This window comes from Auritidibacter sp. NML100628 (assembly GCF_003185985.1).
In the GTDB taxonomy this organism is placed as follows: domain Bacteria; phylum Actinomycetota; class Actinomycetes; order Actinomycetales; family Micrococcaceae; genus Auritidibacter; species Auritidibacter ignavus.
In genome coordinates this window covers 230687-288357 of record NZ_QHLP01000001.1, presented here as the reverse complement: position 1 = coordinate 288357, position 57671 = coordinate 230687, and the positions used below count along the sequence as shown (strand labels likewise).

Sequence of the window (57671 nt, the reverse complement as noted above, 5' to 3'; positions counted from 1 at the left end):
ACGATCTCAGCGGTGGCCACCTCATTGGGGTACAGTCCCTCCACGGTCTCCCAACAGCTGACACTGTTAGAGGATGAAGTTGGGGTGGCCCTGTTTCACCGAGGCGGACGTACGCTACGGCTCACGACGGCAGGTCTTCGTCTGGCTGAACATGCTCAGACGATGCTGGATCTGCAAGAAGAGGCCTTGCGCTCGCTGACATCTGCTGAACCGGAAGTCGGTGGCCTGCTGAGACTGTCAGTTTTTCAGACCGTCGCGCTCACACTCGTTCCGGCAGCGCTGAGTCAGTTGCGCGCCCAACACCCGGAACTGCGGGTGGAGATTGTGCAGGCGCCACCGGAGCGGGCCTTATTTGATCTGCAGGCTCGACGCCATGACTTGGTGGTGGCAGAGCAATATCCGGGGATGAGCAGGCCGAGGCAAGCTGAGTTTGACATTGAACCGTTGGGAACCGATTCCCTGCGTCTGGTGGTCCCCCAACAGCTAGCCGGGATAGACGCCGAAGACCTGGATGCCTATCCCTGGGTGATGGAGCCGGCTGGAACCGTAGCGCGAGAATGGTCCTTACAACAATGTCGGGCCCTGGGTTTCGAACCAGACGTTCGGTTCACCACGGATGATCTCGCCTCCCAGCTGAAGCTGATCAGCGCCGGGCTGGCTGTTGGGATTCTGCCGGAGCTTTTTCTGACCGGTCACCGACTCGACAGCGTGGCGCTCAGGCCATTGCCGCAGAACCCAGAGCGCAGTATCTTTACCACGGCTCGCCGTTCTTCGGTACAGGCGCCAGCGGTTCACGCCTGCCGGCAGAGTCTGGCGGAGGCGTTTAAACAATTCTCTCGTAAAAGCTGGCGTCACGATTCGCCGTGACGTTGTCTGATGGGGCACCTCTGGGTGACGATAGCTTCCCCGAGAGCCCGGGTCTCCGTACAGTGGGGGGAACAACTATTGTGATAGAGAGCACTCTTGGAAGGAATTGCGGATGTCTGCTCAGATGCCACCGGTGGTGAACGAAAACGGATTATGGTTTGAGGACCTCTACGAGGGCTACAGCTTCACGACCGGCAGCCACGAGGTGACTGTGGAAGAAATCATTGCCTTCGCACAGCGATTCGACCCGCAACCGTTTCATACCGATGCAGATGCGGCCACAGCAAGCCTTTTCGGCACGCTGGTGGCCTCCGGGTGGCATACCGCCGCGATGAGCATGCGCCTGGTGATCGACTCTTTTCCTGTTGCCACCGGTGTGATCGGGGGACAAGGCGAGATAGCCTGGCCCTCTGCAACACTGCCGGGAGACATCCTGCGCGCAGAGTGCGTGGTGGAATCACTGCGGGACCCCGGCCCTGAGTCCCCGCGAGCCTCCGGCTGGGTGAAGAATACGACCACGAATCAACACGGTGAAACTCGTTATATCTCGCGACTCAAAGCCGTGCTGTGGAAGAACCCGACATTGCGCTAGTGGCTGTTCGCTTACGGTTCACAACACCAGATGCAGATATGCAGGTGGCCCGGCCGAACAGGTCGTTCGGGCCGGGCCACGCGTGTGCGCTGGTGGTGTCGAGACGATTAGACGGCGGTGTAACCGCCATCGACGAGGTGGTAGCTACCGTGGATGAAGCTTGCTTCGTCGCTGAGCAGGAAGGCGGCTACATCGGCAACTTCCTGGGCGCGACCCAGCCGGCCTAGCAAGTGCTTATCGGCCAACGACTGCTGAGTCTCGTCGTCGAGGTGCTTCTCGATCAAAGCGGTCAGGATGTAGCCGGGACCTAGGGCGTTGATGCGCAAGCCCTGCTCGCCGTATTCCGCAGCGGCGGTCTTGGTCAAACCGACCACGCCGTGCTTGGCGGTGACATAAGCGGCTGCGTGGGGGAATCCGACCGACCCCAGAATGGAGGCCAGGTTGACGATTCCGGACGCAGCGGGATTCTTGAGCAACTCAGGGATCTGGTACTTCATGCCGTAGAAGACACCGTTGAGGTTGACGTCGATGACCTTCTTCCAGTCATCGAGCTCCACGTCAGCGACCGGGACCGGATCGCCACTGATACCGGCGTTATTCACCGCGTAATTCAGTCCACCGAAGGCATCTACCGCAGCCTGGACCGAAGCCTTCGCATCTTCCGGGACAGCAGCGTTGGCTTCAACAGCCTTGGCTTCACCGCCGGCTTCGATGATCTCGTTGGCTACTTTTTCTGCGTTCTCGAGGTTGATATCGGAAACCACGATCTTCAGACCGTGCTTGGCCAGGGTCTTACTGATGGCTTCACCGATTCCGGCGCCACCACCGGTGACGAGTGCGACCTCACCTGTGAAATTCATGGTTCAAACTCCTTCTGCCCAGCAGGGGCGTGGTGTTATTAGTGTGTTAGACATCAACACTAATCCTGACGCGGTTAAAACACCCGGCCCGGTTTTCTGCGAATTTGCAAAAACCGGGCCGGAGCAACGAGAGGCGATGAATCGCGTTAGGCGTTGGCCGTGACTTTCTCGGAGGCCATCAGCTCATCGAAGGCCTTCCGGTTCTTGGCCAAGTAGGCCGCGCGCTCAAATTCCTGCTCCACCTCGGGGTTGGGCTTGTAGGTTACTGCTGAGACAATCAGGGTCACCAGTAGCGACAGAATGAAGCCCGGTACGATCTCGTAGAGGTCGAAGATGCCACCGGTCAGTTCCGCCCAGACGAACACGACAACCGCGCCGACCATCATGCCAGACAGCGCACCCCAGTTGGTCAGCTTCCGGTAGTAGAGGCTGAGCAACACGAGCGGGCCAAAGGCAGCTCCGAAGCCAGCCCATGCGAAGCCCACCAGTTCCAGAATCGTACCGTTGGGATTCAGCGCCAGCAGGCCAGCAATAATGGCCACCACCAGCACCGCGCCACGGCCCATCAGTACCAGTCTGCGGTCGCTGGGTGGATCCTTGCGGACCACCTTGTAAATGTCCTCGACCAGAGCCGACGAGCACACGATCAGCTGCGAGGAGAATGTCGACATAATCGCAGCCAGCACGGCGGCCAACACGAAACCGGCGAACAGCGGGTGCAGCAGTGCCTGGGACATCAGCAGCACGATGGTCTCGGGATCGGCCAAATCAACATTGTTTTGGTGTACCCACGCCACACCGATGAGCCCGGCGAAAACGGTTCCGGCCATGGAGATGGCCTGCCAGGCCAGCCCCACCCGACGGGCCTGCTTAGCATCCGAGGGTGCACGCAGCGCCATGAAGCGCACCACAATGTGTGGCTGTCCGAAATAGCCCAGGCCCCAGCCAATACCGGAGGCAATCACGATGATGGAGGCAGTGGTCAGTCCACCACCGCTGAAGCTCAGGTGGTTGGGCTCCAGCGTATTGATCAGCGAGACGGCTTCGCCCCAGCCACCCACGGAGATCACTGCAAAGATGGGGACAATGATGAGCGCGATAAACATCATCAGGCCCTGGACCACATCGGTCAACGAGGCACCGAGGAAGCCACCGAAGAGCGTGTAGAGCAACGTGATGGCAGCGACGATGAGCATACCGGTCAGGTAGTCAGCCTCGAAGGACGACTCGAAGAAGACACCGCCAGCGACCATTCCCGAGGAGACGTAGAGCGTGAAGAAGACCAACACAATGACCGAGGAAACAATTCGAAGCACGCGGGAGGAGTCGCGGGTGCGGTTTTCGAAGAAGCTCGGTAGCGTGATGGAATTGCGGGAAACCTGAGAGTAGGCGCGCAAACGTGGAGCAATGATGAGCCAGTTGACGAATGCGCCGATGGTCAGACCGATCGCGGTCCAGGCCTCAATGAGTCCGGCAACGTAAATGGCGCCGGGCAAACCCATGATCAGCCAGCCCGACATATCGGAGGCACCGGCCGACAGCGCAGCCACCCAGCCGGGTAGTCCCCGGTTGGCCAGCATGTAGCCTTCGTGGTCGCTGGTCCGCAGATAGGCCGCAACTCCGATGCCGATCAGCACTAAGAAGTAGATGCCTATCGCAAGGTAAATGAAAAATTGATCGTTCATTGATAAAGATCCAAGAGGTAAGTGATGGTCGTTAATGGACAACTCGGGGCGAGTCAACCCCGCCCCGAGCACCCGGTTAAGTATAGGGGTGGTGGGTGGCTGTGGCTACTACGCTCGAGAACTGTTCCCCCCTGGTCTTGCTGCGAACCGCTAAGATGAAAACCATGCCATGGTGGTGAAGGCCACTGTAATCATCACAGGATGAAGATAGAGGGCTTGAGTGAGTTTCGAATCCGACCTGTCCCCGGAGATGTTAAAACCGACCCAGAGTCCGGATAACCGACCCGATGCTCGTGGACCAAAGACGCTGGAGCAGGCGATCGCCGAATCGACGCGACAAATGCGTAAAGCCCGTCGTCTCACATTGGCGGAACTGGCTGGGCGGGTTGGTATCTCACGTCAAATGCTGTCGAAAATCGAGAACGCGCAGACCTCGGCCTCCTTGGCTACGGTGGATGCGCTGGCTCAGGGGCTGGAAGTTCCTGTGACCAGCTTGTTTCGGGGTGCTGACTATGAAACCCAGGCAGTCTTTGTCAAAAATGGAGGCGGACAAGAAACCATTCGACGCGGCTCCCACTTGGGCCATCTCTACCATTTGCTGGGGAAATTAACCGGTCACCACAGCAACCTCGAGCCACTGCTGGTCACGCTGACTGAGGACTCGGAGACTGTTCCGCTGTTCCAGCACGCCGGAACCGAGTTCGTCTATGTACTCGAAGGAGAGATGGAGTACCAGCACCAAGAAACCACCTACCACATGCAGGTCGGCGACAGCATCACCTTCGATGGTGAAGGAATCCATGGGGCGACGAAGATTCTGCAGGCACCGGTCAGGTTCCTGTCGATTTTCGTCTCCGATGAAAAGGTCCTGCACAGCTTTGAGCCCGAGGAAGGCTCTGCTACCGAAGAGCAGTAGTTCTCCGTCGGGTTTGGAGGGGAGCGGAGCAACAGGCGCGGAGTTAAAGCGCGTGGACCCCAACTTCTGCGGTGTCCTGGTGTAGTTCCTGAGACCTGCGTCGTCGGGGGTGGGGTCGGTGCAGGAGAAAGACGATCATGGGAGGAAGGAGAGGTCCGTGAGGTTGTGGTCACTACATCCGCACCATCTCGATGCCAAGGGTCTTGTCGCGTGTTGGCGCGAAGCATTGCTGGCGCAGAAGGTGCTTGCCGGCGGAACAGTCGGCTACCGCAACCATCCACAGTTGGTGCGCTTTTGGGAACAACAGTCCCCATTGGTAGCGATCGGGGCCTACCTCACCGGAGTACATGACCAGGCCACCGACCGCGGATATCGCTTCAACCGAGGGTTAATCCAGCGTCCCGTCTCCGATTGGTCTTCGGTAGTTCCGATCACTGTCACCGACGGGCAGGTGGACTACGAGTGGAACCATCTAGGCACTAAACTTGCCGCGCGTTCGTCCGCCGACTACCGGCGCTGGCAGTCCGAATCTGCCGAAGTTCACCCGGTGTTTCGCGTCGTTCCCGGTGAGGTCGCTGACTGGGAAAAGATGTGAAAAACCTCGCAGGGTACCACCCCGTTAGGTCTCCGGGTCGGCTTCTAGACTGGGGATATGACCCACGATCCCAACACACCCGATTCCGCTGTCACCGGCTCAGGATTCGACTTCCACACCCGGAAATGGGTTAAGCCAGAAGATCTCAATGCCCACGGCACCCTCTTCGGTGGCGCCCTGGTGCGTTGGATCGACGAAGAAGCCGCCATCTACGCGATTTCGCAGATGGGCAATAAACGTGTGGTGACCAAATTGATCTCCGACATTAACTTCATCTCCTCGGCCGTGCAGGGTGACCTAATTGAGCTCGGGCTGAATGTCACCGGGTTTGGGCGCACCTCGATGAGCCTGTCTGCCGAAGTTCGGAGTATCGAGACCCGGACCTTGATTCTGTCGGTCGACCAGATGGTGTTCGTGGCATTGGGAGAAGACGGCCGGCCCGCTCCGCATGGCTATACCGAGATCGCCGACGATCACGACCGTATTCCTACCCGATAACCCCGTGTGAGCTCGCCAACTTGTGCGTGAGGTGCATCACTGTCTAGAGTTACGCAGGTCTCAATAATTTATACCTGCGGAAGGTAGGGCCTGATGCACAACGAGCAGAGCGCACCGTCGCCAGAAAAGAAACCTCGTCGCCGAAGTTGGTTTGGTCCCGGTCTGTTGATCAGTGCCTCCTTTATCGGCCCGGGTACTGTCACTACTGCCACCGTCGCCGGTGCAGATTTCGGGTTCGCCTTAGCCTGGGCCGTGGTGTTCTCCATCCTGGCGACCATCATCTTGCAGGAAATGTCGGCCCGCTTGGGCGTGATGACCAATAAAGGTCTTGCCGAAATCATGCGCGAGACCTTTACCCATCCGCTGAGCAAGACCTTCATGATCGTGTTGGTCGTGGCGGCGATCGGTGTGGGTGGGGCGAGCTACGCCGGAGGGGACACCACCGGTACTGCTCTGGCCATCGACCAGCTGATTCCGCTCCCGATGCCGGTCTTGGCGGCCATTGTCGGTGGCATCTTGCTCCTGTTGTTGCTGACCGGTAGCTACAAGGTAGTTGAGCGGGTGATGACCGTGCTGGTGATCATCATGGCACTGGTCTTTTTCCTCACCGTGATCGTGGTGCGCCCAGACTTTGGGGCCTTCCTGTCGGGCGTTTTCGCACCCAGCTTGCCGGCCGGATCCGCGCTGACCGCTATTGCCTTGATCGGTACCACTGTGGTGCCTTATAACGTCTTCCTCCACTCCTCACTGGTCCAGGAAAAGTGGGGTCATGAACCCGACCGTGAGCAGTCGCTGAAAGAAGCCAAAGTTGATAACGCCGTGTCGATCTCGATTGGTGGTTTGATCACCTTGGCCGTGCTGGCCACCTCGGCCGGAACGCTGTTCGTGCACGGTGTCAGCGCCCAATCAGCTGCCGATATGGCCACCCAGCTTGAGCCCCTCCTCGGGCCGGCTGCCCACTGGGTATTTGTCGTTGGGCTCTTCGCTGCCGGTTTGACCTCCGCGCTGGCCGGGCCACTGGGTGCTGCCTACGCGATTTGCGGGATTGTCGGCTGGAAAGCCGACATGAGCTCCTGGCCCTTTCGGCTGATCGCGCTAGGCGTGGTCGTGATCGGCATCATCATTGCAGTCACCGGGGTCAATCCGGTGACGGTGATTGTTGTGGCCCAAGCTGCCAATGGGCTGATCTTGCCGATTATTGCCGGTTTCTTGCTTTACACCATGAATAAGGCCCGCGCATTGGGCACTCACCGTAATGGTGTGGTCGCCAACATCCTGGGCTTTGTTACCTTGCTGGTGGTCACCGGATTGGCGATCTACCAGCTGGCGGATCTGTTTATTGGCTAGTTGCCACTGACCGCGTGGTCGTCCACGGCTGCATCCGACGGATCGGCCTGCTGAACCTCAGTCGGATCCTGACCGCGTTGATCTGCCCGCAACGCCTCGATCAGCTGTGCCTTATTCAGTGCTGAGCGTTGCGGCAGGTCACGCTGTTGGGCGTAGACATAGAGCTCCGCCTTGGACAGCCTGGAGTAGTCGGCGACCAGCCGGTAAGGCGGTTCGCCCTTGGCCTTCCAGTATCCGTGCACGTAGCTGTCGGCCTTGGACAGCTCCCAGCCGGAGCGGATGAACTCCCGCAACGGTCGCACCAGTGAGGATTCACCGACCAACCAGCCGAACACGTAGCCCTGTGGGCGGGGTAGCGAGGTGACTTTATCGACCAGCTCGTTGAGCGCCTCATTATTTTCGGGTGCTTCTAGCGCGTCGTCCGGGTGTGTCGGGTAGGCCCAGGTGATGGAGAAACCGGTCGGCAAATCCAGTTTGAACACTGCATCCGGGCCACTGGTGAGCACAAACAGCGCGCCCTGGGCGTTGGGCGGGAGCACATCGATCCAGCGCAAGGTGGAGCCCAGCCCGGAGTCATCGGTGATCATCAGGTAGAAGTCGTAGTCGTTGGAGATCTTCAGCCCGGACTTCACACCCTGAATCCACACGGTGTCGCCGGGCTGGAGGTCCTCGGCCCATTCGGTACCCGGCCCACGTTGGTGGCGGGTGACGTATAGCTCGATCGCGCCGGTCTCGGGCCAAAACCGTCGCACACTGTACTTGCGGGAGGCCGGCTTGGCCTCATCCCAGAACGGCAAGACGCCCTTGTCGGTTTCCCGCACCGTGCTGGGGGTCTTGACGCTTCCGTCCACGTCATGGGGTGGGATGAGAACGCGCACGTACTCTTCGACGAGATCTTCACTGACCGGCCGGATGTTGTCGGTTGCTGGGGTCAGCACCACGGAGATGAGGGTCGCCGAGATCGGGGTGATAGATTCAGCGCGCATCTGGTGGTGGCGTTGTGGGATCTTGACCTTGGCCTGTGCACGGGGACGCTGTGCCAACTGCTGTGAGGTCTCCTCAGCGTGTGCGAGCTGGTCTTTCAGCTCGCGCTGGGATTCTTTGGTGGCTTTCTTCTGTTGTTTCAGCTCGCGTTCGGCAGCCTTGAGTTTTTTCTTCAGGTCTTTCTTCTTCGAGCTCACAGCGATCTCCGAGGACAATCACGGCATGCACGCATGCCCCAGCGGTTCAGCATTTTTAGGCTACGTCGTGCGGTGGACAGACTCCAAAAAATGTGAGCGAGACCGCCTGTCAGCTCGGCGTGCTACCGGGGTGAGGGGCTGTCGTCGGCCGGGGCTCTTTCCTGCAGTGCCCGGCGATGATCGAGCAGGGCGACCATACTGGCGCCGGCCATGCAGAAGACAATCACTGCCAGGGCGGTCATAAAAGCCACGTCCCAGTTGGCTGCTGAGGAGAGCTCAAACAAGATGGTAGTGATCAGCGCAGTACCCATCGCGGTGCCAATGCGTTGGCCGGTCTGCATCACCCCGGCCGCCGCCCCAGAATTCTGGACCGGCACATCCATCAGGGTCAGGGTTTGATTGGGGGAGACCACCAGGCCTTGTCCCATCCCGCTGATGGTCAGCGCCAGCATCATCCACCACGGGCTCAGGCCCCAGACCAGGTGACCGGCGACCACACCGGCAGTGAGTGCCATCGAGACCATGACAATCCCCATCCCGATCGCGACCAGTTTGCGGCCGACGTTCAACACGAGTTTGCCACCCAGCTGTGCCGAGAAGGCGCCGATCAGTGCCGACGGCAGACCGATCAGTGAGGCAGCCAGCGCGGAGAAATCCATCCCGGCCTGCAGGTACATCGCCACGCTGACGAAGATCGAGGTGGAGCCGGTGAAGTACAGTCCGATCAGTAACGCGCCGTTGCGATAGCCACGGATGCGAAACAGGTCGAGGTTGACCATCGGGTCATGGCCGGCCCGGCGGTAATGGTGTTCCCAACCCAGCCAGCCGATGAAGGCCAGCAGACCGGCGACGAGGATCAGCACCACCCACCAGCCTTCAGTGAGTTCGATGAAGGCCAACATGATCAACAACACCGCAACTGCCAGGGTGATCATCCCGACCGGGTCAAGGTCGGGATGGGCACGTGGGGCGACATCCGCGGTGCTACCGGGCCGTTGCCAGGCCGAGGCGGGAAACCACCAGCGGGCAAAGATCACGGCAAAGATGGCGATAGGGACATTGACGAGGAAGGTCCAGCGCCAGCCCCATTCGGGCCCGGCCAGGCTGATCAGAGTGCCTCCCAGAACCGGGCCAATGGCCACCGAGACCGAGATCAGACTGCCGGAGATCGCAAAAGCTCGGGCGCGTTGTTGGCCACGGAAGTACTGCTGAATAAAGCCCATGGTTTGGGGGTTGAGCAGACCGGAGCCGATTCCGGTGAGCACGCGGGCGGCGTCCAGCACCAGCCCGGTCGGTGCTAGGGCCGAGAGCAGAGAGCCAACGCCGAACAGGGAGACTCCGGCGACGAAGAGTTTGCCCCGTCCGTAGATGTCGCCGGCCCGTCCGCCGGCGACCAGGGTGATACCAAAGGCCAGCGTGTAGCCGGAGAGTACCCACTGAATCTGGGAGGTGGTGGCATCCAGGGTGGTCGACAGGGAGGGGAGGACAACGTTGATGCTGGAGACCGCCAGCAGAGACATAAACATTGGCACCATCACCACCGCCAGAAGTTGTTTCTGGGTGGTCGTCATTGAGGGTGCTGAGGACACGGTATTGCTCAGGATTCCGGGGACGGGGCTCGACGGTTAGCGCACGGTCTGGGCGATGCCGGGCCGAGGCTGGGGGAGGGTGATGGCACGCAGGCTGGCCCGTCGGTCGAAGAGCTCTTGGGCCATGATCGGGGTCAGCGCCCGCTCGGGGAACAGCTCACCGAGGATCTCGAAGGCTTCGTGGTCGGCAGGGTCGATGAAACGCGGAACCAGCAAGAGCTCGTTGAGCACCCGGAAATCCAAGTAGGACCAGTTCACCGGCCCCAGGGCGTCCGAATGGGTCTGTGGAGCCGAGATGGGGATGATCGAGAGTCGACGGCCGGAGGCATCAGTTTGCTGGGAGAGCAGGGCCTCGGTCTCTGCACTGATGCGGTGGTCGGGATGGGAGGGGTCGTTTTGCTGATGCAACACCACGGTGCCGGGCTCAATGAAGTTCACCAGGTGGTCAATATGTCCGCCGGTACGCCCCCGGCCAGAACCGCGGGTGAGGCCCTGCGGGATCCACATGACTTTGTTGATCCCGGCCAGCCGGTGCAATTCGCGTTCTACGGTGTCGTGATTCCAACCGGGGTTACGTCGCTGGTCGGTGAGCAGTTGTTCGGAGGCGATGGCGGTACCTGCGCCATCACTAACCCAGGAGCCACCTTCGGCGACCATTAGCGACAGCTGACGGGGGAAGTTCTTCCCGCTGCGTCCAAGTTTTTCGGCCATAGTGCCCGGAGCAATATCATCGAGCCGGTATTCCACCCCGGGGGCGCGACCGAAGCCGTTGAAGGTCCAGTCAATCATGGTGACCCGTTTGCGTCCGGGACGTCCGGACCGGCGCGGAGTGGGGGGATCGGAGACCACAAAACTGGGGCCGGTTCGACCCAAAAGTGCGTTATTTAGTGGCACGTGCAGGCGAGGAATCTCACGCAGCAGATACGTATCAACGGTCTCCCCGTCGGCGGGATCCACCAACATCGCCACCGGAACGGTGCGGTGAATTGTCTCAGCGACCCGGGACCAGAGCCGACGGGATGACGACAATTGCCAGCTGGTGGTGGCATTCAGGGAGTTCAAGGGTGGGAAAGCCATCCAGACGCGTTCAACCGGATCTGATTCAGGAACAAGTTCCCACGCGCTTGTACGCTGCGCGGACTGCATCATCACCCACCTTGTCGCCGTCGAAAAATGGCCCGATGTCCACCATCATACGGGGTTTTATTCACACCCGTGCCGGGGCTGTTTCACGTCTCGTGACCTCGGGGCTAATCTCACGACACCCGGCCGTTCTAGACTAGCTAATCTAAGTCATCTCGGGCTACTTTCACTGCGTGTACACCTGGTGAGTGTGCAACGCTCAATCGTTGCTGATCATTCGACCTCACAGCGCGCACCAGAGATAAGGCACACCACACACAACAGAAAACACCAGAGAAGTCACAATAGAAGAGAGGAATAATGACAATACTGCTGGGCCTGCTCGTGGGATGCATTATGCCAGCACAGGCCGCCATCAACGCCAGGTTGCGCGTTGCGGTCCAATCGCCATGGGTGATGTCGACGATCTCCTTTGGCGTCGGGACAGCCGGGCTCGCGATCCTGGCATTGATTGCCGATGGCGGTATCGGATTCGATCTCGTCGGGGTAGCAACTCAACATCCGTGGTGGATCTGGCTGGGCGGTGCCTTCGGCATGGTGGGCATGACGTCTATCGTGTTGTTGATCCCGCACCTCGGGGCGATGCTCACCACGGTTTCGCTGTTGGTGGGTCAGATTCTCACCGCCGCGCTCGTTGATCACTTTCAACTCTTTAACGCACCCCACCACCGGCTGACCCCGCTGCGCGTGGTGGGAATGGTTCTGGTACTGGTTGGCGCCATCGCCACGGTATATCTGGGCAACCGGGCTAGTCTGAGGTTGCAACGCAACCTGCAACGGATGGCCGATGACGATCCGATGGCCGGTCAGAGCACCAGACAGGTGTTGCTATTGTTGGCCGGTCTGGGCATCGGGTTGCTCTACGCTTTTCAGGCCGCGGTTAACGGCACCTTGGGTGAGGTGCTGGGGTCGCCGGTGAAATCTGCGCTGATTTCTTTCACCGTCGGATTCGTCGGGTTGTTGATCTTGCTGATCATTTTGCGCCCGCGACTGCAACTCACCGACCCCACCGGCAAGGGCAACCCCTGGTGGATCTGGATCGGAGGTCTGATCGGGGCCATCTATATCTACACCACCGCGGTGCTGGTGCCGCTACTCGGTGCTGGGGCTACGATGATTCTCTTGCAAACCGGCATGTTGATCGGCTCACTGATCATCGACTCCTTCGGTCTCTTCCACGCGGCCAAGAAGCCTTTCGTGCCCGCACAACTGTTGACCTTAGTGGTGATGCTCAGCGGTGTCGCGGTCATCGAATTCGTCGGCTGAGCCGTACCGAGCGATCTTGAGGTTTGCCGAGGAGTTGTTGAGAATGAAACAAGACACACGGTGAGAAAGGGACGGTGCACAGGTGAGCCCATCACAGGATCCCATCACGGACGAGTCGGTCCAGGCCTGGGCTCAGTCCCTGGCGCAAACCACCCAACAGCCCCTGCCGACGATTCTGCAAACCTTAGCCACCGATACCGACCGCGAGGTTTTTAGCGAACTCCTCCATCGTGTGATCCGCCCCGATGACCCGGGTGAAACCGTCGACGCCATCACCGAACTGAGGTCTCGCCCACGCCAGGGGTGGCCCGAAAACGTCGAGGCGGCACTGAAAACAGCCGCCCGCTTTGCCCGGCGCGCACCCGGCTATGCTCGCAACCAGATCATCAACGTGATGGCCGAAGGACTGGATGCTGTCATTGATACCCCGCAGACCGAGCCGACCCCCGGTGCCGACCTGCAGATTATGGAAGCTAGCGTGCTCGGCCGGTCGCAGGCTGCCAAACGCGTGGAACGTCTGCGGGTGCTGCTGGACCGACCGGCGTGGGGCTCGGTTACCGTCCCGTTGGCCGAGGTCTTAGCTCCGGCCCCGCACTGGGCGTTCAAAGAAACCATCCGCGACCTGGAAACGGTGCTGGGACCACTGCTGGAGTTACTGGCCAGCACGAACCGGGCCGAGGCCTCAGAGCACCCCGACGACACCTGGGAACCGCGGGCGGTCTTCCTCAAGATCCAGCACGACTTTCAGCTCACGGTGCTCGAGCACCTGGTGCTGAACCTGTGCGAACGCCAAGAGCTGCGCGGACTAGTGCTCGGCCTCGATCTGCCCACGCCCTTTGATACCACCAGCTCGACACAGCTGACCGAGCTACACCAGCGCTTCGCCACGGTCCTCCAGCGGGTCTATACCGCCACCGGCCACCGGGCAGTCATCCGGCTCAACACCGCCGACCACCGCGCGCTGAGCGGCGCCCAGCAGTCATATGCCCTCTGGTCAGCTTGGATTCAGCACGTCATGACCCCTGAGATCATGGAGCGGGCAGATCTGCGGATCCGGGTGGTCAACCCCTGGGATACCCAGCAACTGCACCGGCTGGCCGAACTCTACGACCTCGAAGCACGCCTGCACCCCGGTGGATCGGTGACTACCGAGCTGATGCGAGGTGTACCCGCTGAACTGGTCGAGCACTTACAGGCCGAACACCACCGGGTACGGCGCTATGGTCTGCTGGTGTGGCAGACCGATACCCGGCTGATTATCCGGGCCCTGTACCACCGCCTCCTGCACGGTGACGTGGCTGCGGGCCTGGACCAACAGCCCTTGAACGGGCCCCATTTCGGGTTCCAGACCCGGCTGGTGTACCCCCATCAGGATTCTCTGCAGCAGTTACGCGCCGGACGACAGATCCTTGCCTGCCTGCCCGACTCTCAGCTCGGGACACCATCAGTAACGGCACACACGCTGAATACGCCAGATGATGTGCGTGCCGTCGTGGATCGGGCTGTTGCAGCACAGCGACCAGATCAGCAAGATCAGCACCCCGAACCGGATGTCCTCTCCCATCTCTCGGAGCGAGTGGCTGTTGTTGATGAGCTCATCGCGACCATGGATACCCAGCGCGATCAATTGCTGGAGGTGCTATGTTCGGAAACCGGACGAACCCTGACCGACGCGGTGGAAGAATACGGTGACGCCATCGATGCGGTCCGGTGGAACCAGACGGTTGCCCAACAGTTACCCGCGCTACGCGGTGCCCGCCCTGTTGCGGCCACCCCGACCTTGGTTCTCAGTGGCCGATCCCATCCGCTGGTCGAAGTCTTCGGCGTGGTGACGGCAATCTATCTCACCGGCGGAGGCTGTGTCATCTCGCCCGACCCGCTCACGGCTCGCACCACCGCGGTGAGCGTGGACATCCTACAGCGCACCCTGGCCGAACGTCTCATCGATTTCGCGGTGGTCCGGGCCGGCGACGAGGACTTTTTGGGTCGAGTGCTCTGTACCGACCCGCGGTGGGCCACGGTCGTGCACTTCGGGCCCGATACCGCAGCCCACCGATTGCGGATCATGAAACCCGATATGCCCTTGATCTCCGGGTTCTCATCGAAAAACGCCATGATCATTACCCCCACCGCCGATATTGACCAGGCGGTGGCCGATGTGGTCACCTCGGCCTTCACCACCGCCGGACAGACTCCAGCGTCGTGTTCGCTCGTGGTGCTGGTTGGTTCCATGACCGGCTCCGCACGATTCAAAAACCAGCTGGTCGATGCCACCGAATCCCTCGAAATCGGATACCCTACCGATCCGCGGGTTCACCTCGGGCGACTCGTGGAACCACCGGCCACACCCCTCAACCGCGGATTGCGCGAATTAGGGCCCGGAGAATCCTGGTGGCTGGCCCCAGCCGAGCAGGACAGCACCGGTCGGCTCTACTCGCCGGGACTGCGAGCCGGAGTGCGGGTGGGCTCGGATGCCCACATCAGCGAATACCGTGGTCCGGTACTGTCAATTATGGAGGCCGACACTGTGGAAGACGCTATCGAGATCATCAACATGACTCCCTACGGTCTCAGTGCTGGCATCCACACCGCCGATGAGCACTCTCAACGGGTTTTTCGGGAGAAGATTCATGCTCCCATCCACTTCTACAACGCGCCCATCAACCGCATCCGCCCTGGAATCCTCGGGCTGACTGGGGTGAAGCACTCCGCCTCCGGGATGTTGGGGGCCCTGGGCGCCCGCTCCTGGCTCAACCAGTTCATGACGTGGCACGACGCTGCCCGCACCACCCCACAATCTCAACCCTCCGCTTTGGTCAGCGCACTGGCAGGTCTACCCACCGCGGTGCAACGCCTCTTGGCCGCGGCCGAAGCCGATGGTGTGGCTAGCGACTGGGTCAGTGAAGCAGCCCGCTCGGATGCCCGCGAGCTAAAAACACTGCTGGGCACCCACCAGGTAGCCTCCCCGGCCGGGCTCCCACGACAGCGCAGGATCATCGTCGAAGCCTGGGCCGAACCCACACCGGTGACCATCCGCTGGGAAACCGGACCGCTGCAACACCTGCTCCGCGTGGTCGCTGCAGGGTTAGCGATCGGTGCCACCATGACCGTCTCAGTGCCCCACGACCTACCCGAGCAGTTGCGCCAGCTGTTGGACCTGGATTCCACCGTGACCTACCGGTGCGAAGACGCCAGTAGCTTCCGGCGTAGCCTCCAAAAACAGCCCGCACCCGAACGGGCCACCGCCAGCGGACGTTTGATTCCCCAGATCACTGCCGAACCCCGGATTCGCCTGATTACCGATCACTCCACCCCCGAGGCCCAAGCCCACGGAAACCAGCTTGCCAGCGCAATCCTGCACGCCCGCGGTGCCGAAGCCCCGGTGACGCTGGTGCACCGTCCTGTCGTGAGTGCATCCCGGCTGGAAATGATGCCATTTGTGCACGAAAAATCGTCTCTGAGCAGTCGTGAAGTGCGGGAGAACTGACGCGACCCGCACCGCAACGGAGCAACGTTACCGGCAAGACACCTCACGTTATTCATACGCTAACCCTCGTATGTTGAGCTAGGCATCACCGGTTACTCACACCTTTGAATATTGCAACAGCGAGGTCGCCGTCGTGGAAAATGCGCCAACAACACGGGCAGAAGCCCGTCGTCAACAACGGGTAGCAGCGACGAACCGTTGGACGCGGCCGGTAGCGGTGGTGGCCGCAACCCTCGCCTCAGCGGTGGCGATCAGCTACAGCGTAATCGCCGATCCCCCGGCCACCTCGGCCAAAGCCGACGGCGATGCTCAACGCACCGTCTCAACGATCGATACGGCTCTGCCACTGGCCTCCACCCACGTTTCGGTCGAGATGGGGGCCACTCTGGCCTCCATGCGACTGGGGCTATCTCCACTGGGCGGACCGGCCTACGATGAAGCCACCCTCAGCGCTGCCGGCATCAATATCCAGCAGGCCGGAGCCGGTGGCATCAAATCCTTACCCGGCGATATCAAACTCTCTCATCCGGTGGCCTCCACCCGCATCTCCTCACCGTTCGGCATGCGGAAGAACCCCACCGGCCCCGGCTTCCAATTCCACATCGGCCAGGACTACCCGGTGCCGTCTGGCACCCCGGTACGGGCCTCGGCGGACGGTACGGTGCGCTTCGCCGGCTGGCACCCCACCGGCGGGATGCGCGTGGAAATCGACCACGGTCACGGTGTGGCCACCGCCTACTCGCACAACTCCCAGCTGGCCGTGCGCGTCGGCGATCGGGTCTCCCGCGGTGAACTGATCGCAGCCGCCGGGTCCACTGGAAACTCGACCGGCCCCCACGTGCACTTCGAAGTTATCGTCAACGGTCGCTGGGTCGATCCGGCCGACTACCTGCCGGCCGTGCCAAACCAGCCGCGGGCGATGACCGAAGAAGAACTGCGCCGACTCTACGAGGTGGACGAACCCACTGAGTCCGCCTCCCCGTCGGAGGAACCCAGCGAGTCCGCCTCCCCATCGGAATCCGCTTCACCGTCGCCGAGCGCCGCATCGAGTTCGACCCCCCGGGAGTCTCGCTCTTCTGCGCCGTCTCGGTCTTCGGCACCCTCGCGCGGATCCTCGCGTTCACAGGCACCGTCTCGGACGCAGGCCCCCTCGCGCTCGCAATCGCCGAGCCGACCACAGAGCACCCCGAGTCGTTCGTCCTCGGCCCCGTCTCCCCGGCCCACCACCCCGCCCGCCGAGCGCCCCACGCCCACGCAACCGACGGAAACGAAGGCTGCCGCAGCGACCGCGGTCCCCGGCACATCGAAGGACTAAAAGACCACGGGGCGATCCTCCCGGTTGCGTTTGAACTCACACCACTTTGCAACGACGGGATCTCTACGCTCTGGGCGCTGGAAGCTCGGACAGCTGGCTGACCGCTGGTCCGGCTGTGCCCAGATGAGGCTGATCTTCCTCGGCTCCGAACGAGCTCTGGTGGTAGCAACCGCCGCACTCGGCTGGTGGATACCGCTGATCGTCACGGTCCTGGTAGGCCCACCCAAATGATCGCTCACCCCACCACCACCGGACAGGGTGAGCCTTGTGAGTCTTCGTCCTAGACTAAACACCATGCCCCGTTCCGTCCCCCGCCCCGCTGACCGGCCACGCTCCGCTCCCGGTTGGTTGTGGGTGTTGGTCGTTGCGGCGGTGCTCACCCAGACCGGGGTGCAACTGTTGCGTCCGGTGACCAGCTATCAGCTGCTCTCTTTCGGATACGGTGAAACCGAGATCGGGGCCACCACCGCCGTCTACGCCATCTTGCCCCTCGTGCTCGCCATGCCACTGGGCCGAGCCACCAGCGTTATCGGCGATATCCGTTGGATCATGATCTGTGGCACGGTGCTGCTGGGCGCCGGCGGGGCCGCGCTGGGATCAGCCACCGAGTTGATCGGGGTCTTCGCCGGCTCAGTATTGCTGGGGGTGGGCCACCTGATGTTCACCCTCGCCGGCCAATCAGTGGTCTCGCGCCGATCCTCGGCCACCGTCATGGATTTAGGGTTCGGACTGTTTACCGCCGCCTTCTCGGCCGGGCAAATGCTCGGGCCGTTCCTGTCGGGGCTCATCCTGGGATCTCGGGCTGAAGCCTCCGAGATCACCACCGCTCTGTGGGTCGGTTCCCTGCTATGCTTCGGGGCCGTGCCCCTACTGTTTGGCCTACGTGGTTCCTCGTCCGACCAGGACTCCGTAGCCAGACCCCGCAACGGGGGCGACCAGCGCACCCAAACTGGGAGCCTGCCGATCTCAGGCACCAAACCCACGGCGCTACGGATTCTTCGGGTCCCAGGCATCGCCTCGAACATGTTCGCCGCCCTGGCCATGCTGGCGATGATCGACATTCTCGTGGCGTTTATGCCACTGGTCGGCGAAAGCCTTGGCGTCTCGCCGCTGGTTATCGGGGCGTTGTTGTCGGCTCGCGGGCTGGCCTCGGTGATCTCCCGAGTGTTCCTGCCCATCGTCACCCGTCACGTCTACCGCAATACGGTGCTGATTGCCGCGGTGGGGATCTCCGGGATCGCCGTAGCCTTAGTGCCGGTGGTGCTGAACGATTCTGTGGTAGGCATTATAGCCGCGGGCGTGCTGATCAGTATCGGCGGGGTCTTTTTGGGCTTGGGCCAACCGTTGACCATGACCCAGATCTCCCAGGCGGTACCACTCAACTGGCGCTCGCCGGCCCTGGCCCTGCGGCTGGTGGGTAACCGTGTTGGACAAGTCCTCATCCCGCTGGTGGCCGGGCTGGTGGCGACTCCCTGGGGTCCGGCCGGTGGGATCTGGTGCGCCAGTGCGCTCTTGCTGGTCTCCGCTACCGAACGACTGGGATTGAGGCGATGGGGACCAGATCCCGATGAACGCGACCGCAATAACTAACGAGTGCGCTGCAGGCTGTTACGTAGCCTGGGTTTCATTGCCGGGACCGTGGTCGCGGTGGCGGGAGGCTATCACGAAGTAGACCACCGTTGAGGCCACGACCAGTAGCCCCAGGGTCAGTACGATCCAGACCCAGGTCTGTGAGTTCTGACGGGTCAGCGGGACTGTTTCTTCGCTCTGCTCAGCCTGTTCGTTCAATTGCTTTTGTTCACGTTCTTCGACGGAGTTCTCAATCTCGTCCCAGGACATCGCCGGCGCTGTCGAACGTTGCTCAGAGGGCTCGACATAGGCGCCCTGTGGCGGGCGTCGTAAGGCTGCGCCCTGATCCGATCCGAGGCCAAAGGCATCGTGGATGACTCCGGTGGGTCCGGAGGCGACATAACCCCTCCCCTCCGGGACGTCCTCGGGGCTCGGAGTCTGCTTGATGTCGGGCTCACCGCCACCCGTGTCGCGGGCCCCACCCGAGCCGTCTGGTTGCTCGGCGCCGGGCTGAGCGGGCCCGCCGGGTTGCTGGGGTTGACCTGGTTGGTGCGGTTCTCCAGGTTGTGGTGGTTGTTCCGGTTGGTCGGGTTGGCCCGGTCTCGGGGTGTTAGGAGCATCAGGTTGCTGTCCTCCAGAATCACTCGGCCTGGTTCCTGGTCCGGGACTGGAAGTGGGGGAAGGGTCCTGGCTGGGGGAGGGAGGCGACGTAGCACTTGGCGACTGACTGTCGGACGGATCGAAGGGGCCCACGGTGACCGAACACGTGGTGATAACCTCGTCGTCGCGGGTGACCTGCAGATTGAGCTCTTCCTGGCGGAGGTCACCGCGTTTGGGCCAGTAGACCACACGGGGTTCAGTGATCCGTACCGTCCCGGTGATAGTGGGTGGAGCTTGGCTGATCTCGTCTCCCTTAGCCAGTCCGGTGAAGGTAATCGTGACCGGGGCCTTAGTGGTCGAGGTCGACTGACACGTGATCTTGTCGTCGGGATCAGCTGAGGATGATTCGGTGGGTTCGCGACTGCTCTGCTCGCTCGTGGGAGAGGACGGCTCATTGGGTGAGGACTGCTCTGTCGGTGAGGCAGAGTCATCGACCAGCTCGGTGGTCGGCGAGCGTGTCCCGGGCTGCAGATGGGGCTCGCCACTGGGGGTGCTGGGTTGCTGTGTGGCACCGGGTGTCTCGGCGGGCGCAGAGGTGGCTGGAAGCGTCGTGAGCGTGAGGGGAGCAACGAGGGAGGCGAGGCAGAGTGGCGTGAGCGCAACGAGACGCCACGACGATTTCACCGTGCGCATTCTCACTCCTTGGGGCTCTCAAATCGGTGTGACCCGGTAGGTCTGCTGGCTAAGTTCTTATGGCATTCCGGATAGTGCGCGGACTTGTCGTGCTTGAAGCCCTCGGTCGGAGGGCTCAAGATCAAATTCTACGCGTTGACCTTCAAGAAGTTTCTTGAATCCTTCATGGTCAATAAATGTATAGTGTACGAACACGTCATCGTTTTGGTCGGACGTAATAAAACCAAAGCCCTTTTCGGCGTTGAACCAACGAACAGTGCCTTGAGGCATGGCCGAGTACTCACTCCCTGCTGCGTGCCACAGCGTTGTCTCCAGACGTCACGGATCTGCACGACGTCAATTCAGGGACTATTCTAGCCAGAATGTGAGCCAGTATTGGTGTGATTATCGGGAGCTATAGCCACGTAACTTATCTAGTTGGCGACGTTCTTTCTTGGTCGGTCGCCCGGTTCCGCGTTCGCGATAGGGTACGGCAAGTAAGTGTCGCGGTATGGGTTCTGGAGAGTGGTCAACATAGTGTTGGACGGCCACCGGGGCCCCAACGCGTCGGGAGAGCAAACCGGTGACTTCGAGAATGCGTTCGCGACCGGGTTGACGGAAGCTCACGGTATCGCCGACGTGGACTTTTTGGGAGGGTTTGACGGATTCACCGTCAATTTTCACGTGCCCGCCTTTGCATGCTGCGGTGGCTGCCGAACGAGTTTTATACATCCGCACCGACCAGAGCCAGACGTCGATGCGCACCGCTGAGGGATGACCAGTGGCAGTGGAGTTACTCATTGCCTTCGGCAGTCTTCAGATCTCGGAAAGCTCGGCGGTGTCGCACCAACGGTGAGGTTTGCTCGGTGCTGGAGGCCAGACCGTGGACTTCGAGAAGGACAATGTGGTGGTCGCCAGCTGGCAATTCGGCGTAGACGGAGGTGTCCAACCACTGGGCGGCTCCCTGAAGAAAAATAGAACCGCGTTCGGAATAGCGCAAGTCCAATCCGGCAAACCGGTCCTTACTGCGTGAAGCCAGCTGGGCGCAGATGTGAGATTGGCGTGACCCCATGATGGAGACACCGATGTGATCGGCTTCCCGCATCCGGGGCCAGGTGCGGGAGTGGTTCTGAATGGCAAAAGACACCAGAGGCGGTTCCACGGAGACACCGACGGTGAAGGAGGTGGCCACCAAACCTTCTTTAACCCCTTGAGCGTATCCGGCTAACGCCACGACGCCGGTGGGGTACTGTTCCAGGGCGTGACGCAAATTGTGAGGTGAGATGTCCTGAGTGAGGTCGGCACGTAACTCCGAAAATACGTCAAAGCTGGTCGCGGTCATCACAAACTCTCTGTGTTTTGTGTGCGCCCCGAATTCCCCGAAGATGAGCTAAACTCGGACGCGGTACTTGCCACTGTGGGGTATCCACAGGACCGAATCGTCACCTGGAGCACCCCACTACTCGCGAAGAGGGTTGCCGTTCCATCAGCCAGGGCTGTCAACGATGGAAACTCGTGATTCACGTTGTCTCAATGATCTTTAGCTTAGGCATTGAAGCCTGTGGGGTCAATTCGATAGGTCACGTGATGTCATGCGTGGTCGGGGTTCGGTTCCTGGCACTCCAGCGGGTGCGTCACCCGCTGGATAAACAGGCAAGCGTCGTCCAGCACTTCATCAGCCACGGGATATTTGCTCCCGGAGGTGAAGATCCCGTGGGGGGACCCCGTGTAGGTGCGGAATTGCACATCGACCCCAGCCTGGACCAGAGAGTGAGCGTAGGTGACGCCATCGGCGACGAGAGGATCCAAGTCAGTCGAAACGATAACTGCCGGGCAACAGTGGGGCCCAATCTCTGCGTGCAGGGGGCTCAGCCGTGGATGAGATGTGATGTCGGGGTCGCTGATGTAGTGGGAGACAAACCAGTCCATTGTGTCATCGACCAGGGGGAGGCCTTCGGTGAAGATGCCACGGGGTCAAAAGGTAGTGCTCCAGCCTCTCGGACCCACTCACAGACGGTCACCACATCGTTGAACGCGGCCGGGAATTTGTGCTCTGGTGCCCGACGGTAATCCACCGCGATGACAGGGTAACCGGTCCGGACCGCCAGTTGCCGGCGCAAGCCGTCGTGGGTGTCGAGGCTACCCATGACCCAGCCCCCGCCGTGGGCGAAGAGCGCTACCGGACTCGCTGCCGAGGCATCGGTGCGGGGTTCGTAGTATCGGGCCGTGATGCCGTTGACCTGGAATTCGTCGACCGATGCAACGGGAACTTGGTCAAAACCGACGGCCGCACAGTTTTTTTCGTAGGTCTCACGAAGTTCAGGAATAGCGAGCAAGTGAAAGGGTTGAGCTCGGCCTTCCCGGAACGGGCCCAGCACCTTGCGAGCCTCGGATGAAACCTAGCGTGCTTTGTAGCGGTCGTGGTGACCCATAGCTATACCACCGTGTAGTCCTGGAAGTGCGGAGTCTTGAGGGCAACCCGGTAGTCTTCGACGGTGCTACTCCAATTGTTCGTGACGCGCCCTTCGGAGTTCTTGAACCAGGAGGAACAATCAGCGGAATAGGACGAAGCCTCGAGCTCTTTCTGGATCTTTTCGTTCACGCGAGCTAGCGCATCGGCATCAACCTCGACAGCATGCATCGAACCGGAGGAGATCCGTTTAATGAAATCAGCGATGTAGTCGTGCTGAATTTCCAGCATCGACACCACCGAGTTGTGGTTCAGATTTGTGTTCGGTCCGTAGACGAGGAAGAGGTTCGGGTAGCCATCAACTGTGATGCCATAATAAGCTTCCGGGCTGATGCCCCACCGCTGAGCGAGATCGACGCCATCAGTTCCGATGATGTCAATATCATCGATGAACTTCTGACGCTGGAAACCGGTGGCAAAGATGATGACATCGAGCTCGTGCAGCTCTCCGTCCGCAGTGATGATTCCTTGCGGGGTCACCTCTCGAATCTCTTCGGTCACCAGGTCCACGTTATATCGACGTGGCGTCGGGTAGAACGCGTCGCTACGGAGCGTGCGCTTACACCCGTAGGGGAAATCCGGAGTCAACTTCTCGAGTAGCTCAGGGTCGGTGATTTCGCGTTCGAGGAATCCCAGCGCCTGCCGTTTGCCTTCTTCGGAAGCAGCGGTTCCCTCCAGGGCCCGGTAGAAACCGGTTTCGCGATCGTTATAGATAAACTCCCGGACGTCGCGAAAGACCTCCGGATCCGTGTGCATTGCTTCACGTGTTTGGGTGTCAAAGAGCTGTTCTTCTCGCGGAAGAATGTAATTGGCCGAGCGCTGGAAGACATCAAGGTGGGCAACCTCGGGTGCAATCTCTGGCACGTACTGGATAGCCGTGGCCGCGGCACCAATTGAAGCGACCCGTTTTCCCGCGAGATCGATGTCGTGGCGCCAACGCGAGGCATGAAACTGCTCGCCCTCGAAGGTATCGAGGCCAGGAAAGTTTGGCGTATACGGGGTCCCCAGTTGGCCACATGCCGAGATCACTGCTCGAGTCTGTAGAGACTCGCCGTTTCTCAGCGAGACGGTCCAGGTGCGCGTTGCGGAATCCCAGCGCGCCTGAGTGACGTCAGCGTGCGTACGCAGGTGTGGCAGGATGCCAAACTTCCTCGTGAAATTCTTGAGATAGGCGTGTAGCTCGTGCCCGGGAGCATACATCGAAGACGCTTCGAGGTGGAGGTCGTAGCTGAAGCAGTAAATAACAGATTGGGTATCGCAGGCGACTCCCGGGTAGGTGTTATCCCTCCATACGCCCCCGACGTCATCGGCCCGTTCCAGAATGACGAAATTGTCGATCCCGTGATGCTTCAACGTCGCTGCCTGTCCGAGTCCCCCGAAACCGGCTCCAATAATGACTGCGTCATACATGTGATGTCCCTCTTCTTCTCGTCTCGTTAGCTGTGCAGTGATGCGTGCGTTGGCGTTGACTCATCGTTGCTCCCCACGCTAGGGAGAGTCCAGCATGGGGAAGAGCCGTCGAGGCCCAGAGATTCCCTGGCATCGTCTGGCAGTACCGTGCTGGGGAGGAATAACGTTGCTGGTCGGCCCGCCGACAGCGGGTGGCCGATCAGAAAGGCTAGGAACAAGACAGCGGGCACACGCAGAGACGCTGACCGGCTCGATCCAGATGAGCTGGTCAGCAGGGCGCGGGGTTTTTCCGGTTATGCGGGGCCGAAGGGACAGGCAAGGGGAATGTGTCGTGGGGTGATGGGGGCCACTGACAGCTAGAACAGCACCACGGCTTGTCCTGCTCATTGCTGCCTCGTTGTCTATGATCGTCCCCTGTCACACAGTGCGTTTGGCCTTGATCGGCGCACCACGAGCTTATCCAGATCAGGTCAAACTTGCAATTTTATGGACAACCGATAGTCAGCCAATGGTGAGATGTGCACAGTCCGCTGACTTCGCCATGGTCGCTGACGCTGTGTGAGCGTGTCGGGGGCACGGCAAGGCGGACAGCGAGTGAACCGGGACGCGACTCACTTCACCTCAGGTATCGGATGTCCACACATGGTAGAACTCCACCTGAGGGACATCCTGGTTGGTGAGGTGGAGTAGAGCGAAGCCCTCGCCGCCTGGTTCTCCTGTCCGGTGAAGATGTACGCTCCCCGGGTAAGCAATTAAGGGGTGGGTTTCCACGACCATGGGGCGGTGTACGTGCCCCAACACCCAGCAGTCGTAACACGACGCCTCCAACGTCTCCAACGTTGTGGGCGCGCAGTCCCGGTGACTCCAGTACCCGGTCAATGAGGTATGGAGGAGCCCCAAATTCCACATCCCTTTTACAGGGCGCGGATATCCGCTGGCGAGATCTTGAGTCTCATTCCGCCGGCGGACTGATTGGCCGTGGATCGCTATCCCGAACTGTTCCCAGACTAGGGTCCCTGGCCCCGACCGTCCGAGCTCGCCCTGCCCGATCCATTGGGCCGAGCCTGGAAGTCGCAACCGGGCCGGTAGCGGGGATTCGGCATCGTGATTGCCTCCGATGAGTGCTGCCGGTAGATGGGCGTCGGCGAATGAAGCGAAGAGATCCTCAGCGGTTTGCAGAGCCTTTGGACTGGGGTTGTGACGGTCAAAGATATCGCCGGCACATAACACCGCATCCGCCCCAGAATTTAGCACCGCGACCTTCATGTTGGTGATGGCCTGATAAGCATCGGCCTGGGCTTGCTCGGCAGGGAGATCCACCCCCTTGACCGGTGCCCCGATGTGCAAGTCTGAGATCAGTGCGAGTGTGGTCATATTTGTCAGTGATTAGTCGCTACCTGTGAGTAGTTTTTATTGGTTTGTCAGTCTCGTTTCTCGAAGTACCGGCGACGCATGGTGTCCACCAGAACGAGAACACCGGCGGACCCCAAGACGCCGATGACCGTCATAGCCATGGCTTCGGCCCGGAAGCCTTGATCAAATTGACTCATTATCCACGGGGACAGCAATTCGTAGGAGGCTGGGCGCAGTAGCGATGAAATGACGACTTCGCGGAAGGCCAGTAGTAACCCTAACAACCACCCGGCAATAATGCCGGGCATCAGTAACGGCAAAGTAATCCGGAAAAACGTTTGTACTCCGGTCGCCCCGGAGGTTATTGCAGCTTCCAGGTAACGTTCGTCGATCGTGCTTCGGGAGGTTTTAATGTTTTGGACTATCATCGGCAGAAGCACCAGCGTGTAACCCAGCACGAGCATTGCGGGTGAGTTGTATGGGGTGGCCGGTAGCCACGGGGCGTTCCATAAGAAGATAAGACCGATGGCAAGCACGATGGTCGGCACGGTATCAGGCCCGACTGCCAGCAAGTCGATGCTACGTCCGAGGGGATGGTGTTTTAAACGAGTCGAAGCTAGCGTGGTCGCTATCCCGACCATGGTAGCCAGAGTCGTGGCAATCAGGGCTAGTAGGGTGCTGTTCGTCAAAGCCTGTTGGCCACCGGCGGACTGCAGCACCAAGCCGAAGTAGTCGAAGGTGAGGTTATCCAGGGTGATCGGTTGTGACCGCAAGAGCGTCATGGCACCCAGAAAGATCCCGACGTAGGGGATCACCACCGACACGACAGCGACGAGACCAAACCAGAACCAACCAGCTGTTGCTGTTCTGCGGTTGAGCGTCACAGTGGTTCGGCGTTGAGCTCTTCCCCCAAACGGGTGTTCTTTCCGAGAGACCCACTGTTGGATGACCCAGACGGTACACCCCAAGGCCAGCAACACGCTGGACAGTGCTGCAGCGGTGGGAAAATCGAGCGGATTAATCGTCACAGAGCGGTAGATCTCAGATACCAGCACAGGGAAACCGATTTGGTTTCCTAGAGTCACCGGGGTACCGAATTCACCGACGGCCCGGATGAATACGATCAGTGCCCCAAGCGAGTAGGTGGGGGTGCACAGGGGCAAGAGGATAAGGCGGAACCGTTGTCCGGCGGACGCGCCAGCGACTGCAGCGGCCTCATCGGAGCTGGCCGGGACAGAATCAAGATAGTTGCGCAGGATCAGATATAGGAAAGTGAAGACCTCGCTGGCCATGATCAAAGCCATCCCGAAGGGGCTCATGATTATAAACCGAAGAAGATCACCTCCAGTCGCGCCGAAGAACTGATCGCCGAGTCCGTTGTAGCGGGTAAGGTCAATCCACGCCATGGCGGAGACATAAGGCGGGGTCATAAAGGGCAACATGACCACGACGTCGATCCACCGGTGAGAGCGCATCCGAGTCCAGGACATCAGGAACGCTAGTGGCGCGGCCATGGCGGTCGCAATGGCGACTACCATGACACCTAGCACGATGGTGTTGCCGAGGGTGCGGAGGTGGTGGGGATTGGTGAGCTCCGGTAACGCGGATGGTTGATCACCATAGCCGGTTAGCGCGCGGATGAGCACCATGACTAGGGGTGCGGCCACACCAATGATCAGCAAGATCAGCAGTGGTGTGGCCACATTCCTAGCGTGGCGTTCAGGTGCAGATAAGGCCATTAAAGGATTCGTCTTAGCTCAAGTAGCGGGAGACGAACTCGTCGAGCAACTCTTCGCCTTCGTCTTCAAGAGCGTCGAGATCGTAGTCCAGCAGGTCGACATCGTCGTAGTCCACGTGCTCCGCTGGTACCTCGGGCTGTGCGGGGATCATATTGTGCTCAGCGGAGATGGTCTGGCCCTCGTGGGAGAGGAAGAAATCGACCAGTGCTTCGGCATTTTCACGGTTCGGAGCTTCCTCCAAAATGAAGAAGGGGCGCGGGGAGACCATGGTCCCCGAATCGGCGAACACGACTTCGAGCGACTCGCCTTCTTCAATTGTCGAGTAGGCGGAGTAATCGACTCCGCCAAGCACCACCGCGTAGGAACCAGCAGTGACCGCATCAAGCGCCGGACCATTCGCCCCTTGAACATCCATTCCGTTCTCGAAGAGTTCGTCGAATAGCTCCCATGTCTCGTCCTTGCCCCATGTAGAGACCATGGCTGCAATGAGGTCGCGAGCGGTGCCGGATTCACGGGGATCGGGCATCAACACGAGGTTCTCGAACTCTTGGTCGGTGAGATCTTCCCAGTCGCCAGGCATCGAGGGGGCAGCGTTGGTATTAACAGTTAGTGCCAGGGCAGAACCGTCACGGCCGTAGAAGCCGTCGCCCCTCCAGTCCTCGTGGATGCTGTCGGCGAATTCAGGGGTGTAGTCTGCCACGTGACCATCTTTGGCGTAGGCGGCTGCCGGGCCCCAGGAAGCGATGTAGACCACATCGGCTTGAGGGTTGTCCCACTCGGCATCCAAACGAGCCGTGATCGATCCCGTGGTATCGCCATAGATCTCGACATCAACGCCGGTGGCTTTTGTGAACTCATCGGCCAGCTCTTCGTTCAACCCCTGAGGGTTCGCAGCGTAGAGGGTAACTGAACCGTCTAGATCTTCAGGTGCTTCCCAACCGATGTCGCTGTCAGTTGTATCGGACGTCGTAGTACCGTTGTTGTTCGTTCCGTTGTCTGCTCCGTCGCCGTTAGTGTCCTCGACTGACCCACAACCAGCTAGGCCCAGGGTGGCAATCAGGCTCACGGCTCCAAGCAGGTGAAGGTGGTTGGTGGGGCGATGAGTGCTGACTCGCACGGGTGCTCCTCTCGGTTGATGTTCGGATAGTGCGTGAGGCTAGGTAAGGTGCAAGAGATGGGCAGAGTCGACACGGAGACCAATGGGTGTGCCCGGCTCGTAGGGATCGGTGGAGTCAACCTGCCAGGGGGCGCTACCGTGGACCTCGCAACGAAGGAGGTAGCCACCACCGGTGTACAGACAGGACACCGTTGTAGCCTCCAGATCTAGTCCTGCAGAGTCGTGCACCGGTTCCGTGACCGGATCATGGTCAAGGGGCCCGGTGACAGTGACGTTCTCTGGGCGGACGCCCACAACGTGGCCTTCGATCTGGGACTCGTACTGTGGCAAGCGGTTGAACCTGCTCACGAATCCGGCTACGAATTCGTTGGCTGGTTTTTGGTAGAGGGCCTCTGGGGTATCGAACTGTTGCAGGGAGCCTGCACGCATGACCACGATGCGCTGGCTCATGGACATCGCTTCTTGCTGGTCGTGGGTGACATAAAGGGTGGTCAGGTTCAGCCGAGAGGCGAGTTCTACCAGTTCCATCCCGAGTTGGGCGCGTAATGTCGCGTCCAGAGCGGAGAAAGGCTCGTCCAGTAGGAGCAACTCCGGTGCTGAAATAACAGCGCGTGCGATCGCCACGCGCTGTTGCTGGCCTCCGGATAGCTGGTGGGGCATTTTACGAGCGAACTCTTCCATGCCGACTCGTTCTAGTGCTTCGTTGACACGGGGCGCGATCGTCTTCTTAGGTGCCGCGGAGACCCTGAGCGGGAAAGCAACGTTGTCTGTGACGGACAGGTGTGGCCACAGAGCGAGGTCCTGGAACACCATTCCAATCCGACGTCGATTAGTCGGGATTGGTTTCTGGCCTGGAGCCGAGACGGTGCGTTGACCGAATGTGATCGCGCCGTCATCGGGAATTTCGAGTCCGGCTAGGCAACGCAGAAGTGTGGATTTGCCACAACCCGAAGGTCCGAGAATGCTGACGAATTCTCCGGGGCGAAAGTGTAGGTCGACGGGGTGGAGACCCGTACCATCGCTGAAAAGTCGAGACACCCCGGAGAGAATTACCTCCGTCCCACCCCCCGGTGGGGTCGGGACTTTGGCGTGGGCTGTCTCAATCACGCCGTACAAATTTAGGGGCTCTGGGTTATTCGTCAGACAACGCTAGGTAAACGCCATATGACTAACCCCAAGCCGAAGCTGTTGTTTTTCTCACCCGCGCGAGGCGCTGCAGCGGATCACAGGTACGGCGAGCTCCGTGCTACCGGGTCCTGTGCATTGACGGTGCGAAGGGACGCGACTAGACGCCTTCGCTGGCGGCCTGTTCGGAAGGGTCGGTCCATCTGCCCTTCTTGACCCCACGGTTGTAGATCATGCCCGCGGTGATGGAGACGATGAACAGGATCGCCATTGGGACCAAAATCCAATAGGGGTTGCCGGTCGCGAAGATGACCGGGATGGACAGTGCGGTGACCAGACCGCCACCGAAGAAGGGTTCGAAGAAGAGCTGCTTATAGCCGAAGGCCTCCATGGCCGGAGACTTGTCCTCGGGGTCGGCCACCCGCAACAGCACCAGACCGGTGGCGGTGACACCCATAGACTGACCGAAGTCCGCGATACCGCGTTCGAGCCAAAAGGAGGGGATAATCCGCGGGGTGAAGAACAGCAACATGAACGTGCCGAACAATACGCCGGCCAGAGAAAGAATTAAGAAGGTCTGCCAGTAATCCGCGATGACCTCGAGCGAGATGGTGGCCAGAGCGGCCACGATCAAGATGTCCAGGGCGAGACCCTGAATGCGTTTCATGGTTTCTTGATCCACCAGGTAACTCTTACCGGTGCGATCGAGCACGAACTGGATGATGACGCCACCGATCATCGCCAGAGGGAACAGGGGGACATAGCCCAGCAGAGTGAGACCTTCGCCGTCAGCTCCGGGCCAGACAGAGTCGGGCTGGCCCCACAGCTGGTCTTCGACCCACACGAGGCCTTCCAGCAATACCCAGCCGATAATGATGGCCAAACCCACGATCGCTACGTGGAGGGTGAGCGGCTCGATGGAACTGGGGCGAGAGGTCATCACGCCGGTACGGACGTGTTCGGTATCGCTGTAGAGACCGCGCAGCTCGGAGGCAGACTGCTCAGAGACCTGCTTAATCACCCGGGTTCGACCGGTGCGCACACCCCAGTTGACCACGGCAATACCGATGATGATGCCTGTCACCAGACCCACGGTCGCCATGGCTAAGGCAAGGTCGGTTGCTTCGGGGATGCCCATATCTTCGAAGGCCGGTTGCATACCGGCCGCCGTGCCGTGACCACCTTCAAAGGAGACCTCGATGAGGGCACCGAAAATGGGGTCGACACCGAATAATGGGGCCAACACGAGTACCCCCAGCAGGATGCCGACGACGTATTGTCCAGAACCGTAGGCCAGACCAATTGACAGTTGAGGCCCGACTAATTTGGCGGCACGTTTGGGGGAGGGGATGGTCTCGCCGAGGAAAAGGGTTGCGAAAACAACCGAGATCAGCAGTCCGGGTAGTTCGCCCCACACCTCAAAGGCTCCGTCGGTAAACAGGCCACCATTTTCCAACCAAGACCAGTTCAGGGCCTCGCCCAGGCGTCCCAGGACTTCGGGACCGATCAACAGGCCGAGGAAGCCGGCGATAATGGCGCTGGGAAGGAAAAGTCGCTGAAAGAGGCCGACTTTCACGCGAAGGTATTTACCCAAGAGCAACAAGGCTGCCAGGAGCACGATGGCAAAGCCCACGGATTCTGCAGTCATGAGGCGATCGTAACATTCAGACCGCGATAAAGTCACTGGTCAGCTAGGGCTCAGCGCCTGAGATTCTGGGCCGGCAGAGGCCGGTGTCTCGGGTTAGTTGTGGTGAGCGCCTGGGGTGAGCTGGCGCGCTAAGACAGCTTCGGCGTGAGCGCGAAGGCCTTCCGATTCTGCCAGGGCCACAATCCCGGGGGTGACTGCAGACAGTCCGGATGCTGAGTACCGGATGCGTTGCTGTAAGCGCATGAAGCTCAGTGTGTTCAGCCCTGAGGAGTGTCGGGCCGTGCCGGAGGTCGGCAACACGTGATTCGATCCGGCCGAATAGTCTCCCAACGGGACCGGGGAGTACCCGCCGATAAACACTGCTCCGGCAGAGGTAATCTGCTCGGCGACCGCCTCAGGGTCGGCAGTATGAATCTCCAGGTGCTCGGTGGCATAAGCGTTGGCCACGGTGATGGCAGCCGGCAGGTCCTCGACGACTAAGATTCCCGACTGCGGGCCGGTTAGCGCCTCCCGGATTTGGTCTTCCAACGGCAAACCGGGGACCTGCTGATTGATCTGATCATTGACCTCCTGGGCCAGTGACTCAGCATGGGTGATCAGCACTGAGGCAGCCATCGGGTCATGTTCGGACTGGCTGATCAGATCGGCGGCAACCCAGGCGGGGTTGGCCGTCTCATCGGCAATGACGGCAATCTCGGAGGGACCGGCCTCGGCATCAATGCCCACGGTTCCCATCACGGCGCGCTTGGCAGCGGCGACGTACACGTTTCCGGGCCCCGTGATCAGATCCACCGGCGGGCACACCCACCCAGACTCGGCCGGACCGGTTTCTGCGGTATTGTCCTCCGCACGCTCAGCCTCTCGGACGCCGTAGGCAAACATGGCAATGGCTTGAGCACCACCGGCAGCGTAGACCTCATCGACGCCCAACAGGGCACAGGCGGCCAAGGTCACCGGATGTGGCTGGCCGTTGAACTCTCGTTGCGGGGGCGTGGCCACCGCCAGAGACTCGACTCCGGCCGCTTGGGCCGGGACCACGTTCATCACCACCGAGGAGGGATAAACAGCCCGCCCGCCGGGCACGTACAGACCCACGCGCTGGATGGGGACCCAGTGGTTCTCCACGTGAGCGCCATCGGCCAGTTGCACCACGGTGTCTTCGACACGCTGGGACTGGTGGACCATACGAGCCCGCCGAATGGATTCTTCCAGTGCTACCCGCACCGAGGGGTCCAAGTCGATCAGCGCCTGGGCAAGCACGCTGGCGGGAACCCGTAGCTGGTCGGGGCGCACCCCGTCGAAACGCTCGCCAGCCGCTAAGACCGCAGCGACCCCACGTTGGCGCACATCGGCCAGAATCGGGGTAATTTTCTCCACGGCGGCGGTGACATCGACCTCTGCCCGGGGCAAATCACGATCCGGAGCAAAGGGACGGCCTCGCAGGTCAGTGATGTTGAGCATACTGGCTAGTCTACGTCGTTCTCGAGTGACGAAACCCCTTGGTCTTTTCAGCCTGAGTTCAGACCCGCATGGCACAGTGGAGATTATGCTTTCTGGACTCACCCTCTTAGCATCCTCGACCCCTGAATCAGCAGAGCCGAGCCCCTCCACCTCCGATGGCTTTGCCGAGGTAGAAGACGCGCTACCCCAAAATGTTCAAGATTCGGCCTCCTCCAACGTGGAATCGCTGGGGCCTGTCCTGGGCGTGGTGCTTAACCTGGCTGTCGGCGCCCTGGTGGGCCTGGTCGTCGCTGGCATCATTGTGGTGGTTACCTCCATGGCCTTCCGTCGGCGCAAGACCTTCCACGCTCAGTTGCGTCGTCTGTATACCCCGATGGTTCTCGCCCTGGTCTTTTTGGGTGCCCGCATTGCGTTGGGACTTTCTGGCCGAGATTTGGCCTGGTATTCGGGTTTGGCCTTCATCCTTTTGGTGTGTGTGGTAGCCAGCTTCGCCTGGTTGGGGTTGCGCGTGGTGAGCTTCATTGAGTCGCGCATCGCCGATAAATATCACGTGGCCGGAACTGGTTCTTTGCGTGAACGTCGTATCCAAACCCAGATGCAACTCATCCGTCGCATCGTGGTTGCGGTCATCGTGGTCATTGCGGTGTCGGCCATTCTGCTGGCGATTCCCCAGGTGCGGGCGTTGGGCGCAGGTCTTCTTGCCTCGGCCGGCTTGATTTCGGTGGTTGCTGGCCTGGCAGTCCAGTCCACCTTGACCAACGTGTTCGCCGGCATCCAGCTGGCCTTCACCGATGCGATCCGTGTCGGTGACGTGGTGGCGATGGACGACTACGAAGGCACTGTGGAAGATATCACCCTGTCCTATGTGGTGCTCAAGATTTGGGACGGTCGGCGGATTCTGTTCCCTTCCAGCCACTTCACCACCACCCCGTATGAAAACTTCACCCGTGTGGGCACCGCACTGTCGGGTGTGGTGGAATTCGACGTGGACTGGCAGGTGCCTATGGACAACCTGCGTGAACGGTTGCGCGCCCTGCTTGCCTCCACCGACCTGTGGGACGGCCGTGACGCCTCGATGCAGGTTACCGACGCGGCATCGGGCATGTTGCATATTCGGGCCGTGGTTTCCGCCCGCAACTACGGTGAACTGTGGGATCTGCGGTGCCTGGTGCGCGAAGATCTCGCCACCTTCATTCGCACCGAACACCCCGAGGTGATCTACCGGATGCGCATCATGGAACCCAGCGGTCCGCTGAATCAGACGGAATCGTCCTTCCACGTGGCACCGGGTGAGAACGATCGTGCAGACTCGTCTCAGACCAAGTCCAACACGGAGTCCGAGACGACTCAGCAGGCAACACAAGACCAGCACCAACAACAGCCCCGCTGGGAGAACTGGTACGACACCAATGAGCCTCCCGCGGTGATCTCGCAGTTACCGGTGATCCGTCCGGGGGAGTCCCTGGACGAGGCCGTCCGCGGGGCAGATCAGTCGGCACAGTCCGCATCCTCGGGCACATCGAAGCCACAGAACTCCGATAGCGATGATGCTGAGTCCACCCCAGAGACTCAGGATTCCGGTTCGGTGCCGTTGACCCGGTCCTCGGATGCCTCCTCGGTCTTTACCTCCTCGATTGCTGGGCTGGAACGTGGTCGGGATATGGCCGGACCTGGTGAAGACGCCTACGCAGAGCGGGCGCGACGGACTGCGGAATCCACCGGGGCGATCCCGGAGATCGATCCGAACACCGGCGAGCCGGTCGATATCGATAACCTCACCACCGAAGAGCTCGAAGAACTCAAACAGTACCAGGCCCGCAAACGCGCCGAAGAAGCCGAAGAATCTGATGGAGGGGCCGATGACGGTTCCCAGAGTTAAGGCCCAGCCGCGACGGGAATCTCCGCTGGGTGGGGCCAAACCCACTCGCCAGGATTTGAACGCGGTGGATACCACCGATCCAGAGATCACCGATGATGTGTTGCCGGTCGATCCCGAAGACCGGTTGCGGTTGCTGATCTGTGGCATCAACCCGGGGTTGTGGACCGCGGCGGTCAACGCTCCGTTCGCCCGCCCGGGAAACCGGTTCTGGCCCTCTCTGTACCGTGCCGGGATGCTCCAGGAGCCAGTCGATGTCAGTGCCGGAATGAGTGCAGAGCTGGCCGATCAGCTGGTCTCCTCGGGAATCGGGATGACGAATCTGGTGCAACGTGCCACTGTCCGGGCTGACCAGCTGAGCACCGCAGAACTCCGGGAGGGTGGCCAACGGTTGATCCGGCGAGTGGGGCAGTTGCGCCCCGCCGCTGTGGCGATTGCCGGGATCACCGCATTTCGTACCGCATATCACGCACCTCAGGCCCAGCTGGGGCGGTTGAGTGCGACAGACCGGGCCACCTATGAGTTGCTAGCGCAGTGGCCTGATGAGGTGCAATTATGGGTGGTGCCACAACCGTCGGGGCTCAATGCCCACGAGATCATTGACACCTTGGCCGATAAGTGGCGGATGGTGCTGGCCGGGCTGGAGACTGACCGGCCACAGCACGCGGACTAAGCCAGGCTGGAAACCCCCGCGCGGAACCCGGCCTCGGCCTGGTCGTTATAGGCCACCAACACCACCTGTTTCACCGTGGGTGCCCCATCCTCGCGGGCAGCGAGCTCGTCCAAAGTCTCAGCGCAACTTCGGGCGGCGATCCGGGTGGCATCATCCATCGGCCAACCGTAGACACCGGCTGAGATCGCCGGGAAAGCCACCGAGGTGGCGCCGAGCTCATCGGCAAGCACTAAAGACTTCCGATAACAGGATCTCAGGGTTTCGGTACGGTCCTGTTTGACGGAGTACACCGGCCCGACCGTGTGGATCACCCAGCGAGCGGGCATATGCCCGGCCGTGGTGGCCACGGCCTCGCCAGCGGGAAGTCCCTTGGGCAGCTTGTCCGACCGTAGGGCACGACAGGCCTCCAGAATGGCGGGACCGCCGGCGCGGTGGATCGCTCCGTCGACGCCACCACCACCGAGCAGGGAGGAATTGGCGGCATTGACCACCGCGTCGACCTCGAGGATGGTGATATCACCGGTGATGACCTCGATGGGGTACCCGTGTGGAGAACTTGGCGATGGGGGCGTGAGCATCTAGGATTCCACCTGTTTCGGGTCGGTATCCCCGGTGATCTCCGGGGTGGCATCCGGTGAGGTGAGGTCCTGGTCCTGGGTGGCCTTGACCGCCAGCACCGGTTCGTGCATTTCTTGCAGAATCTGATCGCCCACCGAGCCCATCATCAACCGGCCGAATCCGGACCGGTGGCGGATGCCGATGACGATCATCGAGGGGCGAATCTCGGCCGCGACGGTCTTGAACTCGTCCATGGTGGTGTTTCCCCGCGCATACTCGCGGAACTCGGTGGTGGCTGAGGACGCTGCCAAGATGGAGTTCAGCTCCCGCCGGGTCTCTTCGGTCATCGACGACGAAGTGCGGTGCTCGCCCCCAGGGCCAGCATTGAGGACCACGACGTTTTCTCCGCAACGTTCGGCGATCTGCAGGGCAGTGCGCAAGGCGGCCCGCGACTCAGCGGAGGGCTTATACCCGACAAGAATGGTCATGGTCGTTGTCGTCCTTTCGCCGGCGAAATCCCACCGGTAACAACCGGCGGAGGGAACACTTCTGAGCTTATCGTCTCTGGGCTAATCTTGCTCGGAGCTACCGGTTAGCGGCCGTTTGCGAGCAATGGAGGCCACCAGTCGGTTGGGTAACACCTTGGCGGAGCGGGCCAGCAACTTCGCAGCACGGCCGGGAATGCACAACGGGTCGCCTTTATGCACCGCGGCCAACCCCTCCAGGGCCACTTGATCCACTTCGGTGAAACTCCACTTGGGCCGATGGGAGACGTCGACGCCGGAATTGACATGGAAGTCGGTGTCCAACAGGCCCGGACACAGTGCGGTGACATTAACACCGTCAGCGTGGTACCGAGCATGCGCCCACCGAGAGAAAGCCACCAGACCGGCCTTGGTGGCCCCATAGGAGCCGTCCGGGAACAATCCGGCGATCGAGCAGACATTCACGATCCGACCTCCGCGACGCAGAAATGCTGGTAGCGCGCCGTGGATCAGATGCATCGGGGCCGTGAAGTTGACCTCAATCATCCGGGCCTCAGTCTCCCAGTCGCTATCAGCAAAGTCCGCGGCCAGCCCCACACCGGCATTATTAACCAGCATTTGGACCGGGTAACGCGGATCCACCAACCGGTCGATCACCCGTTGGCGCTCGGCAAACTCCGCCAGATCGGCCACTAACGTTTCGGTCACCACCCGGTAGCGGGACTCGACGTCCTCAGCCACCGCCGCCAGCCCGTCAAGGTGGCGAGAGGTCAACACCAACCGATACCCCTGAGCGGCCAAATGCCGGGCAAAAGCGGCCCCCAGCTGGGAGGAGGCGCCGGTGATCAGTGCCACGGGTGCGTGGTCGGAAGCCTGCTCGTAGGAGGAGGTCGATGAGCGGTCATCCGTGTTTTTCACGGGAAACTCCTTCGAATCAGCACGGGGCGTGGGATCAGCGGTGATCGATCAGATACTGCAGTGTGGCAGCTACGGTTTGCACGGCCGGACCGCGCACCTCAGGCGGAACATCGGGGTAGACCTCGGTGGCTAAAGACTGCACGACGGGGTCAGCGACCTCGATATCACGACCCCGGAAGGCAGCAAGATCCACCATTTGCCGTAGTTGTTCGACGCGTTGCAAGCGGTGCGCGGAGAGCTGCCGGGCAACCTGCGCCAGATCCGATAACGGATCCCCGTGGGCCGGCAGACCACGAACGGTGGTGGCTGGATGATCAGTCAGGCCCTCGGCAGTGGCGATCAGGCGGTCCATCGTAGCCAGATAGTCCACCAGTCGACCATCGGGATGATCCAACATCGTGGTCCCGGCGCCCAGCACGGTATCCCCAGTGATCACCGCAGGGTCTTCCGGTAAAACCAGACAGATCGAATCAGAGGTATGGCCGGGGGAGTGCAATACCTGCACGGTGGTACCGGCCGCGGTGATGTGCCCTCCGTCGGCCACCGGTTGGGTATGGCGACACCAGCTGGAGGAGAATGCGGTGACCGGGGCCTGGAGCTGCTGGTGAAAGTATTCGACCGCGCCGGTGTGATCCGGGTGGTGATGGGTGATCACGATCAGTTCCACGCTCCGACCGTGCAGGGCCTGACGTACCCGCGCCAGGTGCTCGCGCTGTGAGGCGGCCTCGCCGGGATCCACCAGCACCACCGTCTGCGCCTCTGGGGCGGCGATCAGGTAGGTATTGGTGCCGGTCAGGGTCATCCCCGAGGCATTATCAGAACGGACCACTTCGGTATGAGCTGTTGTGCGTTGTACCACTGCCATAGTATTGAGTGTATGGAATTACAGGGCGCAACCGGCTACGTGACAAGCGGTCAAGAATATAACCGCGACACAAATTACATCAACGACCGGATCGTCGCCGACCCGGAAGCGATCACGGCCGCTGAACGGGTGGCCTATGACCAGGTAGGCCAGCTCACCGACCTCTCGGCCGGTTTAACCGACGACGCGCAAGCTTGGCCCGTGGAGTCCGGACGCTACCGGCTGGTGGCCGCCCGCGCCTGCCCCTGGGCGAACCGGACGATGATCGTGCGACGACTGTTGGGGCTGGAAGACGCGATCTCCTTGGGTACCCCTGGCCCAACCCATGACGAACGCTCCTGGGTCTTTGACCTCGATGAGACAGAACACGACCCGGTGCTTGGCACCCACCGGTTGCAGGAAAACTACCTTGCCCGGTTTCCCGACTACCCGCGCGGTATTACCGTCCCAGCCATCGTCGACATTCCGACCGGCGCGGTGGTGACCAATGACTATCCGCAGATCACTCTGGACTTCTCTACCCAGTGGCGTGCTTTTCACCGGCCTGGAGCCCCTGACCTGTTACCGGAGGACCAGCTGGAGGAGATGCACGAGGTGGTCACCCGGATCTTCACCGAGGTGAATAACGGGGTCTACCGGGCCGGATTCGCGGGGTCGCAGCAGGCTTATGACCGGGCTTACACGCGATTATTTGATGCCATGGACTGGTTAGAAGACCGGCTGTCCACCCGCCGGTACCTCATGGGCGAGCACATCACCGAAGCCGACGTGCGCCTGTTCACCACCTTGGTGCGCTTTGACCCGGTGTATCACGGCCACTTCAAGTGCAACCGCCAGAAACTCACCGAATTCCCGGCCCTGTGGGGTTACGCCCGGGACTTATTCCAAACCCCCGGTTTCGGTGACACCGTGGACTTCGTCCAGATCAAACAGCACTACTACATTGTCCACGCCGATATTAATCCCACCCAGATCGTGCCAGCCGGACCCAATGTCTCCGGCTGGTTGAGCGCTCACCGTCGTGAGGAACTGGGTGGCACACCTTTCGGCGATGGCACCGCACCCGAACCGGTGCGCCCTGCTGAGCAGGTCACTGCCGGCCACAACCCGCTCTACCCGGCTACCTCGGCAAACCGGTCAGCCAGCTGATCTGCTGCGAAACCTGCGCACACCAGCAGTGCCAGCAGAATCCGGGCCTGGTAGGGGCTGAGCGAACCGGCCAGCATCGCCCCGGCCGCGACCAGGTCCACACCCCCACCGTTACCGTAGATCGCCACCACCGGACCGAATGTGGTGCGGGTAGCCAACACGACCGGGATGTGGTGCTGACAGGCGAGGTCGACGACCGTCACAAATCCGTCGGCGGCATTACCGGCTCCGGTGCCCATCAATACCAGCCCGTCCAGGGTTATTCCACATGAGGCGGAGTCCTCGACCAGGTGGCGGGCCAACTGGGCCGAGCTGCCCAGGCCGGCTTCGAGAATCGGGATCTGCACCGAGCCAATCTCGGCGGTTGGCATCGGCAGCCCCGGCCCGGCGGCCGCCGTGGCCTGGCGAACCAGTTTTCCGTGTGTCACCGTCGCGATCTCGGTGCCCCCGGTGAAAGGCTCTGGAGCCAAGGTGTGGTGTTTGCGGGTGGCGCGAGCCGAATGAATCCGTCCGGCAAAGCTAATGGTGACCCCGGTGTCAGCCATGTGCGGGTGCCCGGCTGCCAGGATGGCCTCGCGCAAATTTCCCGGGCCATCCCCCGCTGGGTCATCGGCAGGCTTCTGGGCCCCGGTGATGACCACCGGAACGGTACCGGTGTAGACACAGTGTAAGAAGAAGGCGGTGTCTTCGATGGTGTCGGTGCCGTGGGTAATCACCACGCCAACCACCTCCGGATCGGCGACTGCCTGCTCAACCGCCAACGCGATCTGGCGAAGATCAGCGAAGGTCAGTCGGAAACTATTGACCGAGAAGAGCTGTTCACCGCTGACCTGATGCTCCGGCCAATCCTCGTGGGCTTCGCGATCACCGGATGTGATGACTCCCAGGAGCTCCTCGACGCTATCGGAGGCCACTGAGCCGATGCTGTGGTGCTCGGTCCGGGAGGCGATGGTCCCACCGGTGGCGATGACATGAACTCTTGGCACAACGGGTCCTTTCGTCTGCGCAGCTGGCTGAAGGTCGGGGATTCAGTGTTCGAAAATTTCGCCCTCAAGATACACCCAACACCCGGGGGTATCGTCAAGAGTTTGGCGGATAAATTGTGAGCGCTCATGCTGGATGATGCGACCTGCGTGAGTATCGCGGGAAAAAGCGATGAATTCCACGATTCCGGTCTCATCCTGAGACCCACCAGCAACCACGTCACGAATCCGCAATGCGGTATACCGCTGGCGAGGGTCCAAAACCACCTGCTCGGGGCGAGACTGACTGGCCCGGGTGCGCATCACATAGTCGCGGTCTGCCACGGCGAAAGCCGTGTAGCGAGACCGCATCAAGGCTTCAGCCGTGGGCGCATACCGCTCGCCACGTAACAACGGTATCCAGCACTGCTCGGCCACCCGCAAGCTGCCACATAGGCAGGCGGGCAGAGCGGGTTGTGGAGGCGTAGGCTCGTCGGTCACGATGAATCCAATCGGCGTAGGATAATCGGGTTATCACACTATTATCGGCGACGATCTGTCACGAACACCCCCTGAGACGAAGGAGCGTATTTCGGTGTCCGCCTCTGCCACTGGCACTACCGCACCGCGACAATCCCCCTGGTTAGCCTTTACCGTCTGCGCGGTCACCGCGATTTTGACGATCCTCGATCTGGTCAAGGTCAACGTGGTGTTGACACCTATTCGAGAAACCCTGGGCGCAACCACGACCGATAACCAGCTGATCGTCGCCGGATATGTGTTGGCCTTCGGAGTGGCCCTCGTTCCCGCCGGACGGCTGGGAGACACCTGGAACCGCAAATCAATGTTTTTGATCGGGCTGGTGACGTTCACCATCGCCTCGCTGGTAGCCATGCTGTCGATCTCATCGACCATGCTGGTTACCGCTCGCATTGTCCAGGGCATTGCAGCTGGCACCTTGATGCCCCAGGTCCTGGGCATCATTCAAAACTTATTCCAAGGCCAAGAACGTGGTAAAGCACTCGGATTCTTTGGGGCCAGCATTGGTTTGGGAACCTCCTTTGGCCCAGCGGTTGGTGGTCTATTTATTGGAGCGCTCGGGCCCGAACTCGGGTGGCGCTGGACATTCGGAATGAATGTTCCCCTGGTGATCATTGTGCTCCCACTGGCTATCTGGCTACTTCCCAAGGATCAGCCGCGCGATGTGCGCGACCGACAACTTGACCTGGTCGGCGTCGGGCTTCTGGCAGCCACTGTGTTATTCATGATGTTGCCCTTCGTGCTGACCAGTGGCACCGACCAAGACATCCCGGCCCGATGGTTGTTGCTAGTCCTCGGAGTTATCGCCGGTGCCGGATTCGTCATCTGGGAGTTTCGGTATAAGGCCCAGGGTAAATCACCGGTGCTCGATTTCGCGCTGTTCCGCTACAGCTCATATCGCTACGGCGTGATCATTACCAGCCTCTGGTTCGCTATGATGCCACCGCTGTTTCTGGTGATGACCCTCTACAACCAACAAGGTCTGGGTCACTCGGCGCTCGTGGTCGGGCTCATCACCGTGCCGTGGGCCGTGGTATCGGCTATCGCCGCAGCCTGGGTGGGGCGATATACGTTGCGCTACGCTCCTCAGCTGGTCTTCGCCGGTCTCATCCTGTTCATCATCGCGTTGCTGTCTCTGGCGCTGGGTGCCCGCATAGTCTCTGCTGAATACACACCACTGATTATGGCAATCATTATGGGTGTAGCTGGTATCGCTCCCGGTATCGTCATGTCAGCTAACCAGATGAGGAGCTTGATTGACGTGCCGTTGCCCCAAGCCGGCGTTGCTGGCTCCTTTTATCAGGTCGGCCAGCGGGTCGGCAATGCCATCGGTGTGGCCGTGGCCACCGCGGTGTTTTATAGCATGACCGCTCACCTGCCGGTGAATGCCGGAAAAGACGTTGAGGAGATCAGACCAGAAACTGCCCGAGAATACCTCAACGCATTCGATGTCTCGATCCTCGTTTTAGTGGTCTTCGGCCTCGTTGCTTTGTTCGTCGCCATCGTGGACTGGCGAGGCAGTAAAAGAACTGAATAATTACTGATAAGTACCTGAGAGAATTCACGGTAGTATTGATGAAACCCTGGCGTTTCTTCCCACTTCTGTGGTGTACTATTTCTCTGACTAAACTCATTCCCCTAGTCGACCGGAGATTACCAGAACCAATGCCAAAACCAGTGTCGGCTAAGGTATTCGTGAAACACAAGGTGTTCTACGTTTACAATTGTTTGTTCGCACTTTAAATACCCATCAAGGGCGAACTTTCGGGAAGGCAAGAGAGACAAGGAAGATGGCTCCACACCACTCACAAAGACGAAAAGCGCAGCTGACCCAGAAGGAAGCAGATATTTGGCGGCGCGCGGTAGCGGTTGTTATGACCGTGGGCCCGATGATCGAGACGGATCTTCAAAAAGCCGGTTCTCTGAGCTTCTTTGAGTTCCAAGTGTTGTCTGCTCTGCATGATGCAGACGGTGCGTTGACCATGTCGCAATTAGCCGAGCGGTGCAATTCCTCGTTGTCGCGCCTGTCTCACGTGGCCCGCAAGCTCGAAGAACGCGACGTGATTATCCGTACCCCAGCCACGAGCGATAAGCGTGTGACCATGGCTGAGCTGACTCCACAGGGTGAGAAGGAAGTGGAGAAGGTTCAGGGTCGTTACGCTGATTCGGTGCGTCGCCGGGTGTTGTCCGTGTTCGATGACGAAGATCTGGAAACGATTGACGACCTGTTCTCTCAGTTACTGGAAGAAATTGACCCCGATCACTGGTTGCTGGACTACGAGGATGAAGAAGACGACTGATCGCCCGATGTGATCAGCTCGTCCCGTGGTTAATTTGCCCGCAAGTAGCGAAACTCCTACAATAGAAGTTTGTTACGCGTCGTGCGAGTCCGCATCATGTACGTTGAGATGCGTCATGGTGTCCTCGCGCCGGAAAACGGCGGCGTTCCCTAAACTGGATCCCTGGTAAAACAGGGACTCACCGTCTTCACCCTAGCGATTAAGGGCACTTCGGTTGGTTCTCACCCAGCCTGGTTTACCTTCGGAAAGTCGCAGTAAGAGTGCGGTGTACACACTGGTGGCGGGATCCTCTTTCGGGTTCTGCCCGTCCTTTTACTAGTACTTAAATCGAGGAGTGATCATGGCAGCACATTGCCAGGTAACCGGAGCTGGGCCAGGTACTGGGTACCACGTGTCCCACTCGCACCGTCGTACCAAGCGCCGGTTCAATCCAAATATCCAAAAAAAGACCTACTTCGTGCCTTCGCTCGGCCGGAAGGTAACCCTGAATGTCTCGACCAAAGGCATCAAGGTGATCGACGCTCGCGGTATCGATGCTGTGGTCAACGATCTGATCGCCAAAGGAGTGAAGCTCTAAGATGGCAAAAGATAAGGGCCTGCGTCCCATTATTAAACTCAAGTCGACTGCCGGCACCGGCTTCACTTACGTGACCCGGAAGAACCGTCGGAATAACCCTGACCGGATTACGTTGAATAAGTACGATCCCGTTGTCCGTCAGCACGTAGAGTTTCGAGAGGAGCGCTGAGGTTTGGCTAAGAAATCCAAGATCGCCAAGAACGAGCAGCGTAAAGTTATTGCCGCCCGTTACGACGAGAAGCGCAAGCAGCTGAAAGCCACACTGGTTGACCCCAACGCCTCCGATGAGGCTCGTGAAGAAGCTCGCGTCGGCCTGCAGAAGCTTCCCCGTGATGCTTCGCCAGTTCGGGTTCGCAACCGCGACTCCATCGATGGCCGTCCCCGCGGTACCCTCCAGAAGTTCGGTATCTCCCGCGTTCGTTTTCGGGACATGGCACACCGAGGCGAGTTGCCCGGTATCACCAAGTCTTCCTGGTAAACATCAGTTCATGCCAGCTAGTTGCTAGTGCGAGCTGTTCCGCTCAGTCGCAGTCAGCCAGCACGATGACCCGTATGCACACCCGTGGGTGGCATACGGGTCATTGTCTTTTGTCGAGTTGTCTATCTCGATAGAGAACGATAACGGGGATGATTGTGCTGAGTAGATCTCTGCGCTAATGTGAGCCAAGACACAAAGCGTGGGTTTCCTGACCCAAGGAACTGGCGCCCTGACATTTCTGGCCGTCACCCCGGCCACCCGTCTAAGGAGACCGATGACAGAACATAAGCTTCCTGCGGTGCCAGTAGCCCTGCTGCCGATCGCGGTTTTGGTGGTGATGGCCCTGCTGTCGATTTCTGTGTGGGATATCGACATGGTGATCCCGTTGATGTCAGCCGTGATCGTCACTGTCGTGATCGGTAAAGCGCTGGGATATACCTGGCGAGAGCTGGAGCAGTCGATGGTCCGCGGCGTCAGTCGAGCACTGCCGGCCGTGTTCATCTTGTTTCTCATCGGTATGATTATCGGCACGTGGATCGAAGGTGGTCTGATCCCGACCATCATCTATTACGGTCTGACGGCCATCTGGCCGGTGGTTTTCCTTCCGCTGGCATGCCTGGTACCGGCCATCGTGTCGTTGGTGTTGGGGACTTCGCTGACCACCATCGCTACCGTCGGCATCGCCTTTATCGCGATTGGGCAGGGAATGGGCTTTCACCCAGCCCTGGTGGCCGGTGCCGTGATCTCCGGGGCCTTCTTCGGCGATAAGCTCTCCCCGCTGTCTGACACCACTAACTTGGCGGCCGCGATGGGCGGGGTTAAACTCTTCGACCACATCCGCCATATGCTGTGGGATACCATACCCGCTCTGGTGATTGCGCTGGCCATCTACGCGTTCATCGGCTGGCCGATGGGCGCCGAGGGGAGCGTGGGTGATGGCGAGGTGACAGAACTTCTCACGGCTTTAGACGCCGAGTTCGTGATTCACCCCTTGCTGTTGATTGTGCCCGTGATCGCCATTGGGCTGATGCTAATTCGGGTTCCGGCGCTCCTGACCCTGCTGATGGTGGCCCTTTTGGGGGCAGCCACGGCGTTAATCGTGCAGGGTAGCTCCCTGACCGAGGTCATGCAGTCGATGAGTGCTGGTATCGCCAGCGAAACTGGTGTGGAATTTATTGATTCTCTGCTCTCTCGGGGTGGTGTCGCCCAGATGCTGAGCACCATTGCCCTGGTCGTGGTCGCTACCGCCTTGGGCGGAATCTTGGAAAAAACCGGAGCCTTCAAATCGCTGGTGGGAACAGTGGTGCGCCGAGTCAAGCGCCCCGGTTCCATGGTCGCTACCTCGATGGGTGCCGGATTCACCGTGGCGATCTCCTCCGGTGAACAATACGTTTCCGTCCTGTTACCCGCACGCGCCTTCTTGGGCCCATACCAGAAGATGGGGTTGGCCCCGGTCAATCTCACCCGGGTGGCCGAGGCTGCTGGAACGGTCGGTATCAACCTCGTGCCCTGGTCCGTTCCCGCGGTCTTTGCAGCCGACGTTTTCGGCCTCTCGCCGCTGGAATTCATTCCCTTCGTGTTCTTTGCGATGCTCGTGCCGGTGATCAACTTGATCTATGCCTACACCGGATTCAGCATCAAACGCATCGACCCGCGCGATAACCCCACTGAGGTCATCCCTAGCTCCGATATTGATGTGAGCCAGTACCAAGATCTCAGCCCTGACACCCCGGGTTCGGCTTCCCACAAGCCGGCCAAATAGCCGAAGGAGGTACAAGACCGGTTGCAGACACTTCGCACGTGGAGAAAATGTCCACATGCTGAGAGATCGCGCAAAATTCGGCGTGAAACTCGAGTAATCGCGACGAAAACTGCGTGTTGGAGCCGAAATGATGGTAGTTTCACGTCAGGGAGCCCAGTCAGGTGCTGGGCGGATTTACCTAACAACCAAACGTCCAGGAGGACACATGGCTATGAATCGTAGTGAACTCGTTGCAGCTGTTGCAGAGCGTTCCGGAAACTCTGCCAGCGCCGTCAACGGCGTGTTGGACGCCGTTTTCGAGGTTTTCGCCTCGCAGGTTTCCAAGGGTGAAAAGATCACCATCCCTGGCTGGTTCTCTGTTGAGCGCACCGACCGCGCTGCTCGCACCGGACGCAACCCCCGCACCGGCGAAGCCATCGAGATTCCGGCAGGCCACGGTGTGAAGCTGTCCGCTGGGTCCAAGCTGAAGGCTGCTGCTTCCGGAGAGTAATCCTCCTCAGCATGTTGCGACAGGGCCTGGCTCTGTCGCGGTGCCTCCGCAGGCCGTCACAAATCCGTGGTGGACTGCGGGGGCATTATCGTGTGCGGTGGCCTAGAGTTCACGATGTCAGCCCTCTGGGTCAAGGAGTGGCAGAATAGGCAGAGACCGCACCACACTTCGAGCATGTAAGGGCCCACTGTGTCAGCCACGACCACTCTGATCGGAACCGGAGAAGCTCCGTTCCGCTCTCGTGGTGTGCCTGCACCCCGACACCACGGCCCGGCACGCCTGGCACGTGGCTGGCTGGTGGCAGCCGGCTCGGCCAGCGTGGCCACCGTGGCCCATGTGATGGCCCACGGACTGGCACACGGGCCCACCGGCTACGGGATCCTCGCCGAGCTGATGCAGTTGCTGATCTCACCGGTCTGGCTGTTGACCGTCGTACTCTGCGCCCCAATTGCGACCTTGCTGGCCGGTCGGCGTATCTCCGGGTGGGCGACCGCGGTGATCCTGACCTTCGGCCAGATCATTTTTCACGGCGCCTCCACCCTGATCACCGCAGCTGCGGGCACCACCGTGACTGGCGTGGTCGCCCCGGGACACCCTGACCACCACGTCACCGGTATTATCGTCAACTCCGCCGAGACCGGTGCCGTGCCGTCGGCGGGCTCCGCGATGTTGATGGCCCACCTGATGGCGGCGCTATTCACCACCGCGCTCATCGTCCACGGACAGCGGATCTGTCTGATCATGATCGACCGCACGGTGGTCGTCGTACCCCGCCGAATCTTCTCCTATACCGGGCTGGGCGTGGTGCCACAGCTACAGCCCCGGATACCTCGTAGCGCGCCGCGCTGGTGGATCCATCCCTGCGAGGCCTTATTCTCCTGGCACACTCGCGGACCACCGACTCAACCTTGTCTCTAAACCACCTCACCGGCCGAGCCGGCTCTTTGGCGCGGCCAGAATCACTAATTTTCAACGTTGTCACAACGTGTACAGACAAGGATGATGTATCGTGAACACCGCACTTGCCCTTGCACGCCATAGCGTGCGCATGACCACCATGATCACCGGCCTATTCATGGCCGTCATTCTCAGCTTCGGTATGGCACTGAGCCTGTCGGCGCCTGCCCAAGCCCACGATGTCCTCACCGAGACCACTCCGGCCGATGGTGAAGAAACCAGCACCACTCCCGATGAGGTGCGCCTGACCTTCTCTGGCCAGCCCACTGAGGGGGCCAACCTCGCTAATCTGATTACCGTCTCGGACGCAGACGGTCAGGAATGGCAGACCGGTGAAGTCTCGGTCGAAGGCTATGACATCGCCGTCGATGTCTGCCCCGGGCTGCCTGCCGGCGACTACGAGATCAGCTACCGGGTGATCTACTCCGATGGGCACACCGGCGAAGACACCATGAGCTTCACCAATGCTGATCCCAACGCCCCGGAGTCCGGCGACCCCGCGAAAGACTGCGATGGGGCCGCTGAGGAACCCACCGAGGAAGCCTCCAGCGAAGTCAGCGAGGAAGGCACCCAAACGGCGGAAGCCAACACGGCCACCCAAACTGGCGAGAACACCGAGGAAGCCTCCATCTTTACCTCCTGGGTGTTCTGGGCGATCGTCGCGGCTGTTGTCTTGGTGGTTGTCATTGTCGTGGCATTGATTATGCGTGCCGGCCGTGGCAACTCGCCCGAGGCCGATACCAAGCGCTAACACCTTGCTGATCCAGCCCCCAGTGGGCAGAAAGTGACCGGTTACCGTGAAGACCATCGAGAAAACTCCGAGCACCGCCCGGGTGCGACAGTCGAGCGTGGGTATGCCCGCTTGGGTATGGCCGGTTGCGATCGTGCTCGGGGGACTCACCGTGGTGGTAGCTGGTCTCGCCGCTGGGGTCACCGGAGTCCAACAACTCTCTGACCCCGGTGGCCTAACCCGCTGGGGGCTGCCGATCACCAAAGTCATACACTCGCTGGCCTGGGCAACCACCGTTGGTGCGCTCGTGTTCGCCTGCGCCATCCTGCCGCGCTGGGCTGGTCCCAGCTACCAAATCCGCCGGGCCGTGCACCGGGGAGAGACAGTAGACCTCAACGAGCATCCGGCCTATACCCGCGTGATGCTCATCGCCTCCATCTCTTCGGTCATCTGGACCGTGAGCGCGCTGAGCCAGTTGGTATTCACCTACTCCGACATGGCCGGGATGCCGCTCAATGCCTCACCAGAGTTCTCCATCGGCCTGGTGGACTTCGTGCTCTCGATCGCGGTGGGCCGGGCCTGGTTCGCCATGACCCTCATCGCAGCGGTGGTGACCTCGCTGATTTTTGGACTTCGAGGTGCCACCTCGATGGCCTTCACCGCCGTGCTGGCCCTGATCGGTATCGTCCCCATGGCGCTGATCGGGCACTCCTCCTCTGGAGATGACCACTTCGCTGCCGTGAACTCGATCGGACTACACTTGCTTGGCGTGTTGCTGTGGGTGGGAGGGCTACTTGTCCTCGGTCTGAGCGCCACCACTCTGATCGGCCACGACCGCGCCCGCGAGACCGCCGGTTCCGGGGTGGCTGACCAGCCCCTGGTTTACGTGGTGTTGGCCCGCTTCTCCGTGCTGGCCGCCCTGTCGATCATGACCGTGGCCCTGTCCGGGGTGATCAACGCCGACATTCGGATGAACAGCATCAACGAGTTGGCACTACCCTACGGGGTGCTGATCGTGGCCAAGTTCCTCATCACGGTGCTTCTCGCCCTGGTTGGGTTCGCCCACCGTCAGGTCGTGATTCCGCAGTTGAAAACCGGTTCAGCTGAACCCGGCCCCGGGGCCAAGCGACTGTTGTGGCGACTGATCGGGGTCGAAGTGGTGCTGATGGTCGTGATAACTACCGTGGCGGTGATCCTGGCCCGGACCGAGCCTCCCAAGCCCGAAGAAGAACCCCCAGAAGCCTCCCCGGCGCGGTTGCTGACCGGTTATGAGCTTCCGCCCGAGCTGACCTTTGACCGCTGGTTCACCGAATGGCGGCTGAACTGGTTGTGGGTGGCCATCATCGTGTTCTTGGCCCTGTGGTACCTGAGGGCCTTCCTGCGGCTACGTCGTCGTGGCGATAACTGGCCGGTGTTACGGCTAGTGTCCTTCATGTCCGGACTCGTGGTGCTGATGTGGGTCACTTCCGGGGCCCCGGCAGTGTACGGGATGATTTTGTTCTCCGCCCACATGGTCGCCCACATGACCCTGACCATGATCGCCCCACTTTTCATGGTGTTGGGTGCGCCCATCACCCTAGCCATGCGCTCACTACCGGCTCGAGCTGATGGCACCCGCGGGCCCCGAGAATGGATGTTGTGGCTGTTGCAATCCTGGTGGGCGAAGCTGGTGACCCACCCGATCTTTGCTGCTATCAACTTTGCCGGTTCCATCCTGATCTTCTACTACACGCCATTCTTCGGATTCGCGTTGGACCAGCACATCGGCCACGAACTGATGAACTTCCACTTCTTGATCACCGGCTTCATTTTTGCCTCGGTGATGGTCGGGATTGATCCGTTGCCACACCGCCCCAACTACCCGCTACGACTGGTGTTGCTGTTGGCCACCATGGTCTTCCACGCCTTCATCGGGGTGGCGATGACCGGATCGGAATCCTTGCTGGAAGCCGAATGGTTTTCTGCGATTGGACGCGACTGGGGTCCTTCGGCCATCGCAGACCAACAGATCGGTGGCGCGATCATGTGGGGCATCGGTGAATTCCCCACAGTGATTATGGCTATTATTACCGTGGTCCAGTGGCGTCGGTATGATCTGGCTGTGGCTGCCCGCCGGGATCGTCGCGCCGACCGAGACGGCGATGCTGAATTGCAGGCCTGGAACCAGATGTATGCGCAGATGGCGACCGAGGATGAGTACTACGCAGACAGCTCGTCACGACACCAATAGCGGCACGTACGCCAGATAAACCATTCACCAGACCACGAGAAGGAGATCACCAGATGGCCACCACACCAATTGCTCCTGCCAATGCTCCCACGCTACTGGGTGTTAGTCTGGCCGGGCTGATGGTCGTTACCGGGTGCTCTTCAGAACCAGCTGACCCCGAACCGTCGGGAACCGAGGTAGCCACCGACGCTCACAGGGGCGTGGAAGCTCTGCTGGATCCACAGGCCCGCCCGGATCAGCACGGGGTCGGTGCCGGTGCCCAACGTGCGGCCTCCTTCGGCTTCGACCGTCAAATCGTGGCCACCGACGACGAAATCTCCACCGCCCGCGACGAAGCCAACGAGAGACAAGATCAAGCCGAAGCCACCCAAGTCAGTCCCAGCTCGTGTCAACAAGCCATCGCGAAGATGGACTGGTCGCCACTGCTGGCGGACTCCGAACAGATCACCCGCCTGGATTTTGGAACCGAGACCTTCAACGGGGCCGGGACCATCGAAATCGCCGGTCTAGACGCCGAGCGGGGCGGTGGCGCGCAGGCCCAGGAGCAACTGGACGCCTACCAGGCCACCGTCGAGGAGCTCACCGGGGACTGCTCCGAGGTTGACTTGGACATCCCCTCCGGGGAGACCACCCTGACCTATACGATGCGCTCTGAAGCCGTGGAGCCAGACCAGGGCAGCGGGCTGCTGTGGTCCCGCGTTCCCCGGGGATCAGCAACCCAACAACACGGTGAAGCAGTCACTGCCCTGGTGCTGACCACCGAACACGATGGGTACGCGGTGATGGTCTCTTTCGCCGGTGACAGCGAGGTGTCCTCCGAGGAGTTCCACACCATGGCCGATGAGATCCTGGAGGCGACCCTGTCGGGGATCGACGGTGAGGTCAACTCCTAGAAATCCTTCCAGACATACATCAGGCCGCCCGGAATATCCGGACGGCCCAACGTCGTGCTGTGAATGATGAGTCACCGATAGCTTAGCGACCGAGCAGAATGTGAGCGAATTATGACGTGAAGCTCAGCTTCTACTCAGTATGCCAGTCTCGGCTTTAGTAGTAATGGCCCTGGCGGAAGTCCCAAGACAGGAAATGATCCGACAGGTTACGCAAAATCTGGTCCAGGTAGACACCTTTGCGAATGAGCATCGGAGCCGGAGTGACATCGCGCTCGCCCTTCTGCTCGGGCACCAGGGTTCCCTGATCATCGACGAAGGACACCATCACGCCCTGCTCCCACCGGGTCTCCACGGTGGCATCGGGCTGGATGGAGGCCACGTAATCATCGGCCTCAATGATCAGATCCACACCCTGTTCGATGCGTTCGCCGATCCCCGACACCAAGCCACGGTTACCCTGGCCGGAAGGATTCGCCGAGGACGCGAAGACTAGCTCGCCGTCTTCTTCCCACCGGGCCCGGGCAATCTGCTCACCGGGCTTGCCAAAGGCCATCACAAAACACGAGGTGCCACGACCGTCGATGACCAGCTCTTCAGCACCGGCGGGAATATAACGCTTGGCCTCGTGCTTCCAGGGCAGAATGCAGCCCATCAGGACATCTTGTTCTTCGTGCGTGCGGTAGAAGGCCTCCACCTCGTCGTTGAGCTCGGCCAATTCCGTGATCTGGTCGACCGAACCGCACAGCACCACGGCCGGCTTATTGCGCTTGCGCTGTTTGAGGTCGAATTTGCGCTCGAGCCCTCCAAGATCCGAGGTCATCACAATATAACCAACTTTGGTGGGGGAGACGATGGCCTTCCCGCCGGCCCGCATCAGCGCCAGGCCCTCACTGTTGAGCTCACCGTCCCAATGGACCATCGGTGCTTTCTCGGACATGGATGGGTACTCCTTCGACTCGGAGGTTATCTGGGTCACGACCCAAGTGTAGCCAGGCCCCGCCACCGCCTTGAGTAACACGCCACCCGGTGATCACTATGTGAGATAACGAAGCGTGAAATGCTCCGAGCTGAACGTCTCCGTTATCAGGGAGAATAGATCTATGGCAGATTCTTTCTCACAGACACCAGACCACCCCGAGACCTCAGCTTCTGCATCAGGTTCTACACCAGCTCCGGCCCCGCGCATTCGCGCCTCCGAGCTGATGGGTGAAACGTGGTTCAATACCGGTGGGGAACCGTTGGATGTGGCCAGCCTGCGTGGCAAGATTGTGTTGCTGGATTTCTGGAGTTTCTGTTGTATCAACTGCTTGCACGTCTTAGACGAGCTCCGACCCCTGGAAGAGAAATTCTCCGACGTGCTGGTCACTGTCGGGGTGCACTCGCCGAAATTCGATTACGAAGGGGAGACCTCCGCGGTGGCAGCGGCTATTGAGCGCTACGAGATTAACCATCCGGTGGTCAACGACCCGGCGCTACACACCTGGCAAGCCTATTCGGCCCGCGCTTGGCCGACCCTGGTGGTGGTAGATCCCGAAGGCTATATTGTCGGCCACTTATCCGGTGAAGGCCAAGTGAACGGACTCTTTTCACTGGTGGAAGAACTCGTCGATATCCATGACGCCAAAGGCACCCTGCACCGCGGTGACGGTCCATTCGTTGCACCAGCCCCTGCTACACGTCAGCTCCGGTTCCCGGGCAAGGCGACCGCGCTGGGGACCCGTGGGTCCCAACCGGGCTCTTTTCTGGTCTCCGACTCCGGACACCACCGCCTGGTGGAACTCGCCGGGGATTTGACCACCGTGCTGGCCGTCTACGGCGGAAACGGCAGCGGTGACCCCCTGCCATTGGACGCCACTGACCGAGACCTGATGGGCCAGCGCGGGGACGCCGATGGTGATGCGGCCACCGCTCTGTTCAGTGAACCCGGTGGCACCACGTTGTTGCCAGCAGAACTTGCCGCCCGGGTGGGGTATGACGTGGTGGTCGCTGATACCGTCAACCACCGATTGCGGAGTCTGAATCTGACCACCGGCGAGGTCGGCACTCTGGCCGGTAACGGCATCCAGCGTCTGATCGACTCCGAACGCGCCAAACAGCCCAGCGACCACGTCCAGCTGGGCGCGCTGAGTACCGACGCTACGGAGACCTCACTGTCCTCGCCGTGGGATGTGCTGTGGGTGGACGAGCTCAACACCGTGCTGATCGCCATGGCGGGAACCCACCAGATTTTCTCCTTCGACCCCGATACGGCGGTGCTGGGGTTGTTTGCCGGAACCGGTTTGGAGGGTCTGACCGATGGTCCGGCCGGTACCGCTTGGTTTGCCCAGTCCTCCGGGCTGGCTACCGGCCGAGCCGGCACCGTGTGGGTGGCCGACTCAGAGTCCTCGGCGTTGCGTGAACTCCACGTCAGCGACCCTGACCAGATCAGCGTGTCTAGCCCCATCGGTCTTGGCCTGTTTGACTTCGGGTACCGGGACGGTGCGCCTGGTCAGGCTCGACTACAGCACCCATTGGGTGTGGCCGGACTACCGGATGGCTCGGTGTTGATCGCCGATACCTACAATCACGCGGTGCGTCGTTACGCCCCGGAGCACACCAACCCGGATGGAACCACCGCCGAGGCCACGGTTGCCACGGTGGCTCGCAATCTCCACGAGCCCTCCGATGTGCTCGTGGAATATAACGCTCAGGGGCAGGCGGTGTCGATTGTGGTGGTCGAGACCAACGCCCACCAGCTGGTCCGGATCGCAGTGCCCGAACAATACCTCAGCGTCGATGAGGGGGCGATGACGACCCAGCGACCCACCACCCGGATTGCCGCCGGCGAGCTGGAGCTGACCGTGGGCTTCACCGCCCCGGCCGGGCAGAAACTCGATGACCGGTGGGGGGATCCCACCCAGCTGACGATCTCCTCCTCTCCGGAGGAGTTGCTCGTGGAGGGCACCGGCTCCCAGACCGGGCTACAGCGACAAGTGCAGATCAACCCGGACATCACCTCCGGGGTGCTACACATTACCGCCCGAGCTGCGGCCTGTGATGGCCAGCCCGGCGAACCGATCCCCGATGCGGCCGCCTGTCATCTCTACCAGCAGGACTGGGGAATCCCCGTTGAGGTCGCGAGCGCTGAGAAAGCCGGGCAGAATGACGCAACGCCGGTGCACCGTCGCCTGGATTTGGACCTGCGCGGGATTCACTGACCTGCCTGCTCAGCGCTGACCAAACCTGCACGAATTGCCCGTATTTCACTAGACTGTCACCGACAGTCCTGATCCCCTCCGGAGGTATCCCACTATGGCCACCATCGTCACCTGCGATTCCAGGCATCACTCCACTCGCGAGATAGCGGACTACATTGTGGAAGTGTTGCGTACCACCAACGGCTCGGCCGCGGTCTTCGCAGAGCTGGACGAGGTCGGCAACAACATTGACAACATCGACGCGCTGGTGGTGTTGGCCCCGATTTACCAGGGTAAGTTCTCCGAGGTTGCCAGCCGTGTGATCCTGGCCAATCAGGCCGAGCTGGCCCGTAAGTCGCTGTTCGTGGCCGCGGTCGGCATCGCTGAGCAGTTGCCCCAGGACGTCTCCGATGTGCTCACCAGCTACCGGCCCCGCGAACTCGGCTACTTCCGTGGCAAAATTGACCCCTCGGTGCTGTCTGGGGCCGAAAAGCGTCACGTGGACGAATCCGAATACGGGGACTTTCGTGACTGGGATGCTATCAAGCGCTGGGCCCAGACCATCGGCAACCGCGGAGCCAACTAAACCGACAGGGTGACCTGTCAGCCAGGTTATTGCCAGTGCAGGGTCACCTCGATGTGCTCGGGGGTGAGTCGGAGGTCAGCCTCGAGCGTGAACGGCTGCTGGTACTCGGTCCGAGACTGCTCGCCGGTGCCCACATCGATTTCATCCACTTCCAGCTGGGCGATGGCTTCAATGCGATCGATGCCGGGTGAGCCCGGTTCGTCGGTGTACATGACTTCGGGACTATCGAGCAGAGACCACTCAATACTGTCCGGGTCTACCCGGTTGGCCGTGCTGTAACCGAACGGGCACCCGCTCGGTTGGAGCACCTGTTGGTCGGTGCAGTGGGTAAGTTCCTGAGAGACTTCTTCGTGAACTTTCTCGGTGACCTGTTCGGTGAGTTCCAGATCTAGTTCCAGTGTCTGAGTCTGATCGGCAAACGGCGGGGTATTGTCGGTGAGAGTGTGGGTGACCGATTGGTCAGCGGCCACATAGGTACCGTGATAGTCCACGGTCAGCTGAGCCGGAACGAAGGTGGCGACCGGGGTGGAGAGGTGCTGTTCGCTGGCCTCACCGAGTAGCGGAACCTCCGCGGAGTTGATGGTTCCGGTGGGGTGGTCGATCCGGGAACCAGCGGGGAACCCGTCACTGGCCACGTGCACCTCGTGCAAGGGCAACGGGTGCATCTGCCAGCGGTCAAAAACCAGCCAGTCACGACCGTGGCGGTCCACGACGAAAAGAGTCGGGTCCTGTTGCTGGTCGTAGCTGAGCCGCACCACGGTTTGGTGGAGGTCATCGCGTCGAAACTCGGCTGGTATCTCGGCGTCGGAATCCACCTCGATGGTGGGCTCACCCAAACCGGCTTGGGTATCGATGAGGGGCTGGCCGTCTAACAGGGCGGTGGAAACACCTCGTGGATTATCTCCGGAATCAACAGGTTCCCCGTCTTCATCGGTGAGATACGCCTGTGAGAGTTCCATTGCCGTGGCCCCGTCCCCATTGGCGAGCGCCTTCAGGTACTGCTTGACGGGTTGGGTTGCCGAGAACACGGTGGCGTTGAGCGCCACAACGGCTACCGCCCCGGCGACCAGCACTGCTCCGGCAGCCGCTAACCACCACCATCCGGCTCGGGAGGGCTTCGAATGAGGACGGTAGCCTGCGTGAGGGCTAGACGGTGTGGGTGCGGTGGAGTGCGAGCTCACGAGTGATGGTCTTTCCAGGAAGTGACAGGTGTAGAGGTGCCGGTGTTGTGGTCTCTGGCTGTAATGGCCGGAAGCTCGTTCAGGACTAGGCCAGTAGCACCGCAATCAGGATCGTGGCCGGGATGGCTGCGATGGTGGTGATGAAAACGGTGTCTCTGGAGACCACGATACCGGTGTTGTACCGGCTGGCGGCGACAAACACATTCTGGGCGGTCGGTAAGGAGGCTAGGACCACGGCGGTGAAGACGTGGACGGGATCCATGCCAAAGACAAATTGGGCCAGTACCCAGGCCAAAGCCGGGTGGAGCACCAGTTTCAGCGCAGAGCCGATCAACACGGCACTGCGACGACGGCTGTCTTTCTCGAGGGGTTTGGAGCCCACCAAGGACAGGCCAAAGGCGAGCAACATCGCTGGGATGGAGGCCCCGGCGATCAGCGTGATCGATTCGTCGATCGGGCCGGGGAAGTGGATGTCAGTGAGAGCGGAGATGATGCCCAGGCCCGAACCAATAATCATCGGGTTTTTCACGATGCTGACGAGCATTCGTGCCATGACGGTGAGAAATCCGGTGGGGCGTACCTTGCGTGGGGCTGTGGAGGACCGATCGGTACGCTGTTCGCGGTCAGTGAGTGTGTCCAGTACCAGCACGTAGATGGGGGTGTAGATGGCGAGCTGGAACAGGATCACCGGAGCAGACCAGGCGGGGTTGCCCAGCACGTAGGCCGAGATCGGGATGCCGAGGTTGGCGGAATTGACCATGGAGGATGACATGCCCCCTATGAAGCGTTCTGACCAGGTGCCGGCGGGAATCACGAAGCGGGAGATCACCAGGTAGACCACCAGGACGGTGAATGCCGAAATGGCGGCGACCCACAGTTGGGGGCCGAGAATCACCGAGATATCGGATTCCGACAGGGTTTTGAATAGCAACGCGGGGTTGGCGACGAAGAAAGCGGTGCGAGACAGCACCTGCTGGGCTTGGGGGCCGAGCACCCTGGTTTTCCCTACCAGGTAGCCGACGAGGATAATCACCCAAATGACGGTGAACCCAGAGATCACCTCGGCCACGAAAAAATCGCCCTCCCGCTCGTGTATCGTGTCGTTGTCAACTGTTCCAGCGCGTGGTGCGCTGACCTTAGTTTAGACCAGCGTTTGCTACATCTACGGAGCGGGAGGGCGTTCGGCCTGGGCCGAGGGAGGTGTTTAGAGCGCGAAGGGGCGCATATTCAGGGTCTTGCCGGCGACCTCAGGGGCTTGGCCGGCAATGATCTGAGACACGACCTCACCGGTCACCGGGCCGAGGGACAACCCGTGCATATTGTGGCCGGTAGCCACAATGACGCGCGGGGCATCCGGCAGAGCTGAGATGATTGGCAGACCGGTCGGTGTCATCGGACGAGGCCCGGACCACTCTTCGGTGCGGGGCAGGTTGCCCACCCCTTGCATGAAGGCGGCGGCCTCTCGGTGCAGGTGCTTCATCCGCGAGTTCTTGAGCTCAACGGTGTTGCGGGAGAAATCCATCAAGCCCACCACGCGCAGGTGGCCAGACATGGGAACACCGATGGTTTTGTAGTCCAGGGAAGACACGAGGTTCTTCGGCAGGATCTCGGGGTCGACCCGGAAGGAGTAGCCCACACCGGAGGTCACATGAGCGGACTTCATGACGTCCAATCCGGGGATCTCGGTGAGCGAAGACCAGGCGCCGATGGCCACCACAGCACGGTCGAACTCCACGGTTTCTTCCCGCTGAGACGAAGACCCTGCCGAATCACCTCCGAA

General features: G+C 60.6%; 54 protein-coding genes and 1 riboswitch (2 of these 55 running past the window's edge). Of the genes, 26 read left to right on the top strand and 28 right to left on the bottom strand.

Annotated elements, in window-relative coordinates; genetic code table 11:
* Together DCC24_RS01390 and DCC24_RS01385 are read left to right on the top strand one after the other, a co-directional pair.
* A protein-coding gene (locus tag DCC24_RS01390) for a LysR family transcriptional regulator (protein ID WP_110098109.1) crosses the window boundary here: on the top strand, nt 1-867 show its 3' portion. 51 nt of this gene lie to the left of the window's left edge; only the last 867 of its 918 coding nucleotides appear in the window; the start codon falls outside the window, past its left edge; it ends in the stop codon at nt 865-867.
* A 112-nt stretch (nt 868-979) separates the two neighbouring features.
* Nucleotides 980-1459: a MaoC/PaaZ C-terminal domain-containing protein gene (locus DCC24_RS01385; protein ID WP_199446151.1), complete on the top strand. Its 480-nt coding sequence runs from the start codon at nt 980-982 to the stop codon at nt 1457-1459.
* Between the two features lie 107 nt (nt 1460-1566).
* Here DCC24_RS01385 and DCC24_RS01380 read toward each other — a convergent pair whose 3' ends face one another.
* The gene (locus DCC24_RS01380) at nt 1567-2319 is read right to left on the bottom strand and encodes an SDR family NAD(P)-dependent oxidoreductase (RefSeq protein ID WP_110098108.1); all 753 of its coding nucleotides are present in this window, start codon (nt 2317-2319) and stop codon (nt 1567-1569) included.
* Nucleotides 2320-2465: 146 nt separating this feature from the next.
* On the bottom strand, nt 2466-4004 hold the full coding sequence (gene putP / locus DCC24_RS01375; protein ID WP_110098107.1) for a sodium/proline symporter PutP: 1539 nt from the start codon (nt 4002-4004) through the stop codon (nt 2466-2468).
* Between the two features lie 220 nt (nt 4005-4224).
* Here putP and DCC24_RS01370 point away from each other — a divergent pair, with 220 nt between their 5' ends.
* The 4 genes from DCC24_RS01370 to DCC24_RS01355 all read left to right on the top strand — a co-directional run bounded on the left by DCC24_RS01370 (nt 4225) and on the right by DCC24_RS01355 (nt 7360).
* Nucleotides 4225-4920, top strand: coding sequence for an XRE family transcriptional regulator (locus tag DCC24_RS01370; protein ID WP_233491934.1), 696 nt, complete (start codon nt 4225-4227; stop codon nt 4918-4920).
* Between the two features lie 157 nt (nt 4921-5077).
* Nucleotides 5078-5515, top strand: a complete 438-nt coding sequence (locus DCC24_RS01365; protein ID WP_110098106.1) for a pyrimidine dimer DNA glycosylase/endonuclease V — start codon at nt 5078-5080, stop codon at nt 5513-5515.
* Between the two features lie 57 nt (nt 5516-5572).
* The gene (locus DCC24_RS01360; RefSeq protein ID WP_110098105.1) at nt 5573-6013 is read left to right on the top strand and encodes an acyl-CoA thioesterase; all 441 of its coding nucleotides are present in this window, start codon (nt 5573-5575) and stop codon (nt 6011-6013) included.
* 93 nt (nt 6014-6106) lie between these two features.
* Nucleotides 6107-7360 carry an Nramp family divalent metal transporter gene (locus tag DCC24_RS01355; RefSeq protein ID WP_110098104.1) on the top strand — a complete coding sequence of 418 codons (1254 nt, stop codon included), beginning with the start codon at nt 6107-6109 and terminating at the stop codon, nt 7358-7360.
* On the opposite strand, the gene DCC24_RS01350 is transcribed toward DCC24_RS01355, so the two are convergent.
* From DCC24_RS01350 to DCC24_RS01340, 3 genes are all read right to left on the bottom strand, one after another.
* On the bottom strand, nt 7357-8541 hold the full coding sequence (locus tag DCC24_RS01350; RefSeq protein ID WP_110098103.1) for a siderophore-interacting protein: 1185 nt from the start codon (nt 8539-8541) through the stop codon (nt 7357-7359). The genes DCC24_RS01355 and DCC24_RS01350 overlap by 4 nt on opposite strands.
* Nucleotides 8542-8663: 122 nt before the next feature.
* The gene (locus DCC24_RS01345; RefSeq protein ID WP_110098102.1) at nt 8664-10112 is read right to left on the bottom strand and encodes an MFS transporter; all 1449 of its coding nucleotides are present in this window, start codon (nt 10110-10112) and stop codon (nt 8664-8666) included.
* A 54-nt stretch (nt 10113-10166) separates the two neighbouring features.
* Nucleotides 10167-11279 carry an agmatine/peptidylarginine deiminase gene (locus DCC24_RS01340; RefSeq protein ID WP_110098101.1) on the bottom strand — a complete coding sequence of 371 codons (1113 nt, stop codon included), beginning with the start codon at nt 11277-11279 and terminating at the stop codon, nt 10167-10169.
* A 294-nt stretch (nt 11280-11573) separates the two neighbouring features.
* On the opposite strand from DCC24_RS01340, the gene DCC24_RS01335 reads away from it, so the two are divergent.
* The 4 genes from DCC24_RS01335 to DCC24_RS01315 all read left to right on the top strand — a co-directional run bounded on the left by DCC24_RS01335 (nt 11574) and on the right by DCC24_RS01315 (nt 18931).
* Complete coding sequence (locus DCC24_RS01335) at nt 11574-12539, top strand: DMT family transporter (RefSeq protein ID WP_110098100.1); 966 nt, start codon at nt 11574-11576, stop codon at nt 12537-12539.
* A gap of 82 nt (nt 12540-12621) precedes the next feature.
* A complete protein-coding gene (locus tag DCC24_RS01330) occupies nt 12622-16026 on the top strand; it encodes an aldehyde dehydrogenase family protein (protein ID WP_110098099.1) in 3405 nt (1134 codons plus the stop codon).
* A gap of 133 nt (nt 16027-16159) precedes the next feature.
* The gene (locus DCC24_RS01325) at nt 16160-17341 is read left to right on the top strand and encodes a M23 family metallopeptidase (RefSeq protein WP_146206245.1); all 1182 of its coding nucleotides are present in this window, start codon (nt 16160-16162) and stop codon (nt 17339-17341) included.
* 294 nt (nt 17342-17635) lie between these two features.
* The gene (locus DCC24_RS01315) at nt 17636-18931 is read left to right on the top strand and encodes an MFS transporter (protein WP_110098096.1); all 1296 of its coding nucleotides are present in this window, start codon (nt 17636-17638) and stop codon (nt 18929-18931) included.
* 18 nt (nt 18932-18949) lie between these two features.
* Here DCC24_RS01315 and DCC24_RS01310 read toward each other — a convergent pair whose 3' ends face one another.
* From DCC24_RS01310 to hisD, 13 genes are all read right to left on the bottom strand, one after another.
* Entirely contained in the window at nt 18950-20203 is a 1254-nt protein-coding gene (locus DCC24_RS01310; RefSeq protein ID WP_110098095.1) for a hypothetical protein, read from the bottom strand.
* 57 nt (nt 20204-20260) lie between these two features.
* On the bottom strand, nt 20261-20473 hold the full coding sequence (locus DCC24_RS01305; protein WP_110098094.1) for a cold-shock protein: 213 nt from the start codon (nt 20471-20473) through the stop codon (nt 20261-20263).
* A 114-nt stretch (nt 20474-20587) separates the two neighbouring features.
* Nucleotides 20588-20983, bottom strand: coding sequence for an RNA-binding S4 domain-containing protein (locus DCC24_RS01300; RefSeq protein WP_110098093.1), 396 nt, complete (start codon nt 20981-20983; stop codon nt 20588-20590).
* Nucleotides 20976-21524: a flavin reductase family protein gene (locus DCC24_RS01295; RefSeq protein WP_110098092.1), complete on the bottom strand. Its 549-nt coding sequence runs from the start codon at nt 21522-21524 to the stop codon at nt 20976-20978. Before DCC24_RS01295 ends, DCC24_RS01300 begins: the two co-directional genes overlap by 8 nt.
* A gap of 58 nt (nt 21525-21582) precedes the next feature.
* Nucleotides 21583-21703: riboswitch (SAM riboswitch) on the bottom strand.
* A 69-nt stretch (nt 21704-21772) separates the two neighbouring features.
* Entirely contained in the window at nt 21773-22111 is a 339-nt protein-coding gene (locus DCC24_RS01290; protein ID WP_110098091.1) for an alpha/beta hydrolase fold domain-containing protein, read from the bottom strand.
* Nucleotides 22051-22518: an alpha/beta hydrolase gene (locus DCC24_RS12470; protein ID WP_146206244.1), complete on the bottom strand. Its 468-nt coding sequence runs from the start codon at nt 22516-22518 to the stop codon at nt 22051-22053. Before DCC24_RS12470 ends, DCC24_RS01290 begins: the two co-directional genes overlap by 61 nt.
* Nucleotides 22519-22616: 98 nt before the next feature.
* The gene (locus DCC24_RS01280; protein WP_110098089.1) at nt 22617-24062 is read right to left on the bottom strand and encodes an NAD(P)/FAD-dependent oxidoreductase; all 1446 of its coding nucleotides are present in this window, start codon (nt 24060-24062) and stop codon (nt 22617-22619) included.
* Between the two features lie 621 nt (nt 24063-24683).
* On the bottom strand, nt 24684-25436 hold the full coding sequence (locus DCC24_RS01275) for a DNA repair exonuclease (RefSeq protein WP_110098088.1): 753 nt from the start codon (nt 25434-25436) through the stop codon (nt 24684-24686).
* 47 nt (nt 25437-25483) lie between these two features.
* Nucleotides 25484-27154, bottom strand: coding sequence for an iron ABC transporter permease (locus DCC24_RS01270; protein ID WP_110098087.1), 1671 nt, complete (start codon nt 27152-27154; stop codon nt 25484-25486).
* Between the two features lie 13 nt (nt 27155-27167).
* A complete protein-coding gene (locus tag DCC24_RS01265; RefSeq protein WP_199446149.1) occupies nt 27168-28271 on the bottom strand; it encodes an extracellular solute-binding protein in 1104 nt (367 codons plus the stop codon).
* Between the two features lie 39 nt (nt 28272-28310).
* A complete protein-coding gene (locus DCC24_RS01260) occupies nt 28311-29378 on the bottom strand; it encodes an ABC transporter ATP-binding protein (RefSeq protein ID WP_199446147.1) in 1068 nt (355 codons plus the stop codon).
* A gap of 178 nt (nt 29379-29556) precedes the next feature.
* Nucleotides 29557-31044, bottom strand: coding sequence for a sodium/glutamate symporter (locus DCC24_RS01255; RefSeq protein WP_110098086.1), 1488 nt, complete (start codon nt 31042-31044; stop codon nt 29557-29559).
* A gap of 93 nt (nt 31045-31137) precedes the next feature.
* Nucleotides 31138-32505 carry a histidinol dehydrogenase gene (gene hisD, locus DCC24_RS01250; protein WP_110098085.1) on the bottom strand — a complete coding sequence of 456 codons (1368 nt, stop codon included), beginning with the start codon at nt 32503-32505 and terminating at the stop codon, nt 31138-31140.
* 85 nt (nt 32506-32590) lie between these two features.
* Between hisD and DCC24_RS01245 the strand changes: the two genes are divergently transcribed.
* Both DCC24_RS01245 and DCC24_RS01240 read left to right on the top strand, forming a co-directional pair.
* On the top strand, nt 32591-34384 hold the full coding sequence (locus DCC24_RS01245; RefSeq protein WP_158524566.1) for a mechanosensitive ion channel domain-containing protein: 1794 nt from the start codon (nt 32591-32593) through the stop codon (nt 34382-34384).
* The gene (locus DCC24_RS01240) at nt 34365-35054 is read left to right on the top strand and encodes a mismatch-specific DNA-glycosylase (RefSeq protein ID WP_110098083.1); all 690 of its coding nucleotides are present in this window, start codon (nt 34365-34367) and stop codon (nt 35052-35054) included. The genes DCC24_RS01245 and DCC24_RS01240 overlap by 20 nt, the downstream gene beginning before the upstream one ends.
* Here the strand turns inward: DCC24_RS01240 and DCC24_RS01235 are convergent.
* The 4 genes from DCC24_RS01235 to DCC24_RS01220 form a co-directional block, all read right to left on the bottom strand.
* Nucleotides 35051-35632: an O-acetyl-ADP-ribose deacetylase gene (locus tag DCC24_RS01235; RefSeq protein ID WP_110098082.1), complete on the bottom strand. Its 582-nt coding sequence runs from the start codon at nt 35630-35632 to the stop codon at nt 35051-35053. The genes DCC24_RS01240 and DCC24_RS01235 overlap by 4 nt on opposite strands.
* The gene (locus DCC24_RS01230; RefSeq protein ID WP_110098081.1) at nt 35633-36100 is read right to left on the bottom strand and encodes a universal stress protein; all 468 of its coding nucleotides are present in this window, start codon (nt 36098-36100) and stop codon (nt 35633-35635) included. It lies immediately after the preceding gene.
* Between the two features lie 81 nt (nt 36101-36181).
* Nucleotides 36182-37015, bottom strand: coding sequence for an SDR family oxidoreductase (locus DCC24_RS01225; RefSeq protein ID WP_158524565.1), 834 nt, complete (start codon nt 37013-37015; stop codon nt 36182-36184).
* A gap of 34 nt (nt 37016-37049) precedes the next feature.
* A complete protein-coding gene (locus DCC24_RS01220) occupies nt 37050-37880 on the bottom strand; it encodes an MBL fold metallo-hydrolase (protein WP_110098079.1) in 831 nt (276 codons plus the stop codon).
* Between the two features lie 12 nt (nt 37881-37892).
* On the opposite strand from DCC24_RS01220, the gene DCC24_RS01215 reads away from it, so the two are divergent.
* Nucleotides 37893-39029 carry a glutathione S-transferase family protein gene (locus tag DCC24_RS01215; RefSeq protein ID WP_233491933.1) on the top strand — a complete coding sequence of 379 codons (1137 nt, stop codon included), beginning with the start codon at nt 37893-37895 and terminating at the stop codon, nt 39027-39029.
* Here DCC24_RS01215 and DCC24_RS01210 read toward each other — a convergent pair.
* Both DCC24_RS01210 and DCC24_RS01205 read right to left on the bottom strand, forming a co-directional pair.
* Nucleotides 38993-40015, bottom strand: coding sequence for an asparaginase (locus tag DCC24_RS01210; RefSeq protein WP_158524564.1), 1023 nt, complete (start codon nt 40013-40015; stop codon nt 38993-38995). The two genes, DCC24_RS01215 and DCC24_RS01210, sit on opposite strands and share 37 nt — an antisense overlap.
* 42 nt (nt 40016-40057) lie before the next feature.
* The gene (locus DCC24_RS01205) at nt 40058-40492 is read right to left on the bottom strand and encodes a YchJ family protein (RefSeq protein ID WP_199223060.1); all 435 of its coding nucleotides are present in this window, start codon (nt 40490-40492) and stop codon (nt 40058-40060) included.
* Nucleotides 40493-40586: 94 nt separating this feature from the next.
* On the opposite strand from DCC24_RS01205, the gene DCC24_RS01200 reads away from it, so the two are divergent.
* From DCC24_RS01200 to DCC24_RS01150, 11 genes are all read left to right on the top strand, one after another.
* Nucleotides 40587-42068 carry an MFS transporter gene (locus tag DCC24_RS01200; RefSeq protein WP_158524563.1) on the top strand — a complete coding sequence of 494 codons (1482 nt, stop codon included), beginning with the start codon at nt 40587-40589 and terminating at the stop codon, nt 42066-42068.
* Between the two features lie 253 nt (nt 42069-42321).
* Nucleotides 42322-42831 (top strand): MarR family winged helix-turn-helix transcriptional regulator, encoded by a 510-nt coding sequence (locus DCC24_RS01195; RefSeq protein WP_110098074.1) that lies wholly within the window; start codon nt 42322-42324, stop codon nt 42829-42831.
* A 340-nt stretch (nt 42832-43171) separates the two neighbouring features.
* Nucleotides 43172-43408: a 50S ribosomal protein L28 gene (gene rpmB, locus DCC24_RS01190; RefSeq protein ID WP_110098073.1), complete on the top strand. Its 237-nt coding sequence runs from the start codon at nt 43172-43174 to the stop codon at nt 43406-43408.
* A gap of 1 nt (nt 43409) precedes the next feature.
* The gene (gene rpmG, locus DCC24_RS01185) at nt 43410-43577 is read left to right on the top strand and encodes a 50S ribosomal protein L33 (RefSeq protein WP_110098072.1); all 168 of its coding nucleotides are present in this window, start codon (nt 43410-43412) and stop codon (nt 43575-43577) included.
* 3 nt (nt 43578-43580) lie between these two features.
* Complete coding sequence (gene rpsN / locus DCC24_RS01180; RefSeq protein ID WP_110098071.1) at nt 43581-43886, top strand: 30S ribosomal protein S14; 306 nt, start codon at nt 43581-43583, stop codon at nt 43884-43886.
* Between the two features lie 274 nt (nt 43887-44160).
* On the top strand, nt 44161-45648 hold the full coding sequence (gene nhaC, locus DCC24_RS01175; RefSeq protein WP_110098070.1) for a Na+/H+ antiporter NhaC: 1488 nt from the start codon (nt 44161-44163) through the stop codon (nt 45646-45648).
* Between the two features lie 205 nt (nt 45649-45853).
* On the top strand, nt 45854-46138 hold the full coding sequence (locus DCC24_RS01170; RefSeq protein WP_110098069.1) for an HU family DNA-binding protein: 285 nt from the start codon (nt 45854-45856) through the stop codon (nt 46136-46138).
* A gap of 189 nt (nt 46139-46327) precedes the next feature.
* Complete coding sequence (locus tag DCC24_RS01165; RefSeq protein ID WP_110098068.1) at nt 46328-47056, top strand: hypothetical protein; 729 nt, start codon at nt 46328-46330, stop codon at nt 47054-47056.
* 91 nt (nt 47057-47147) lie between these two features.
* Nucleotides 47148-47846: a copper resistance CopC family protein gene (locus DCC24_RS01160; RefSeq protein WP_110098067.1), complete on the top strand. Its 699-nt coding sequence runs from the start codon at nt 47148-47150 to the stop codon at nt 47844-47846.
* A 46-nt stretch (nt 47847-47892) separates the two neighbouring features.
* Nucleotides 47893-50055: a cytochrome c oxidase assembly protein gene (locus DCC24_RS01155; protein WP_233491932.1), complete on the top strand. Its 2163-nt coding sequence runs from the start codon at nt 47893-47895 to the stop codon at nt 50053-50055.
* A gap of 53 nt (nt 50056-50108) precedes the next feature.
* Nucleotides 50109-50948: a hypothetical protein gene (locus DCC24_RS01150; protein WP_110098066.1), complete on the top strand. Its 840-nt coding sequence runs from the start codon at nt 50109-50111 to the stop codon at nt 50946-50948.
* A 154-nt stretch (nt 50949-51102) separates the two neighbouring features.
* Here the strand turns inward: DCC24_RS01150 and DCC24_RS01145 are convergent, their stop codons facing one another.
* The gene (locus DCC24_RS01145; RefSeq protein ID WP_110098065.1) at nt 51103-51885 is read right to left on the bottom strand and encodes an L-threonylcarbamoyladenylate synthase; all 783 of its coding nucleotides are present in this window, start codon (nt 51883-51885) and stop codon (nt 51103-51105) included.
* Between the two features lie 163 nt (nt 51886-52048).
* Between DCC24_RS01145 and DCC24_RS01140 the strand changes: the two genes are divergently transcribed.
* Both DCC24_RS01140 and DCC24_RS01135 read left to right on the top strand, forming a co-directional pair.
* Nucleotides 52049-54145: an NHL domain-containing thioredoxin family protein gene (locus DCC24_RS01140; protein ID WP_110098064.1), complete on the top strand. Its 2097-nt coding sequence runs from the start codon at nt 52049-52051 to the stop codon at nt 54143-54145.
* Between the two features lie 94 nt (nt 54146-54239).
* Entirely contained in the window at nt 54240-54710 is a 471-nt protein-coding gene (locus DCC24_RS01135) for a flavodoxin domain-containing protein (protein ID WP_110098063.1), read from the top strand.
* A gap of 26 nt (nt 54711-54736) precedes the next feature.
* Here the strand turns inward: DCC24_RS01135 and DCC24_RS01130 are convergent, their stop codons facing one another.
* The 3 genes from DCC24_RS01130 to DCC24_RS01120 all read right to left on the bottom strand — a co-directional run.
* A complete protein-coding gene (locus DCC24_RS01130; RefSeq protein ID WP_146206243.1) occupies nt 54737-55891 on the bottom strand; it encodes a hypothetical protein in 1155 nt (384 codons plus the stop codon).
* 85 nt (nt 55892-55976) lie between these two features.
* Nucleotides 55977-56960 (bottom strand): AEC family transporter, encoded by a 984-nt coding sequence (locus DCC24_RS01125; RefSeq protein WP_110098061.1) that lies wholly within the window; start codon nt 56958-56960, stop codon nt 55977-55979.
* Between the two features lie 135 nt (nt 56961-57095).
* Nucleotides 57096-57671: the 3' end of an FAD-binding oxidoreductase gene (locus tag DCC24_RS01120; RefSeq protein ID WP_110098060.1), read on the bottom strand. Its footprint extends 732 nt past the window's final position; only the last 576 of its 1308 coding nucleotides appear in the window; its start codon lies beyond the right edge, outside the window; it ends in the stop codon at nt 57096-57098.

Excerpts from the sequence above, each read along its gene's own strand:
- DCC24_RS01385 (WP_199446151.1), top strand. The coding sequence starts at position 980 with ATGTCTGCTCAGATGCCACCGGTGGTGAACGAAAACGGATTATGGTTT.
- DCC24_RS01380 (WP_110098108.1), bottom strand. The coding sequence starts at position 2,319 with ATGAATTTCACAGGTGAGGTCGCACTCGTCACCGGTGGTGGCGCCGGA.
- putP (WP_110098107.1), bottom strand. The coding sequence starts at position 4,004 with ATGAACGATCAATTTTTCATTTACCTTGCGATAGGCATCTACTTCTTA.
- DCC24_RS01360 (WP_110098105.1), top strand. The coding sequence starts at position 5,573 with ATGACCCACGATCCCAACACACCCGATTCCGCTGTCACCGGCTCAGGA.
- DCC24_RS01355 (WP_110098104.1), top strand. The coding sequence starts at position 6,107 with ATGCACAACGAGCAGAGCGCACCGTCGCCAGAAAAGAAACCTCGTCGC.
- DCC24_RS01345 (WP_110098102.1), bottom strand. The coding sequence starts at position 10,112 with ATGACGACCACCCAGAAACAACTTCTGGCGGTGGTGATGGTGCCAATG.
- DCC24_RS01340 (WP_110098101.1), bottom strand. The coding sequence starts at position 11,279 with ATGATGCAGTCCGCGCAGCGTACAAGCGCGTGGGAACTTGTTCCTGAA.
- DCC24_RS01335 (WP_110098100.1), top strand. The coding sequence starts at position 11,574 with ATGACAATACTGCTGGGCCTGCTCGTGGGATGCATTATGCCAGCACAG.
- DCC24_RS01315 (WP_110098096.1), top strand. The coding sequence starts at position 17,636 with ATGCCCCGTTCCGTCCCCCGCCCCGCTGACCGGCCACGCTCCGCTCCC.
- DCC24_RS01310 (WP_110098095.1), bottom strand. The coding sequence starts at position 20,203 with ATGCGCACGGTGAAATCGTCGTGGCGTCTCGTTGCGCTCACGCCACTC.
- DCC24_RS01305 (WP_110098094.1), bottom strand. The coding sequence starts at position 20,473 with ATGCCTCAAGGCACTGTTCGTTGGTTCAACGCCGAAAAGGGCTTTGGT.
- DCC24_RS01300 (WP_110098093.1), bottom strand. The coding sequence starts at position 20,983 with ATGAGTAACTCCACTGCCACTGGTCATCCCTCAGCGGTGCGCATCGAC.
- DCC24_RS01295 (WP_110098092.1), bottom strand. The coding sequence starts at position 21,524 with ATGACCGCGACCAGCTTTGACGTATTTTCGGAGTTACGTGCCGACCTC.
- DCC24_RS01290 (WP_110098091.1), bottom strand. The coding sequence starts at position 22,111 with ATGGACTGGTTTGTCTCCCACTACATCAGCGACCCCGACATCACATCT.
- DCC24_RS01280 (WP_110098089.1), bottom strand. The coding sequence starts at position 24,062 with ATGTATGACGCAGTCATTATTGGAGCCGGTTTCGGGGGACTCGGACAG.
- DCC24_RS01275 (WP_110098088.1), bottom strand. The coding sequence starts at position 25,436 with ATGACCACACTCGCACTGATCTCAGACTTGCACATCGGGGCACCGGTC.
- DCC24_RS01270 (WP_110098087.1), bottom strand. The coding sequence starts at position 27,154 with ATGGCCTTATCTGCACCTGAACGCCACGCTAGGAATGTGGCCACACCA.
- DCC24_RS01255 (WP_110098086.1), bottom strand. The coding sequence starts at position 31,044 with ATGACTGCAGAATCCGTGGGCTTTGCCATCGTGCTCCTGGCAGCCTTG.
- hisD (WP_110098085.1), bottom strand. The coding sequence starts at position 32,505 with ATGCTCAACATCACTGACCTGCGAGGCCGTCCCTTTGCTCCGGATCGT.
- DCC24_RS01245 (WP_158524566.1), top strand. The coding sequence starts at position 32,591 with ATGCTTTCTGGACTCACCCTCTTAGCATCCTCGACCCCTGAATCAGCA.
- DCC24_RS01240 (WP_110098083.1), top strand. The coding sequence starts at position 34,365 with ATGACGGTTCCCAGAGTTAAGGCCCAGCCGCGACGGGAATCTCCGCTG.
- DCC24_RS01235 (WP_110098082.1), bottom strand. The coding sequence starts at position 35,632 with ATGCTCACGCCCCCATCGCCAAGTTCTCCACACGGGTACCCCATCGAG.
- DCC24_RS01230 (WP_110098081.1), bottom strand. The coding sequence starts at position 36,100 with ATGACCATTCTTGTCGGGTATAAGCCCTCCGCTGAGTCGCGGGCCGCC.
- DCC24_RS01220 (WP_110098079.1), bottom strand. The coding sequence starts at position 37,880 with ATGGCAGTGGTACAACGCACAACAGCTCATACCGAAGTGGTCCGTTCT.
- DCC24_RS01215 (WP_233491933.1), top strand. The coding sequence starts at position 37,893 with ATGGAATTACAGGGCGCAACCGGCTACGTGACAAGCGGTCAAGAATAT.
- DCC24_RS01195 (WP_110098074.1), top strand. The coding sequence starts at position 42,322 with ATGGCTCCACACCACTCACAAAGACGAAAAGCGCAGCTGACCCAGAAG.
- rpmB (WP_110098073.1), top strand. The coding sequence starts at position 43,172 with ATGGCAGCACATTGCCAGGTAACCGGAGCTGGGCCAGGTACTGGGTAC.
- rpmG (WP_110098072.1), top strand. The coding sequence starts at position 43,410 with ATGGCAAAAGATAAGGGCCTGCGTCCCATTATTAAACTCAAGTCGACT.
- nhaC (WP_110098070.1), top strand. The coding sequence starts at position 44,161 with ATGACAGAACATAAGCTTCCTGCGGTGCCAGTAGCCCTGCTGCCGATC.
- DCC24_RS01170 (WP_110098069.1), top strand. The coding sequence starts at position 45,854 with ATGGCTATGAATCGTAGTGAACTCGTTGCAGCTGTTGCAGAGCGTTCC.
- DCC24_RS01150 (WP_110098066.1), top strand. The coding sequence starts at position 50,109 with ATGGCCACCACACCAATTGCTCCTGCCAATGCTCCCACGCTACTGGGT.
- DCC24_RS01145 (WP_110098065.1), bottom strand. The coding sequence starts at position 51,885 with ATGTCCGAGAAAGCACCGATGGTCCATTGGGACGGTGAGCTCAACAGT.
- DCC24_RS01140 (WP_110098064.1), top strand. The coding sequence starts at position 52,049 with ATGGCAGATTCTTTCTCACAGACACCAGACCACCCCGAGACCTCAGCT.
- DCC24_RS01135 (WP_110098063.1), top strand. The coding sequence starts at position 54,240 with ATGGCCACCATCGTCACCTGCGATTCCAGGCATCACTCCACTCGCGAG.